Genomic DNA, 53,473 nt, shown 5'->3' with positions numbered 1-53,473 from the left:
GCCGGTATGGAACGGGCAGACGCTGACGTTCGTGCAGGACCGACCGTCGGATAAGGTGTGGACCTATAACCGCAGTAATGTGGTGATGCCGGATGATGGCGCGCCGTTCCGTTACAGCTTCAGCGCCCTGAAGGACCGCCATAATGCCGTTGAGGTGAACTGGATTGATCCGAATAACGGCTGGGAGACGGCGACAGAGCTTGTTGAAGATACGCAGGCCATTCTCCGTTACGGTCGTAACGTCACGAAGATGGATGCCTTTGGCTGTACCAGCCGGGGGCAGGCACACCGCGCCGGGCTGTGGCTGATTAAAACGGAACTGCTGGAAACGCAGACCGTGGATTTCAGCGTGGGTGCCGAAGGGCTTCGCCATGTGCCGGGTGATGTTATTGAAATCTGCGATGATGACTATGCGGGGATCAGCATCGGCGGGCGCGTGCTGGCTGTGAACAGCCAGACCCGGACGCTGACGCTCGACCGTGAAATCACGCTGCCATCCTCCGGTACCACGCTGATAAGCCTGGTTGACGGAAGTGGCAATCCGGTCAGCGTGGAGGTCCAGTCCGTCACCGACGGCGTGAAGGTAAAAGTGAGCCGTGTTCCTGACGGCGTTGCCGGATACAGCGTATGGGGGCTGAAGCTGCCGACGCTGCGCCAGCGCCTGTTCCGCTGCGTGAGTATCCGTGAGAACGATGACGGCACGTATGCCATCACCGCCGTGCAGCATGTACCGGAAAAAGAGGCCATCGTGGATAACGGGGCGCACTTTGACGGCGACCAGAGCGGCACGGTGAATGGTGTCACGCCGCCAGCGGTGCAGCACCTGACTGCCGAAGTCACCGCAGACAGCGGGGAATATCAGGTGCTGGCGCGCTGGGACACGCCGAAGGTGGTGAAGGGGGTGAGCTTTATGCTTCGCCTGACCGTGGCAGCGGATGACGGCAGTGAGCGGCTGGTCAGCACGGCCCGGACGACGGAAACCACATACCGCTTCACGCAACTGGCGCTGGGGAACTACAGGCTGACAGTCCGGGCGGTAAATGCGTGGGGACAGCAGGGCGATCCGGCATCGGTATCGTTCCGGATTGCCGCACCGGCAGCGCCGTCTCGGATTGAGCTGACACCGGGCTATTTTCAGATAACCGCCACGCCGCATCTTGCGGTTTATGACCCGACGGTACAGTTTGAGTTCTGGTTCTCGGAAAAACGGATTGCGGATATCAGGCAGGTTGAAACCACAGCCCGCTATCTTGGCACGGCGCTGTACTGGATAGCTGCCAGTATCAATATCAGGCCGGGCCATGATTATTGTTTTTACGTTCGCAGTGTGAACACCGTTGGCAAATCGGCATTCGTGGAAGCCGTCGGTCGGGCGAGCGATGATGCGGAAGGTTACCTGGATTTTTTCAAAGGCCAGATAACCGAATCCCATCTCGGTAAAGAGCTGCTGGAAAAAGTCGACCTGACGGAGGATAACGCCAGCAGACTGGATGAGTTTTCGAAAGAGTGGAAAGACGCCAACGATAAATGGAATGCCATGTGGGGCGTCAAAATTGAGCAGACCGAAGACGGTAAGCATTATGTCGCGGGGCTTGGCCTCAGCATGGAGGATACAGAGGAAGGCAAACTGAGCCAGTTTCTGGTTGCCGCCAATCGTATCGCGTTTATTGACCCGGCAAACGGGAATGAAACGCCGATGTTTGTGGCGCAGGGCAACCAGATATTCATGAACGATGTGTTCCTGAAACGCCTGACGGCCCCCACCATTACCAGCGGCGGCAATCCTCCGGCATTTTCCCTGACACCGGACGGGCGGCTGACGGCGAAAAATGCGGATATCAGTGGCAGTGTGAATGCGAACTCCGGGACGCTCAACAACGTCACGATAAATGAGAACTGTCAGATTAAGGGGAAACTGTCAGCCAACCAGATTGAAGGCGATATTGTCAAAACGGTCAGCAAGTCTTTCCCCCGCACGAACAGTTATGCCAGCGGCACCATCACGGTAAGAATCAGTGATGATCAGAAATTTGACCGGCAGGTCATGATACCGCCAGTGTTATTCCGCGGTGGTAAGCATGAGAATTTCAACAGTAATAACCAACAGTCATACTGGTATTCAACCTGCCGGTTAAGAGTGACCCGCAATGGTCAGGAGATTTTTAATCAGTCCACGACGGATGCTCAGGGCGTATTTTCTTCAGTTATAGATATGCCTGCCGGACAGGGGACACTGACACTGACATTCACCGTATCTTCATCAGGAGCGAATAACTGGACACCAACAACCAGTATCAGCGATCTGCTGGTTGTGGTGATGAAGAAATCCACAGCAGGTATCAGTATCAGCTGAATTTTATAACCCATAACGGGCGTCAGAAATGACGCCTTTTTTATTGCAGAAAAGCGAGAGGTAATTATGCGTAAACTTTATGCCGCCATTTTGTCCGCAGCCATTTGTCTGGCCGTATCCTGTGCGCCTGCATGGGCGTCTGAACATCAGTCCACGCTGAGCGCGGGGTATCTTCATGCCCGGACCAACGTTCCCGGCAGTGATGATCTTAACGGGATTAACGTGAAATACCGTTATGAGTTTACGGACACGCTGGGGATGGTGACGTCATTCAGCTATGCAGAAGACAAGAATCGCCAGCTGACTCATTACAGCGATACCCGCTGGCATGAAGATTCCGTGCGTAACCGCTGGTTCAGCGTGATGGCGGGGCCGTCTGTGCGCGTGAATGAATGGTTCAGCGCGTATGCGATGGCGGGTGTGGCTTACAGCCGTGTTTCGACTTTCTCCGGAGATTATATCCGCGTAACTGACAACAAGGGGAAAAAGCACGATGTGCTGACCGGAAGTGATGACGGTCGCCACAGCAACACGTCTCTGGCGTGGGGGGCTGGCGTGCAGTTTAACCCGACCGAATCCGTGGCCATTGATATTGCTTATGAAGGCTCAGGCAGTGGTGACTGGCGCACTGACGGTTTCATCGTGGGTGTCGGTTATAAATTCTGATTAGCCAGGTAACACAGTGTTATGACAGCCCGCCGGTTCAGGCGGGCTTTTTTGTGGGGTGAATATGGCAGTAAAGATTTCAGGTGTACTGAAAGACGGCACAGGAAAACCGGTACAGAACTGCACAATCCAGCTGAAAGCAAAACGTAACAGCAACACGGTGGTGGTGAACACGCTGGCCTCAGAAAATCCGGATGAAGCCGGGCGTTACAGTATGGACGTTGAGTACGGTCAGTACAGCGTTATTCTGTTGGTGGAGGGATTCCCGCCGTCACATGCCGGGACCATCACCGTGTATGAAGATTCTCAACCCGGTACGCTGAATGATTTTCTCGGTGCCATGACGGAGGATGATGCCCGTCCGGAGGCACTGAGACGTTTTGAACTGATGGTGGAAGAGGTGGCGCGTAACGCGTCCGCGGTGGCACAGAACACAGCAGCCGCGAAGAAGTCAGCCAGCGATGCCAGCACATCAGCCCGTGAGGCGGCAACCCATGCGACTGATGCTGCAGGCTCAGCACGCGCAGCCAGCACGTCAGCCGGACAGGCCGCTTCGTCGGCTCAGTCAGCGTCTTCCAGCGCAGGAACGGCATCAGCAAAGGCCACTGAAGCATCAAAAAGTGCTGCCGCTGCAGAGTCCTCAAAAAGCGCGGCGGCCACCAGTGCCGCTACGGCAAAAACGTCAGAAACGAATGCGGCAGCGTCACAACAATCAGCAGCCACTTCTGCATCCACCGCGACCACGAAAGCGTCAGAAGCAGCCACTTCAGCACGGGATGCGTCGGCTTCAAAAGAGGCGGCAAAATCATCAGAAACGAACGCAGCCTCGAGCGCCAGCAGCGCAGCTTCCTCGGCTACGGCGGCAGGAAATTCCGCGAAGGCGGCAAAAACGTCCGAGACGAACGCCAAGGCTTCTGAAACGGCAGCGGAACAGAGTGCCTCCGCAGCAGCAGGCTCAAAAACAGCGGCTGCGTCGTCTGCCAGTGCAGCGTCAACAAGTGCCGGGCAGGCCTCAGCCAGTGCCACTGCCGCCGGAAAATCGGCAGAAAGCGCTGCATCGTCCGCTTCAACAGCTACAACGAAGGCTGGCGAAGCCGCTGAACAGGCCAGCGCAGCAGCGAGGTCTGCATCCGCAGCGAAGACATCCGAAACGAATGCGAAAGCGTCGGAAACCAGTGCAGAATCCTCAAAAACGGCAGCCGCATCGTCAGCCAGTTCGGCGGCGTCATCGGCATCATCTGCGTCTGCTTCAAAAGATGAGGCGACCAGACAGGCGTCAGCAGCGAAGGGCAGCGCCACGACGGCATCCACGAAGGCGACAGAGGCAGCTGGCAGTGCGACGGCGGCAGCACAGAGCAAAAGTACAGCAGAATCCGCGGCAACGCGCGCTGAGACAGCAGCAAAACGGGCAGAGGATATTGCATCCGCCGTGGCGCTTGAGGATGCGAGCACGACGAAAAAGGGGATAGTACAGCTCAGCAGTGCGATCGACAGCACTTCCGAGTCACTGGCGGCAACGCCAAAAGCAGTTAAGGCCGCGTATGACCTGGCTAACGGGAAATACACCGCACAGGATGCAACGACAGCACAGAAAGGGATAGTTCAGCTCAGCAGCGCGACCAACAGCACGTCTGAAACGCTGGCGGCAACGCCAAAGGCAGTAAAAGCAGCCAATGACAATGCTGAGAAACGTCTGCAGAAAGATCAGAACGGTGCGGATATCCCTGGCAAAGACACCTTTACGAAAAATATTGGTGCCTGCCGCGCCTTCGGTGGGTCAGTAAGCACAACAACAGGAGACTGGACGACTGCACAGTTTATCGAGTGGCTGGATTCTCAGGGAGCATTTAACCATCCATACTGGATGTGCAAGGGTTCCTGGTCTTATGGCAATAATAAAATCATTACTGATACTGGCTGCGGTAATATTCATCTCGCCGGAGCTGTCATTGAAGTAATGGGGATAAAGTCAGCGATGACGATCCGCATTACCACACCGACCACCTCCACTGGTGGTGGAACAACTAACGCCCAGTTTACCTATATTAATCACGGAACAGATTATTCACCTGGCTGGCGAAGGGACTATAACTCCAGAAATAAGCCAACGGCATCAGAGATCGGGGCGTTACCGTCAGGTGGAACAGCAGTATCATCAGTTAATCTGGCTTCAAAAGGTCGGGTAATCGCGCTGACAGACAATACGCAGGGGGCAACAGGTCTTGAGTTATACGAGGTGTATAACAACGGATATCCAACAGCGTATGGAAATATCATTCACCTGAAAGGGATGACAGCCGTTGGCGAAGGTGAGTTACTCATCGGCTGGAGTGGTACAAGCGGTGCTCATGCTCCGGCATTTATTCGTTCACGACGGGATACGACCGACGCAAACTGGTCGCCGTGGGCGCAGCTTTACACCTCAGCTCATCCTCCTGCAGAGTTTTATCCAGTCGGTGCACCAATCCCGTGGCCATCAGATACCGTTCCGTCTGGTTATGCCCTGATGCAGGGGCAGACTTTTGACAAATCTGCATACCCGAAACTTGCAGCCGCTTATCCGTCAGGCGTGATCCCTGATATGCGTGGCTGGACGATTAAGGGCAAACCTGCCAGTGGTCGGGCTGTATTGTCTCAGGAACAGGACGGCATTAAATCGCACACCCACAGCGCCAGCGCATCCAGTACGGATTTGGGGACGAAAACCACATCGTCGTTTGATTACGGCACTAAATCCACGAATAACATCGGGGCGCATACGCACAGTGTGAGCGGTACAGCCGCAAGTGCCGGAAACCATACTCATAGTGTCACAGGCGCATCAGCAGTCAGCCAGTGGTCACAAAATGGGTCAGTACATAAGGTAGTGTCTGCGGCCAGTGTGAATACAAGTGCTGCAGGAGCGCACACTCATAGTGTCAGCGGCACAGCTGCATCTGCAGGTGCTCACGCACATACTGTCGGTATTGGTGCTCATACGCACTCGGTTGCGATTGGCTCACATGGACACACCATCACCGTTAACGCTGCTGGTAACGCGGAAAACACCGTCAAAAACATCGCATTTAACTATATTGTGAGGCTTGCATAATGGCATTCAGAATGAGTGAACAACCACGGACCATAAAAATTTATAATCTGCTGTCCGGAACTAATGAATTTATTGGTGAAGGTGATGCATATATTCCGCCTCATACAGGTCTGCCAGCAAACAGTACCGATATTGCACCGCCAGATATTCCGGCTGGTTTCGTGGCTGTTTTCAACAGTGATGAGTCATCGTGGCATCTCGTTGAAGATCATCGGGGTAAAACGGTTTATGACGTGGCTTCCGGCGACGCGTTATTTATTTCTGAACTCGGCTCATTACCGGAAAATGTCACCTGGTTATCCCCGGAAGGGGAGTTTCAGAAGTGGAACGGCACAGCCTGGGTGAAGGATACGGAAGCAGAAAAACTGTTCCGGATCCGGGAGGCGGAAGAAACAAAAAACAGCCTGATGCAGGTAGCCAGTGAGCATATAGCGCCGCTTCAGGATGCTGTGGATCTGGAGATCGCAACGGAGAAAGAAACCTTGTTGCTGGAAGCCTGGAAAAAGTATCGGGTGTTGCTGAATCGTGTTGATACATCAACTGCACCGGATATTGAATGGCCAGCCCTACCGTAGGGTAAGATATATAAATTCTATAATTAGAAGTATCTTTCCATTTAAGGCTAGGAAGGGGGGCTTGGAAAACGTAAGGAATCTCACACCGAGATTATTTTTATATATCAGGTGTCTGATTTTTTGCTTTAGCTCTTAAAATGGTTTGCCGCGAGGTTTTGAATTCTTGGGCAATGTCACTTATATTTATACCTGACTTAATTTGCTCTAGTACCCTCTGTATTTGTTCATCATTTAACACAGGTGGGCGACCAAATCGCTTTCCTGCGCCCCGTGCTCTTAATATCCCTGAATGAGTACGCTCAAGTAAAAGGTCTCGCTCAAATTCAGCGACTGCTGAAATTACTTGCATCATCATTTTTCCAGGTGGACTGGTCAGGTCAACGCCCCCCAATGCTAAGCAATGCACTTTGATACCTGCTTTGGTCAGTTGTTCCACCGTTTTACTGATATCCATTGGATTACAACCGAGGCGATCCAGTTTTGTGACAATCAATGCATCACCTCTTTTCAGTCGATCAAGCAACTGGTTAAAACCAGGACGCTCACTGGTTGCTGCTGAGCCGCTAATTTGTTCTTCAATTATTTGCTGAGATTTGATGTTAAAACCTGCACTTTCGATTTCCCGACGTTGATTTTTGGTTGTTTGTTCCAGAGTTGATACCCGACAGTAAGCATAAATTCGAGACATAGTGAGATCTTCTATACGAAATTGGTGTACATATCATAATGCATCTCAGAAAATAATTTTGATTATTTTTGTACATATTTGTATGTACACGTTCGAAAATAAACGAATGCGTATGCAACCCCGTAATTTTGGTGAGATCCAAAATCGATTTTGTGAAAAATGGCCTTAACTCGGTTTGTTTTTCGAGTTCCGGGCGGACTCAAGGAAGAAGAATAGTGTTGCGTGTTATTTTAACCAGATTTCAAGTTGTTTGGTCGTGGAAAAGTGGAGCAAAATGTTGTTAAAGTGGAAAAATGATAAAAAAGTAAGTTTATTATATTACATTTTACCATTTAAATTTTTGTTGTCTTTAAGAACTGATATCGCTGTTTGTAATAATTCTTTGTTATCCAGCCATGACTTTTTCTTTATGTTTCCTTCAATGTGATCAAGCAATGTTCTGGTATTGATAGGTCTTCCCTGTTTTGCTACTTCCATTACAGCATCCCCTAGGATAATTCTTACTTCAGGAAGCTGCGCAGGGAACCACTTTAGGGTGTCTTTTGATTTCATGAAGATATTCCTTAAAATATTATTGATTTTCATTGCGATATTGTATGTCTGATTCAGTATATGTTGACTTATACATCGGTTTTGTCTGGGTTATTGGATATGCCAATCCCTAATTTTATTAGAGCATGACTAAAAATGCTGAATATGATAAGGAGCGAAGTGATTATCAGTATGCTGTTCATATAGCCTCGAATTAGTAATGTGTTATATATGATATAGTTGACAATTTTTATCCTGGGGGTTCTTAAAGTTCGTAGATAAACATTGTCGTTTCAGGTATACAGGAATGCTAACAGGTGGCAGCAAAAATCAGGCGGTTTATGGCGCAAGCTGAAGTGGCAATTGCAAACTATCTTATGCAGAGACTCTACACGGATTGGGTTTAAAAGTATACATAGATAACAGTTTTTATCTGAAGAAGAAAAATATCAAGGTGATATAGCCTATATGCCTATGATGCGGAGGAATGAATGTGATGGGAGTGATGTATCTGAATAGTTGAAAAACCGCAGACACGCCTTATGCAAGAACGTGCTGCGGTTGGATGCTATTTTTTCCCTGAAGCGGAAAACATTACTACAGTACCTTGAACCTTGGTTTTAACATTCTCGAAATGCTCTGAGAGTATATGTGTTAAGCCTTCTTCGGAATCTTTTGTGTTTGAAAAGATGCCTTTCTGATTGTAAATGCGCATCAGTTTTTGACCGAAGCTATTGTGCACAACTCCATCGCCAAGAATTGTGGCTCCGTATAGAGTTCCATCGTCAGTTAAGGCCTGCGCCGCATTGCGTATTACACAGCTTTTTGTAGATATATTTCCAGGCAGGCAGTGAAGAAGGTAAAACATGGAAATGGAATCAAATTGACCATGTAACGCCGCGGGATAAGGTTCAAAAACATCATGGTTAATTTTATGTTTAATTTTTGATTCCCCAGCCCTTGTAGATGCCGCGTTCAGGCTAGCTTCGTTCAAATCCATTAAAGATATCAGACTACTCTCAGGTACGTGAGTAAGGTAAAACCCAGTTCCAACACCAATATCCAGATGGTTGTTACCTAAATGTTCCAGAAAGTGTGGAAGAAGGTGTTCCTTTGTAGGACATCCCCATGCAAGCCGATTTGATACTCCCAAAACCCACCAGTCATAAAGCTTTAGGGTAAGTGGTGTGTAAATTTTAGCCCCATCATCTGTGTTTTTTTTCATTAATTTCACCATGTTATAGTTTTATTTGTGAATTAAATCAATTATGGCGATGAATTACAAGGGGTTAAATGCTGCCGCAGCATAGCGATATTGAAATAGCCTGGTATGCTTCGATACAGCAGGAGCCGAATGGCTGGAAGACCGTCACTACACAGTTCTACATCCAGGAATTCAGTGAGTATATTGCGCCACTGCAGGATGCTGTAGATCTGGAAATCGCAATGGAGGAAGAAAGATCGTTGCTGGAGGCATGGAATAAATATCGGGTATTGTTGAATCGAGTTGATACATCAGTAGCTCTGGGTATGAAGCTGTTTGTAACTCATGTTACAGTAACAGTCATTACTATCTCGAAGGTGCAAAATGTATATTGATTTGATATTTTATAAATTTACTTCGAATCTGGCACGTCAACTTTTGATTAAAGTAATATCAGTTTTCGGCGAAAAAAGGACCGTGTACATGAGACGATTTCATACAATAATAACAAAAATATGAATATGCTCCCAATGCAATATATGTTTTGCATTGGGAGCAAATAGCGGAATATTTTGAAATTATTGTATTTCTGCTTCAGAATTTCCTGGGCAGTATATATTTTCTATTTTTTGTGGAGTGATCAGGTGATGTACAACTGCTTTATCTACACATAAATTAACTCCGGTGAGAGCTAATGTATGCCCATCACCATTTATTGTTAGTAACGGGCTGGAAAATTTCTCTGCCATCTTACGGGCATTAATCCAGGGCGTTGTTGGGTCGTATTTGTGTGCTACAAACAGTAAACCAGAGGGCAGAACAGTATTTTTCAGGCGAGTTTTGTTCAGGTCGCTATGTATTGGCCATAATTCACAAAAATCAGGTGAATCGGAACGTCCATTGTCAAAGTTAATAGCCGGGAAGGCATTCGCAAGAGCGTCTTTTCGGGATTTTCGCTCTTCTGGTGTTAATTGCTCATCCCCCTGATCTACACAGAGGATTACCCCCGAAGCATCGCTTGACTCTTCTGAGGCTATCGGAGCACTGAGCGCAGTTTCAATTTCATTACTGACAATCCCCTGAGAGAACTGGCGTATGGCAGTTGCAAGGGTTGGCCATGATGAACGCCATAGCAGAAGGTCTGTTGTTAATGATATGAGTTCATCTGAAGATATATTTTCTCCCTTACTGTCTAATAAAGGTTTGTGATGTAATTTTGATAATAGCTCATGGAACTGAGTTATTGCCTTATCTCTGTCTGAAGAAAGCGGGCAACTTTTTGTACGCGCACACCAGGATGCAAAGCGATCAAACGTTTCCTGATAACTCTGTGCCTGTTTGAGTTGCCATGTGAAGTTGTCCTCCAGGTCATCGATATCGACGACTCCATCAAGAACGATAGATCTTACGTTGTAGGGAAAACGTTCTGCATATAAGGCTGCAATTTGAGTTCCATACGAATACGCCACGGCTGTCAGTTGTTTATCCCCCAAGGCTTGCCTAATACGATCAATATCGTATACAGCCTCGTTAGAGCCGATATGGCGAATGACTTCGGCTCCGGTATTATGGATACAGGCATTAATTTTATTTAATACTTGTTGCTTTTCGGTTATGTTTTCCTGAGTCTCTGTATCTGATTGCCGGCAGTTTATTGTCGGAGTGGACTGTCCGACGCCTCGAGGATCAAATCCAATAATATCCCATGACTCACGAAGATTTGTGACTGGCCAGTCAAAGTTAATATAAGGATTTATGCCTGGTAACCCGGGACCACCACTTATTATCAGGATACTTCCTTTATGCTTGCTTTTTGCCGGCAATTTTGTCAACGCTAGTTTGACTTGTGATTTTTTTTCATAAGAAGCATCTCCGCCTGTGTCTGTATATTTTAATGGAACAGACAAATAACCACATAGTAAGTCAGGAGACGGTTTTTCCTCACCAAACCAGTGGTTGAATTGACTGGCCATACAGGATTGCCACTGTATCTGCTGGGCAGATACGGTTACTGGTAGAAGTAACGTTAAAACAACTTTGAAATGAGTAATTATTTTTCGCATTGTGTCTCTGAATATCGGAATAAAGATAAGATTTGAATATATTGAGGTCTTGTGTTGCGGTAAGAGATTACACGTTATGACATAGGTTAAATGCTTACAAAATTAGTGGATATTGCCTACTTGTAACTGTAAACAAATTCCCCGGGGTTATACAATACCACCGGGGAGAAAATCTGGTTAACTTCGTTAAAAGGTGTACTTAAGACCAGCAGTAGTGATGAAGTTATAGTTTTCTATGCCTGCACCATTTTTGCTGTAGTCTGAAGTGTTATCATTGTGATCATAAAGTGAAGTATTACCTTTTTTATTCGTAACCCGATTCCATGCGCCTTCAACATAAACCTTTGCGTTAGGTGTTACGTAATAACCTGCATTGACTGCAACAGAATAGTAATTTTGGTCTTTGACTTTACTGCGATAAGTGATTCTTTTTCCTGGGTCATAGTGCTCATCGTTATCAGATGCTTCCACCCAGCCGCTGTATTTAAATGTGCCACCTAGCTCAAAATCTTCATAACGATAACTTCCAGTCAAGCCAATGTAGGGCATTTTAAAACGTTGTTTGTAGCCGATTGCTCTTTCTCCATTCGGGAAGGAGCCGATATCATCTCTGAATCCCTCCTCAGAACTGTAGATATAGGAACCACCTCTGGCTGTAAAGCTATAACGGCTTTCCTGATATCCGGCCATGAGTCCCAGGCGGTAATTGGGTTCGTTGAGGAGCCAGCCTTTGATATTCAGATCAAATTCGTTGGCATAATTGAGTTGTGTATCAGGGTGCCTACTTTCATCTGTCCAGGTTCCGGGGTTACTGGAATCCATCCAGTCCTGATCGACCATATTGCCACCTCGGCTGCCGAGAGTAGTCCAGCCCGCAGCCCCAATAGATATCTGGGGCATCAAATCCCAATTAATTGCACCTTTAATAATTGCAGCGTTATTGAATTTCCAGTCGAGTTGACTGACTTTTCGGCCTCCTTCTTCAGCTAGATAAACGCGCTCTTTTGTTTTTCCGCTCAGAGTTCCAAGACTAATGTCCGCATTGATGTTGTCAGGAGTAAACGATATAGTCTCGGTAGAAGCAAAAGAGCTGATCGCAATAGGGGTTGTCAGAACTATTCCCAGAAGTTTCGCCCGCATAAAAGTTCTCCATTCAATCGTTTTAATGATTGAATATGTATTTTTTATATCTAACTTAATGAGTCAATCACATATTGCTCCACTATTTATATTTTGTTTAGTATTGAATGATTATCACAATGCGCTATCTGTTTTTGGTTTAATTATCTGTTATTGTTTTATGTTGCGGTTTTACTGTGTGGTTTTTTATGCTTTTGTGGTGTTTTTATCTATTTAAGCGCCATGCCTTTAAAGGCATATAAGCGAAAATAGCATGAGGTTTATCCTCAATTGCTATGTTTTTTAGTACAAAAAAGAGGGACAAAACTGAGACACATAAGGCCTCACAATGGCTTGCAAGGCTTTACATGTTTTGAGGTAGTGGGACGTGTGAGCGCAGAGATGGCGCGGTAAGTTGTTGACTTAAAATGTCGTTCTAGGAACTTCTAAGTCGTGGGCCGCAGGTTCGAATCCTGCAGGGCGCGCCATTTCTTCTTCATTTATCCCCGTCTTATCCGTTTCCGCTTTGCCCTTCACCACATCACTTTTTGTCGCTGTTTGGCGAGATAATTCAACGGTGTCAGGCCGTAAAACGCCTTAAAAACAGAGATAAAGTACGACGTGCTGCTATAGCCACATAATTGCGCTACCTGAGTGATATTTTTGTTATCCATCAATAACATCTGTACGGCGTAACGCATACGACACTCTGTGACAATCTGGCTATAGCTGGTATTTTCGTTTTTTAATTTCTTTTTGAGCAGGCTGGGGCTTAAACATAGCGAACTGGCGACAATTCGCAGATTCCAGTAATGCTGAATATCGCTTTGAATAATGCGGCAGACGCTGTCGCGGACGCTGCTGCGTAAGATATACATCAGTAGGGCAATAAACCGCGATTGCTCAAGAAAGTTAGACAATACGGTAAAAAGCAATGCGCGCGTCAACTCCGCTTCGCAGGGTTTGCTGGGTTGCTGCTTGCTGTGGTTGGCGGCTAGCCGGAACACTTCCGGTGTACGGCTATGACAAGCGATAACCGGGGTTGCCAGCCGCGACCAGGGCTTTACACAGGTTAAGTTCTTATTTAAAAACAACAGATAATCGTTGATGATGTTGCGGTTGATGTGGGTGATTAATACGTGATTTAACGTTGAGAGTTCAATGACGTTATTGTTGCACGCGAAGGCGGCCAGGTAATTTTTCGGAAGGGTAAACGTGGCATGGTTATTGACGCTTACCTCTACCTCTTTTTCGGTCAGGATCACCACGCAAGGTTCACTGCTGCTCAATTGCATTTCGCACTCCTCAGATATCAGAAACTCCGCTCAAAGGATCTATGCTTCCTGCATGAGTGATCGGCCCGTTCGCCGATAACGATCTTCTTTCTTTAGCACGCTTTTTAGCAATTAATCTTGATGGAATTCTGACGAGAGCGAAAGAGGTAAGCCAGGTCGTACCCGACTTACCTGAAGGAGATTTAATACTCGAGAATGCCGTGCGCGACGGGCAAATAGCGCAGAGAGAAATAGAGCGTGTCTTTACCGCAAGAGGAACGTTTCGCTAACAGCGAGGCGATCTCTGCATCCGGTTTCGGTTTCGCTGTAAAGGTTTTGCCTTTGCCGGCGACAAACAGTTCATAAACAATGCCGCTGGCAGGGGCGGAACTTTGGCAATCGGCGCTGGCCTGTAGATAACGTTCACGCTGTTCAGCGGTAAGTTTATCCACGCCGCTGCCATCCTGTACCCAGACATTAACGCCGGTTGCTTTAACGTGTTCCAGCAGTTGGCGATAGCCATCGGGCGACATGTTTCCGGCGAAAAAACTACTGATATAAACCGGTTTTGCTGAAACATCGCTAATCAACCGCTGCGCGTTGTTTAACCATGTCAGCAAAGGCTGACGGGCGGCTTCGCTGCGCCAGTTCAGGTCGTCAATTTCCGCGCTGATGTACCAGCCATCCGGCGTTACGCCAGGTACGGCGCTCCATAATCTGGCTTGCTGGAGATCGGCAGCCAGCAGGCGATTAAGATAGCTTTCCAGCGCCGCGGATGACTGTTTCTGGTGCATAAAAAATTCCGGATCGGCGTTCAGCCCGACAATCAGCTTCAGGCCAGCCTGTTGCGCAGCTGCGGCACGCTTAAACAATAACGCGCGCTGTTCTGGCTGGGTGAATGCATCGCCGTAACGGGTCCATTGCAAAACCAGGGTATCGAAGCCTTGCAAACGTAACTGACTCATCAGCCCCTGCCACTGGGTATCGGTAACCTGACTATCACGGTTTTGTGGCTGCCAGATAATACCTTTCATCGCAAAGGAAAAAGGGCTGACCAAAAGCAGTGTCAGCAATACGAAAATGAACTTACGCATTTACCAGTGCACTCCAATGGTGAGAAACGCGTTGTTGCGCTCTCCGTTACGTTGATTAATCGCCTTAAAGGTATGTTGATACTCGACGCCGAGACTGACTTTGTGCGGCCAGGCGTCGTAGTGCGTCTCGCCGGTCCAGATATTCCAGCGGACCCCGACACCGCCAAGCTGTGCGCCCTGAGTGCCTTTATCACGATAGCCGTTGTCCTGAACGTGAGCGTAAGGCTCAATAGTCTGCCCGTTCGCCACCTTCTGATGCCAGCTGACGCGATAATCTGCCGTCCACGCCTGAATATCCTGACGGACATATTGCGCCGCATCGAGGTACAGGTTTTGGGCAAACCAGCCTGAACCGTTCGGGTGCCATTCGTCGCTGTATTTGCCGCCATTAAAGAATGAGGCGCTGGCGCGCAGCATGGTATCGGATGCGCCATTTTGCCCGTTCAGCGGCAACTGCTGTTCGACGGCGAGGAAAAAGATCTGATCGCGCAGCGGCTTCCAGCGCAGACCGGTGCCGGACATCGGATTTTTCACCGGCATCATCACCCCGTTTTCTCCGGTATCGGCAAAGACGCGGCTATAAACTGAGAGCAGGTCGCCTTCCAGCAGCATATTGCGTCCGATGCGGTACTCGGCTTCCAGTTGCCCATAGCTACGATAGCTTTTCCCTGGCGCTGCGCCGCCGACATTATTGTTAGCGGTACTCATTGCGCCGGAACGCAAGCCGATAGAAGAATCGAAACTGAACGTCCAGCGGCGACCGACCTCCTCATGCAGACGGCGGAAATTGAAGCGTTGCTGATTTTGCTCTGGGGTCAGTGGGGTTATCAGCGCCTGATTATCAATGTCATCAATCACCAGCCGGGCGTAGTGCTGCGTCGCAGGCATGTCATCCAGACGCTGGTTCACGTAGGCCAGTTGTCGGATAAGTGCCGGATCGTCCGGTAGCCCTTTATGCGCCTGTTCGAGCATTTCCCGCGACTGTGCGATATCACCGCTATCCCACAAGGCGTAACCGAGCGCTGCCTGGGTGTTGCTATTATTCGGCTCCAGTTCCAGCGCGGCGCGCAAATCACTCACTGCCGCCGGGACATTATGACGTTGGCGATAAATTGTCGCCCGCGCAACGTAAGCGTTGGCAGAAGGCGCAATATTGATTGAGCGCGTGAGATCGTTCAGTGCGAGTTCCGGCTGACCAGGAATGTAACGTTGCGCATGCAGCCACCAGTAGAGGGCATTGTTTCCCAGCCCACGTTGTTCTGCCTGCTGAAGCCAGCGATCGCGAGCCGCACCATTTCCTGCCGCCTGGGCGGTATTGGCAGCAGCAAGCAGATCCTCATTGTTCATGTCGTGAAGACTGATTTTCTGCCAGGCCGCCAGTGCGGTGGCGTAGTCCTCAACCTGATACGCCTGATAGGCTACCGCACGATGTTGCCAGGCGTTCGGTTGTCGTTGTTCGGCCTGAAGCCATGCATACAACGCCACACCGGGTAGCGTGTCCCGATAACACTTTGCCAGACGGTTCCAGGCGGCGGCATCGTAGGAAGGCGACATATCGCCCAGCAAGCGAACTATTGCCGGGCAATTATCTGCAATACCCGGCAACTGACTTTGCCACTGACGTTGCTCCGCCAGCGGTAAGGGTTTCGATAAAATCGCCACCTTCGCCGGCGTTGCCAGGTAAGGATGACTTTCCAGCAGAGACGCCAGTCGCGCCATTAAAGTCTGGCTGACACGCGCATCGCCCTGGAAAGGATAGCGTTGCAGCAATAAATCGGCAGCTTCGCGTGACTGCTCGTTCTGCATCAGTTGCCAGGTCAGTTGATCCAGGCGGGTAAGATTTGCCGGTTCTTGCTGATACAGCAATCGTGCCAGACGCAGAGCTTCAGCCTTGTTATGGGTCGCTACGCTAACGGTATAACGCTCCTCAAGCATTTCATTGGCGGGGAGGGTGGCGAGCAGTTTTTGCGCTGCGTCGTACTGACCTTCTTTTAACAGCACCGGTAGCGTCGCGCCAACAACATACTGGCGGTTGTCGGCAAACTGTACCGTATAATTCGCCAACGCCTGAACGGGGTTGCCGCTGTATTTAGATAACAGATAGAGCCAACTTTTCTCTTGTGCGTCCGTGGTAAATAGCGGCGTATTTTCAATGAGATAACGCTGGAGGCGTGCTTTTTCGTCACGATAAGCCAGCGCGGTCGCGTAAGTAATATATGACTGCGGATCGGTGAAGATCCCCTGTGATTGCAGCGCCAGGATCCGATCGTCCAGCTGCCCGGCAAGAAGCACATCAAACCACTGGCGGCGTTCTGCCGCGCTTAATGTGTTCTGCTGGCGTGCTTCATTGTATAGCGTATCTGCCTGGGACCATTGCTTCAGGTAGATTGCCCGTTGCAGCAGATCGGTTCGCAGCGTTTTTCCTTCCGGCGATGCAGCAAACGTCGCATCGTTCAGTTGCGCTCTGGCGACAGGTAATTGTGCCAGCCGCAGGGCATTCTGCCCAACTTCACTGCGACAACGCAGGGTCGGCGCAGCATCGCACGCTTTTTGCTGGGCAAGCAGTTCTTCAACAGTCGTAACGCTTTTCACTTCAACTGGAATAGCCGCCAGACTGCGCTCAAGTCGGGCATCTCCTGGGTGACGTTTCAGTTGATCCTCAAGCAACAGCCGCGCCCGGTCATCATGACCAAAATGGCGATAGGCTTCCGCAAGGTATAAAGTTAGCGGAATATTATCCGGCACCTGCTGGTGTATATATTCAAATTCGCGGATGGCGGTTGCTTCGTCGTTATTTTTCTGTGCCTTCAGCGCCTTGTCGAGACGGGGATAAATAACAAAATGGCGATAATCGCTCAGCCCCAGCTCTTCTGCGCTGGTGCCGATATTGTCTGCGAGTGCGCTGGTACTCAATAAAGACGTCAGCAGTAAACCAGACCATCCGATGACGCGATTAAGGTTATTCTCCTTCATTTTCGGACTCCAGTTGCGCAACCTGTTCTGTGTTTAAACCTGCTTTGAGTAATAGTGATTGCATCGAAACTTGTAATTCGCGTTGAATTGTCAGGACGCGATCCAACGTTTCCTGGCTGATAACGCCTTCGGTGACCAAAAACTTGCCGAGCGGCAGAGAACTGCGTTCATGGCGCAATAACAACACGTTAATTGCTGAACGATTAATATGACCGAGCGTGGTCAGTATTTCGGCGAACAGGAACTGATGCGGTACATATTGCCGCCAGATTTCACCGGCCTGCTGTTCCGTGAGCCACTGATGCTGAACCGCATTGTACAACATTGCCCGCGGATCGTGACCGCGTCGGCGCGCATACCAGTGGCGTAACCCCGTGACAATTTGTCCCCGCAGAACAATGACGTAACGCACTTTGCGTCCGACTTTACGCGTCAGGGCCGCCAGCGAAACCGGGTCAATACCATCTTCACTGCCGACAATTAACTCATCATTTTCCAGACGCAGCGGCAGTACTGCATAATGCAGCGCCACGGAAGCCGGCATTTCGGCAATCAGTGATGAAGGGATCTGCCAGGCGTCGATCGACTCCCACGCCACGCCGTTTTGCTCTGCCAGCGCCTGTGCCAGCTGTTCGGCGCTAATCAGCCCCTGCATCAGCATTGAACCGCCCAGGCGTAGACCTTCGACGCGATTACGCAGTGCTGTATCGAGTTGTTCTTCAGTGATGACCTGATTTTCCAGCAGAATTTGGCCTAACGGGCGCAACGAGCGGGTATCGCCAGTCACGCTGGGGAAGTCATGCGTTGTTTTATCCCACGCGACGCGACGTGGATCGCCGTGTTGAAGTACCTGTTTTAACGCGCGCCAGTTGGCCATGAAGTTAATCAGGTTGCCCCAGAAAAGACGCAGGACAGATAGCAGCCCCTGCGTCAGGCCGTAGTAGCCAGTAACGAAAATCACCCGCTGCACGATGCGGTTAATCATCAAGCCAAAGTTTAGCCACAGCAGAGTCATTAACCATGCGCTGCCGCTGAAAATAGAAAGGAAATGCCAGGCATCGGGCCACAAACTTTCATACGCCAGCAACAGCAAAAGCTGGATCATCACCAGCATCGCGAGGAAGCTGACAAAGTTACTGATTGCCCCTTTGCGGTCGCGCCAGAGAAAGTAGTTCAGCGTCAGACTGGAGGTCCATTTGTGGGTTTTAAAGCCCTGGAAAACAATGCCGATGATCCAGCGAGATTTTTGTCGAACCGCAGTCGAAAAGGTATCGGGGAAATATTCGCGCACGCAGATCATGTTTGACGTCCGCGCGTGCTGTAAAAATTTACGCTGCTCGCGTTCTTTGGCTTCGTCCACCACCGGAAAACGGACAAAAATTTCCGTCATACCTTTTTCTTTCAGGCGGAAACCAATGTCGTAATCTTCAGTAAGACTCTGCACGTCGAAAGCAATACCGTCACCGTCAGCTAACAGTGCGGTCACGGCGCGGCGGCTGAAACAGGTACCGACGCCTGCGCTGGGCACTTGTCCGGCGAGGGCTTCACGCACCGGAACATCTTTGCCATGCAGTTCTGAAAACTCATCAATGTAAGTCATGCTGGTGAAGTGCGTCCATTCGCGTTCGAACGGATACACCGGGATCTGAATCAGATCTTTACGCTCGACCAGATAGTTGAACAGACGCAATTCCATCGGTGAAATCACATCTTCGGCGTCATGCAGAATAAAACCAGCAAAAGCGAAATTGGCGCTACGCTCAAACTGGGTGATGGCGTCCAGCACGTTGTTCAGGCAGTCGGCTTTGCTGGTGGGGCCAGGACGCGCGCAGACTACCTTATGCACGTTTGGGAAGCGAGCGCACACTTCGTCAACATCACGCTGAGTATCGGGGTCGTTGGGGTAGGTGCCAACAAAGATATGATAGTTTTCATAGTCGAGCGTAGTCGCCGCCAGCTCGGCCATATTGCCGATGACGCCCGTTTCATTCCACGCCGGAACCATAATCGCTAACGGTTTTTCATCTGGTTTATACAGTTCGCGGTAACTCATTCGCGGGTAGCGGCGATAAACACTCAACTTGCGTTTAATGCGGCGTACCCAGTAGACGACATCAATAAAAAAATCGTCCAGCCCGCTGATGAACATGATGACCGCTAACGTTATCGCGATTACTTTTAAGCCGTAGAGCCAGGTAGCAAAAACATCAAGAAGCCAGTCCACACAAAAACCTTACATTAACGCTGGTTATGTTTAGGGTGGCGTATATTAAGGTTTTTTATGAATTGTGACAGCTTTTTACCATTAATAGGTATGACTATTGCGGCACGTTATTTTTACACTGGTTATAAAAGTTGCCGTTTGCTGAATAATTAAGCGGGTAATGTGATAACAAACCTTGTCCCCCGCGCATCTGACGTTACCGCAACCGTGCCTTTATGCGCGACAACAATCGATTTCACTATCGCCAGACCAATGCCGCTACCTTCGCCTTTTCGCTGGCGGGAGGGGTCAACGCGGTAGAAACGGTCAAACAATCGCGGTAAGTGCTCGGGCGCAATGGGCGTACCGGGGTTTTCGACGGAAACTTGCACCTGGTGATCGACCGTCTGGCAGCGCACTACAATCGCCTCTCCGGGCGGCGTATAACGCAGGGCGTTCGAAAGCAGGTTGCTTAACGCCCGACGCAGCATCAGCGGATCGCCCGCAACCTGACACTCGTCACCAACAAACCGCAACTCCACGCCGCGATCTTCCGCTAATGCCTCGAAAAAATCGAACACTTTGCCGACTTCATCCGCCAGGTTGAGCATTTTCTTTTCGGGGATTAACTGGTTGTTATCGGCCTGGGCGAGAAACAGCATATCGCTGACCATTTTCGCCATTCGCGTCAGCTCTTCGAGATTAGAGTAGAGCACATCTTCCAGCTCCTTCTGGCTGCGCGACTGGCTGAGGGCGATTTCCGTTTGCGTTATGAGATTCGTAATTGGTGTACGAATTTCGTGGGCGATATCCGCTGAGAAATTGGACTGGCGGGTAAAGACATCCTCAATACGCTCGATCATATGGTTGAACGACAGTACCAGCTGTTCCAGCTCAATCGGCACGGTCTGCGGGTCAAGGCGAACGTCGAGATCTTTCGAGGTAATGTTCTGGATTTGACGGCTGACGCTGCGGATCGGTGCGTGACCTTTATGTACCGCCAACAGCACGATAAAGACGATCAGGATGCTGATGATCGATGCGGTCATTACAAGTTTATTCATCAAATCATTTATGTAATGAAGATGAAAATCGATCGAAAGCGCAATGTAGAGCGTATAAATCGGTTTGCCGTCCACCAGTGGGCCAACCGGCAAGCTAATCATCCGCCAGTTGCTGTGTTCCATATGCCCGTGACCGTGGCCTGGCATCATCATCGTCGGGCCGGAAAGGAGATACACCTCGCCGCCCCGCGTGTCTTTATCGGGTATGGCGTCACGCGTAAACTCGCGGATATCCGGCGCACCGGGGGAGTGATACACCGTTTTACCCTGGCTATCTGCCAGGGAAATCAACACATTGGAATAACCACTGACGATATCTTCCAGCGTCATTAAGCGTCGGGCTTGTGTCTCTTCGGGATGATTAAGAACGCGCTTGAGTGTGGCGCTAATCTCTTTTAAATCATTAATATCCTGCTCAGCAAAATGCACTTTTACCGAGTGAATCATGATCCAGGCAAAGGCGAAAAACGCCGCGATGGTGGCCAGGCTGATAAAAAAGGTCAGGCGGGTTGCCAGCGAAAACGGGCGCTGAAATGGCTTACTGACCATCCGGCACCTCAAGCATGTAACCCACGCCGCGCACGGTTTGAATCAGCTTCGGCTCAAAGTCGTTGTCGATTTTGCCGCGCAGCCGCTTCACTGCCACATCAATGGCGTTGGTATCGCTGTCGAAATTCATGTCCCACACCTGCGAGGCGATAAGCGAGCGGGGCAGCACTTCGCCTTGATGGCGGAGGAAAAACTCCAGCAGAGTAAATTCTTTACTGGTCAGAGTGATGCGCGTGCCGCTGCGGGTGACTTTGCGGCTGACGAGATCGACCATCAGATCGGCAACCTGAAACTGACTTTCGATAATTACCGCCGCCCCGCGCCGCAGTAGAGTGCGCACCCGCGCCAGCAGTTCAGCAAAAGCGAACGGCTTCACCAGATAGTCATCCGCCCCCAACTCCAGCCCCTTGACGCGATGTTCAATGGTACCAAGCGCGGTAAGCAACAGAATCGGCATCCCTTTATTGGCGGAACGCAACATGCGCACGATATCCCAGCCGTTCACGTCTGGCAGCATAATATCGAGAATTATCAGGTCATAATCACCGGTCATCGCCAGATGGTAGCCATTCAGCCCGTTGTCGGCCAAATCGACCACAAAACCGGCTTCGGTTAACCCTTTGGTCAAGTATTCTCCGGTTTTCTTTTCATCTTCGACAATCAACAGTTTCATATTTCCTCCGCATGTTGCCCGGGCAATTCTAGAGTAGCGGGATCAGATGGCAATCGCTTATTGGCAAAATGACAATTTTGTCATTTTCCTGTCACCGGAAAATCAGAGCCTGGCGAGTAAAGTTGGCGGCATAAAATCACCAGAAATTATGAGCCTATGTCTCCTTGTAAACTTCTGCCATTTTGTGTGGCCCTTGCGCTAACCGGTTGTTCACTGGCACCGGATTATCAGCGCCCGGCAATGCCCGTGCCGCAGCAGTTCTCACTCAGCCAGAACGGCCTGGTTAACGCAGCAGATAACTACCAGAACGCGGGCTGGCGCACCTTTTTTGTTGATAATCAGGTGAAGACGCTGATTAGCGAGGCGTTGGTGAATAACCGGGATTTGCGCATGGCGGCGCTGAAAGTGCAGGAAGCGCGGGCGCAATATCGTCTGACCGATGCCGACCGCTACCCACAGCTCAATGGCGAGGGCAGCGGCAGCTGGAGCGGCAATCTTAAAGGCGATTCAGCCTCGACGCGGGAGTTCTCGACTGGCCTTAACGCCAGCTTTGATCTCGATTTTTTCGGTCGTTTAAAGAACATGAGCGAAGCCGAGCGCCAAAATTATTTAGCCACTGAGGAAGCCCAGCGTGCGGTGCATATTCTGCTGGTTTCTAATGTCGCGCAAAGCTATTTCAATCAGCAGCTGGCGTATGCGCAATTGCAAATAGCCGAAGAAACGCTGCGTAATTATCAGCAGTCATATGCGTTTGTCGAAAAACAACTGTTGACAGGTAGCAGTAATGTTCTGGCGCTGGAACAGGCTCGCGGGGTGATTGAAAGTACCCGCAGCGACATCGCTAAACGCCAGGGGGAACTGGCGCAGGCGAATAATGCATTGCAACTGTTATTGGGAAGCTACGGCAAGCTGCCGCAAGCGCAGACAGTAAACAGCGACAGCCTGCAAAGCGTTAAATTACCGGCGGGCTTGTCGTCGCAAATCTTATTGCAGCGCCCGGATATTATGGAAGCTGAACACGCGTTAATGGCGGCTAATGCCAATATTGGGGCCGCACGCGCGGCATTTTTCCCATCTATAAGCCTGACCAGCGGAATATCAACCGCCAGCAGCGGGATGTGGAATTTTATACCCAAAATTGAGCTCCCCATTTTTAATGCCGGACGTAACCAGGCCAATCTGGATATCGCCGAAATTCGCCAGCAGCAGTCGGTGGTGAATTATGAACAGAAAATCCAGAACGCCTTTAAAGAAGTGGCAGATGCGCTGGCATTACGTCAAAGCCTGAACGATCAAATTAGCGCCCAGCAGCGTTATCTGGCGTCGCTGCAAATTACTTTGCAACGGGCGCGGGCATTATATCAGCACGGCGCGGTAAGTTATCTGGAAGTGCTGGATGCTGAGCGTTCTTTATTTGCAACCCGACAAACTTTACTTGACCTGAATTATGCCCGTCAGGTTAATGAAATTTCTTTATATACCGCCTTAGGCGGCGGTTGGCAGCAATAATTTTTAACTCCAGGAGAGAATAAATGAAAAAAGCACTGCAAGTCGCAATGTTTAGTCTGTTTACCGTTATTGGCTTTAATGCCCAGGCTAACGAACATCATCATGAAACCATGAGCGAAGTACAACCGCAGGTTATTAGCGCCACTGGCGTGGTAAAAGGTATTGATCTGGAAAGCAAAAAAATCACCATCCATCACGATCCGATTGCAGCCGTGAACTGGCCGGAGATGACCATGCGCTTTACCATCACCCCGCAGACGAAAATGAGTGAAATTAAAACCGGCGACAAAGTGGCGTTTAATTTTGTCCAGCAGGGCAACCTTTCTTTATTACAGGATATTAAAGTCAGCCAGTAACCCAGGTTTAATGAGATGAAAAAAATCGCGCTTATTATCGGCAGCATGATCGCGGGCGGTATTATTTCTGCGGCAGGTATTACCTGGTTTGCAAAGGCTGAACCGCCCGCAGAAAAAACGCCGACCGCAGAACGTAAAATCTTATTCTGGTACGACCCGATGTATCCCAATACGCGGTTCGATAAACCAGGTAAATCGCCGTTTATGGATATGGATCTGGTGCCGAAATATGCCGATGAAGAGAGTTCTGCGTCTGGTGTACGCATTGACCCGACCCAGACGCAGAATCTGGGGGTGAAAACGGCTACCGTTACGCGCGGGCCGCTGACTTTTGCCCAGAGTTTCCCGGCGAATGTCAGTTACAACGAGTATCAGTATGCCATTGTGCAGGCTCGCGCTGCCGGGTTTATCGATAAGGTGTATCCGCTTACCGTGGGCGATAAAGTACAAAAGGGCACACCGCTTCTCGACCTGACCATTCCCGACTGGGTGGAAGCGCAGAGTGAGTATTTACTGCTGCGCGAAACCGGCGGTACGGCGACCCAGACTGAAGGCATTCTTGAGCGACTGCGACTGGCGGGAATGCCGGAGGCTGATATTCGCCGCCTGATCGCCACGCAAAAAATCCAGACTCGCTTTACGCTCAAATCGCCCATTGATGGCGTTATCACCGCGTTTGATCTGCGCGCGGGAATGAATATCGCCAAAGATAACGTGGTCGCGAAAATTCAGGGTATGGATCCGGTGTGGATCACTGCCGCGATCCCGGAGTCCATCGCCTGGCTGGTGAAAGATGCCTCGCAGTTTACGCTCACCGTTCCGGCGCGACCGGATAAAACACTCACCATCCGCAAATGGACGCTGCTACCCGGCGTGGATGCCGCGACCCGCACCTTGCAACTGCGTCTGGAAGTCGACAACGCCGACGAGGCGCTAAAACCGGGAATGAACGCCTGGTTGCAACTCAACACCGCCAGCGAACCGATGCTGCTCATTCCGTCACAGGCGCTGATTGATACCGGCAACGAACAGCGGGTGATTACCGTTGATGCCGACGGGCGCTTTGTACCGAAACGCGTTGCCGTTTTCCAGGCATCGCAAGGCGTCACCGCGTTACGCTCTGGTCTGGCGGAAGGTGAAAAGGTGGTTTCCAGCGGCCTGTTCCTGATTGATTCCGAAGCCAATATTTCTGGCGCACTGGAGCGGATGCGCTCTGAAAGTGCTACCCATGCGCATTGAGGGAATAACCAATGATTGAATGGATTATTCGTCGCTCGGTGGCGAACCGTTTTCTGGTGCTGATGGGCGCGTTGTTTCTGAGTATCTGGGGCACCTGGACCATCATTAACACGCCAGTGGATGCGCTGCCGGATCTCTCCGATGTGCAGGTGATTATTAAAACCAGCTATCCCGGTCAGGCACCGCAAATCGTTGAAAATCAGGTGACTTATCCGCTAACTACCACCATGTTGTCGGTGCCTGGCGCGAAGACTGTGCGCGGTTTCTCGCAGTTTGGCGACTCTTATGTGTATGTCATTTTCGAAGATGGCACCGATCCATACTGGGCGCGCTCGCGGGTGCTGGAGTACCTCAACCAGGTACAGGGTAAGCTGCCTGCGGGAGTCAGCGCCGAGCTGGGGCCAGATGCCACGGGTGTTGGCTGGATCTATGAATATGCACTGGTGGATCGCAGCGGTAAGCACGATCTTGCCGATTTACGCTCATTGCAGGACTGGTTTCTCAAATATGAGCTGAAAACCATTCCTGACGTTGCGGAAGTGGCGTCGGTAGGCGGTGTGGTGAAAGAGTATCAGGTGGTTATCGATCCTCAGCGCCTGGCGCAATATGGCATCAGTCTCGCCGAAGTAAAAAGCGCGCTGGATGCTTCAAACCAGGAAGCGGGCGGTTCGTCGATCGAACTGGCGGAAGCGGAATATATGGTGCGCGCCAGCGGCTATCTGCAAACGCTCGACGACTTTAATCACATCGTTTTAAAAGCCAGTGAAAATGGCGTGCCCGTTTATCTGCGTGATGTTGCGAAGGTCCAGATTGGCCCGGAGATGCGCCGGGGCATTGCCGAACTGAACGGCGAAGGCGAAGTGGCGGGCGGAGTGGTGATCCTGCGCTCCGGCAAAAACGCCCGTGAAGTGATCGCCGCCGTGAAGGACAAACTGGAAACGCTGAAAAGCAGTCTGCCGGAAGGCGTGGAGATAGTTACAACATACGATCGCAGCCAGCTCATTGACCGCGCCATCGACAACCTCAGCGGCAAGTTGCTGGAAGAGTTTATTGTGGTGGCGGTAGTCTGTGCGCTGTTTCTCTGGCATGTGCGCTCGGCGCTGGTGGCGATTATTTCGTTGCCGCTGGGGTTGTGTATTGCTTTTATTGTCATGCACTTTCAGGGACTGAACGCCAATATTATGTCGCTGGGCGGCATTGCGATTGCCGTCGGGGCGATGGTCGATGCCGCTATCGTCATGATCGAGAATGCGCATAAACGGCTGGAAGAGTGGCAGCACCAGCATCCTGACGCCACGCTGGATAATAAAACGCGCTGGCAGGTGATTACCGATGCGTCTGTTGAAGTGGGGCCGGCGCTGTTTATCAGTCTGCTGATTATCACGTTGTCGTTTATCCCGATCTTCACCCTGGAAGGGCAGGAAGGGCGTCTGTTTGGCCCGCTGGCGTTCACCAAAACGTATGCGATGGCGGGTGCGGCGCTGCTGGCGATCGTAGTGATCCCTATCCTGATGGGCTACTGGATCCGTGGCAAAATTCCGCCGGAAAGCAGTAACCCGCTCAATCGCTTTTTGATTCGTGTTTATCATCCGCTGTTGCTGAAAGTACTGCACTGGCCGAAAACCACGCTGCTGGTGGCGGCGCTTTCGGTGCTGACGGTTCTCTGGCTGCTCAATAAAGTTGGCGGGGAATTTTTACCGCAGATCAATGAAGGCGACTTGTTGTATATGCCATCGACGCTGCCGGGGATTTCCGCAGCAGAGGCGGCGAGTATGCTGCAAAAAACCGACAAGCTGATTATGAGCGTACCTGAAGTGGCGCGGGTATTTGGCAAAACCGGGAAAGCGGAAACCGCCACCGATTCTGCTCCGCTGGAGATGGTAGAAACGACCATCCAGCTTAAGCCGCAGGATCAGTGGCGGCCAGGCATGACGATGGACAAAATCATTGAGGAACTGGATAACACCGTGCGTCTGCCGGGGCTGGCGAATCTGTGGGTGCCGCCAATTCGTAACCGTATCGATATGCTCTCAACCGGCATTAAAAGCCCCATCGGCATTAAAGTTTCCGGCACTGTGCTGGCGGATATCGACGCGATGGCGGAGCAAATTGAAGAAGTGGCGCGAACGGTGCCAGGCGTAGCTTCTGCGCTTGCCGAGCGTCTGGAAGGTGGGCGCTATATCAACGTTGAGATTAACCGTGAAAAAGCCGCGCGTTACGGTATGACGGTGGCGGATGTGCAATTGTTTGTGACATCTGCGGTGGGCGGGGCGATGGTTGGCGAAACGGTGGAAGGGATTGCCCGTTATCCAATTAATCTGCGTTATCCGCAAAGCTGGCGCGATAGTCCGCAGGCGCTGCGCCAGTTGCCGATTCTGACGCCGATGAAGCAGCAAATCACCCTGGCAGACGTGGCTGACGTTAAAGTCTCTACCGGACCGTCGATGCTGAAAACCGAGAATGCGCGCCCGACGAGCTGGATTTATATCGATGCCCGCGATCGTGACATGGTGTCGGTGGTTCACGATCTGCAAAAAGCGATAGCTGAAAAAGTACAGTTAAAACCGGGCACCAGCGTGGCATTCTCCGGGCAGTTCGAGCTACTGGAACGCGCCAACCATAAGCTGAAACTCATGGTGCCGATGACGCTGATGATCATCTTCGTGCTGTTATATCTGGCGTTCCGTCGGGTGGGCGAAGCGTTGCTGATTATCAGCAGCGTACCGTTTGCGCTGGTGGGCGGCATCTGGTTGCTGTGGTGGATGGGCTTTCATCTTTCCGTGGCGACGGGCACCGGTTTTATTGCCCTCGCCGGGGTTGCCGCCGAATTTGGCGTGGTGATGCTGATGTATTTACGTCACGCCATAGAGGCCGAGCCGTCGTTGAATAATCCGCAAACATTCAGCGAGCAGAAGCTGGATGAGGCGTTGTATCACGGCGCGGTCCTGCGCGTGCGCCCGAAAGCGATGACGGTGGCGGTGATTATCGCTGGTCTGCTGCCGATTCTGTGGGGAACGGGAGCAGGTTCAGAGGTGATGAGCCGGATTGCCGCGCCGATGATTGGCGGCATGATCACCGCGCCTTTGCTATCGCTGTTTATTATCCCGGCGGCATATAAGCTGATGTGGCTGCACCGACATCGGGTACGGAAATAAAAGCAGGATACCCGGTTTAACCGTGTGGATTGTGTCTTGCGACGATGGGCACTAAATGTTAAAAGGTGCCCCTCAACAAAAAAGACACACAGGGGAAAGGCGTGAAAAACGCGTCAACCGTATCGGAAGATACTGCGTCGAATCAAGAGCCGACGCTTCATCGCGGATTACATAACCGTCATATTCAACTGATTGCGCTGGGTGGCGCAATTGGTACTGGTCTGTTTCTTGGCATTGGCCCGGCGATTCAGATGGCGGGTCCGGCTGTATTGCTGGGCTACGGCGTCGCCGGGATCATCGCTTTCCTGATTATGCGCCAGCTCGGCGAGATGGTGGTCGAAGAGCCGGTATCTGGTTCATTTGCCCACTTTGCCTATAAATACTGGGGACCGTTTGTGGGCTTCCTCTCTGGCTGGAACTACTGGGTGATGTTCGTGCTGGTGGGAATGGCAGAGCTGACCGCTGCGGGCATCTATATGCAGTACTGGTTCCCGGATGTTCCAACGTGGATTTGGGCTGCCGCCTTCTTTATTATCATCAACGCCGTTAACCTGGTGAACGTGCGCTTATATGGCGAAACCGAGTTCTGGTTTGCGCTGATTAAAGTGCTGGCAATCATCGGTATGATCGGCTTTGGCCTGTGGCTGCTGTTTTCTGGTCACGGCGGCGAGAAAGCCAGTATCGACAACCTCTGGCGCTACGGTGGTTTCTTCGCCACCGGCTGGAATGGGCTGATTTTGTCGCTGGCGGTGATTATGTTCTCCTTCGGCGGTCTGGAGCTGATTGGGATTACTGCGGCTGAAGCGCGCGATCCGGAAAAAAGCATCCCGAAAGCAGTGAATCAGGTGGTGTATCGAATCCTGCTGTTTTATATCGGTTCACTGGTGGTTTTACTGGCACTCTATCCGTGGGTGGAAGTGAAATCCAACAGTAGCCCGTTTGTGATGATTTTCCATAATCTCGACAGCAACGTGGTAGCTTCTGCGCTGAACTTCGTCATTCTGGTAGCATCATTATCGGTGTATAACAGCGGGGTTTACTCTAACAGTCGGATGCTGTTTGGCCTTTCTGTGCAGGGTAATGCACCGAAGTTTTTGACTCGCGTCAGCCGTCGCGGCGTGCCGATTAACTCGCTGATGCTTTCCGGAGCCATCACTTCGCTGGTGGTGTTAATCAACTATCTGCTGCCGCAAAAAGCGTTTGGTCTGCTGATGGCGCTGGTGGTAGCAACGCTGCTGTTGAACTGGATTATGATCTGCCTGGCGCATCTGCGTTTTCGCGCGGCGATGCGACGTCAGGGACGTGAAACACAGTTTAAGGCGCTGCTCTATCCGTTCGGCAACTATCTCTGCATCGCCTTCCTCGGCATGATTTTGCTGCTGATGTGCACGATGGATGATATGCGCTTGTCAGCGATTCTGCTGCCAGTGTGGATTGTATTCCTGTTTGTAGCGTTTAAAACGCTGCGTCGGAAATAAGGCATTCACGCCGTATCCGACAAAATGATGTCAACCATCCGAAACCGCTCTCATCCATTCGATAAGAGCGGTTTTTTTAATTACTGCTTAAATGCACCCGCCAGAGAGCGAATATCATTGCCGGTTGGCGACTGATGAAGTCGCAGACCAAACTCTTCGACAATCGCAAATATGTGATCGAATATATCAGCCTGAATGCTTTCATATTCCAGCCACACCACGGTATTAGTAAACGCGTAGATCTCAAGCGGTAAACCGTTATCGCCCGGAGCCAGTTGGCGCACCATTAAGGTCATATCTTTGCGAATCCGCGGATGATTCCGCAGATATTCGTTCAGATAGGCACGAAAGGTTCCAATATTGGTCATTCGGCGCAGGTTTAATACCGACTCCGTAGAACCTTGCTGGCGATTCCACTCATTAATTTCCTGATGGCGGCTGGTTAAATAAGGCTTTAACAAATGCGCTTTATTCAGACGTTGCATTTCGTCTTCATCAAGAAAGCGAATACTGGTGACATCAATGCTGATACTGCGTTTAATACGTCGCCCGCCAGATGCTGACATCCCGCTCCAGTTTTTAAAGGAGTCAGAAACCAGAGACCAGGTGGGAATAGTGGTTATGGTATTGTCCCAGTTACGCACTTTGACGGTGGTTAACCCAATATCGATCACTGCGCCATCCGCGCCGTATTTCGGCATCTCCAGCCAGTCGCCCAGTTTCAGCATATCGTTCGCGGAAAGCTGAATACCTGCCACCAGACCAAGAATCGGATCTTTAAATACCAACATCAGCACGGCAGCCATTGCACCAAGACCGCTGATCAGAATCGCTGGCGACTGACCAATCAGCAGCGAGATCATCAAAATGCCGACCAGAATCGCGCCGATCAGTTTAATCCCCTGAAATATCCCTTTCAGCGGTAACTGAGATGCCGCCGGGAATTTCTGCGCCAGATTCAAAATCACATCCAGCAACGAGAAGACTGAAAGCAGCGCATACATCATGATCCACAACTGCGCGCAGGTAGTCAGAATATCTGCCGCTTCGGTGCCTTTTTGTAGCCAGAATACCGCCTGAATATTGACGATAATCCCCTGCAGGGTAAAAGCTAAACGGTGGAAGAGTTTATTCTGGGTAATGATTTGCAACCAAAGCCGTGAACTGGCGATGGCGCGTTTTTCGAAGGTCCGCAGTACCACCCAGTGCAAAAAAATATGCACCACGACGGCGGTCAGAAAAATAATACCGAAAATCATCACCATTGAGGTGGTGTGATCGATCTCAATACCCGCTAAATCTTCAACCTGGGATATTAAATCCTGCATAACGTCTCCTTTATACAACAGCAGCCTATGATGACGGCTGAAACAGGGTTATGCAAATCAGGAGAATCTGAGGGGAAATAGCCGGGCAGATGCCCGGCAAGAGAGAATTACACTTCGGTTAAGGTGATGTTTTGCGGCAGACGAGATTTCGGCAGCGTAGCGTTAAAATCTTCAACGCTGTGATGACCCACCGGAACAACTACCAGACTGGTGTAGCCTTTCTCTTTCAGACCAAATTCTGCATCGAGGATTGCGGCGTCAAAACCTTCGATGGGCACCGCGTCCAGACCCAGCGCCGCCACGCCGAGCAGGAAGTTGCCGACGTTGAGATAAACCTGTTTTGCCATCCACTCTGCATCATCATGCAGATCTTTACGGTGCATATCGGCGAAGAACTTGCGACCTTTATCGTTCGCGGCTTTCGCTTCCGGCGTGGCAAAGCGGCCATCGGCATCTTCCTGGTCAACAACCAGCTTCAGCCAGGCATCGTCCATCGCGGTTTTTGCACAGAACACCACAACGTGCGAGGCATCAAGCATTTTACGCTCGTTGAACACGTAATTACCGGCAGCGGATTTGGCAACACGCGCTTTACCTTCTTCCGTGCTGGCAACAATAAAATGCCACGGCTGGGAGTTAGTGCTGGATGGGCTGTATTGCAGTAGCGTTTTGATCTGCTCGGCCTGTTCCGGGGTAAGTTTTTTGCTGGCATCAAATGCCTTAGTGGAATGACGCTTTAAGGCGACAGAAATGATATCCATAAAGACTCCATGTGAAAGTAATTTTGCGTGCCAGCAGATTACAAGGTTCAACGAGAAATGGTAAGCGAGAAAAATGCGCTATAGATTTCCGCTTTAGCCTGGACGCACTCTTTTTTGATCGCGTTTAGCCAGACCATCAACCACCAGATTCCACGAATCGTTGATCAGATCGCTAAGTAACGCTTCGGAGATTTCCTCGCCGGGATAAACCGAAATCCAGTGCTTTTTATTCATGTGATATCCTGGTTTAATGCTCGGGTATATCTGCTGATTTAACAGGGATTTTTGTGGATCGGACTTCAGATTGATAAAGGGGACGCCGCGCAGCTCCGACGACAGCATAAAAATCTTGCCGCCAATTTTAAAAACATCGAACTCCGGGCCAAAAGGCCAGCAAAGCTCGACAAAGGGTAACTCAAGGGCCAGGCGTTTCGCCGTTTCGTGCAGTGATTGCTTATCCATAAACGTTCCTTTAGGCGAAGGAGAATAAGCAAAGTATGCCGCGAAGTTCGGCGATAATCGACGTTTAATCCGCCAGCGAGAACCAGCGTCGCCAGATAAAGCGCAGAACAAAATACTCAATAGCGCCCAGCACTAAAAACCACAGACAAAACAATAAAGTGTAAAGCTGGCTAAGATCCATCAGATGGAACATGGTCACCAGTTTTTGTGCCAGCGTCAGCCCCAGTGCGGGGGCGGGCAGCAGCAGGCAAGAAAGGAAAGCCATCAGCAAAATGCCTGCTGCGGTGGTCAAGGTTTCTAAAGGGTGTTTCATAACATTGTTAAATGTAAGTTAAAACACCATTGTCAGGGATATTCTTCTGTAAGGCAATTCCCGGCTTAGTCACCAGCCCAGATCTCACAATGCTTTTTCACCAGCCCAATCAGCGAGCCGCCATCGGCGACGAAATCGCGCATCAGCTGCGCTTCATTCAGACCGCTGACGACCTGGCGATGCAGGGCCTCAATCGCACTCGATGCGCCAATTTTATGTGCAGAAGGGGCGATTTTTTCCAGTAAACGCAAGGTGTCTTCCGTTAGTGACCGACGATCGCCAGTATGCGGATCGGTAATGACGCCTTCCAGCCCATAGCGGCAGGCCTGGAAACGGTTGAATTTATACAGCAGGTAATCTTTCTCCTGATGTTTAAACGGGCGTTCCGTCAGTAACCAGTGGGCGGTAGCCTGAATCAATCCTGCCATATTTACCGCATGGCTAAGGGTTAACGGGGTATCCATTACCCGAACCTCCACCGTGCCAAAATGAGGACTGGGGCGAATATCCCAGTGCAGATCTTTAATGCTGTCGATCATCGTGGTGTAACTCAGGCAGCGAAACAGGGCTTCAAATTGTTGCCAGTTACTGACCCACGGCATCGGGCCATTATCGGGAAAGGCGGAAAAAATATTCGGTCGTGAGGAGGCAAAACGCGTATCCGTTCCTTGCATATATGGCGACGCGGCGGAAAGGGCGATAAAGTGCGGCACAAACCGTGACAGGCCGTGCAGCAAATAAATGGCATCATCGCCACTGGCGCAACCAACATGGACATGCTGACCAAAAACGGTCGCCTGTTGAATGAGATAACCAAAGTTTTCCAGCGTTCGTTGATAGCGTTCGTTATCGCACACCTCCTGACGCTGCCATTTCTGAAACGGGTGCGTGCCACCGCCGCAAATTTCCAGATGATGATCTGCGGCTGCCTGCAATACGACTTTCTGCATCGCTGAAAATTGCCCGGCAGCCTGGTTGATATCACGGCAAACATCCGTCGCCAGCTCCAGCATACTTTCGGTGATATCGTGCTTTACCTCTCCGGCCGTGATCTTATTTTTAACCGCGTCAATCAGCATTGAAGAGTCCTGGCTTAAGTCATAGCCCGGCGGATTAACCACCTGCATTTCCAGTTCAATACCGAGGGTAAAAGGTTCAGAAACATGAAAATCGGGTAATGGCATAGGTTTCTCTTATGTTGGCGTTTTCTATTCAGTATAGAAGTGGGAGCGACTGGGCGAGATGCGGAAGTTCTGGAATGTTTTTTTTTGATGATGGTGACTGAAGCAAATTGGCTACATTTTGCAATATGACAAGTTATGGCAGTGCGGACTGGTGGCGAAGAATTTTGACGATTGAGGCATGCAGAAAAAAACGGGTTCAGCTTCAGTTGATCAAATGAGGATTGAGAAGTCCGAAACAGGACTTACTGTATAAATAAACAGCTATTTTGCTAAGGAAGGGTAAGATAACGGCGGGTGCCTGAAGCTTTCCGGTTTCAGGTTAACTCTGAGGTCTGGAAAGATGAAGCCCCAGGACGATATTTCTATCAACCCTGGGGCTACCTACCCAAACCTGAACAATTTGGATGGTAGTCCCTTCTTCGCATGGAGGCAATATAAACATGCTGACGAAATATGCCCTTGCGGCAGTCATAGTGCTGTGTTTGACGGTGCTGGGATTTACGCTTCTGGTCGGAGACTCGCTGTGTGAGTTTACGGTGAAGGAACGTAATATTGAGTTTAAGGCTGTTCTCGCTTACGAACCGAAGAAGTAGCCGTTGTGCGGGGAGCAATCCCCGCATATCCGGTTGTCAGGTCAGGGTGGTAAGGCACCTGCTTTACACTTTCGCCCGCGGTCAGTGATGGCTGCGGGCGAATCGTACCAGAAGTTGTCAATTAATCGTGTTGGCACAGCGTTATGACTATCTTTTCTTTTATCTGCCAGTGCACAGCAAACTGCTCATCCTCTAGTCGAATGATGATCCGCTGTTTATTCCAGCTAATTATCTGATAATCCAGAAAACCTTGAGCGGCCTGTATCTTGCTTGCCTTAAATGCGCTCTCTTTGGCGGAAAATGCCAGTGTCAGCGCCAGAGAAAAGGTTAAACCGCATTCTGCGAGTCGCTCGTGTTCTGCTGGTGTAATAATGTTGTCTGTCAATTCTCTTGCGGTTTGTACAGAGAAAATCTCTTCGATATCAATGCCAATCGGTTGACGAGATACCACGGCTAATGCCGTAGTCCCGCAGTGGCTAATACTGCCGTATACCTCCGCAGGCCACACAGGTTGGCGTAGCTCGCCGATAGCGGGCACATATTTATAGCCATATTCCCGCAAGGCATAAACAGCAGCGATTCGTCCAGCTAAATGCTCTGTTTTACGTTTACGTCCAGCGTGTTGCAGTTGTGCGTAGTGTGGCAGCCAGAGTAAATCCTGCTCGCGAAAACTCGCCGGATCGAACTCAACAAAATGCAGCGTATGTCCGGCAAAGGGGAGGGCGGTATGCGTAGTTTTCATATCGACTATATTCGAGACTGATGACAAACGCAAAACTGCCTGATGCGCTACGCTTATCAGGCCTACATGGTCCTGCAATATATTGAATTGGCAAGATTTTTGTAGGCCGGATAAGGCGTTCACGCCGCATCCGGCATGAACGACGCGCACTTTGTCAACAATCTGACGTTAGCATCAGAAGTGAGTATTAATGCTCATATACCACGTACGTCCCGGCTCGTTATAGGTATACGCCCCGGCACCGGCGATATAGTTGGCTCCTGCCAGATCGCCCGTGGTCTGGGCATTACCCGCACGCCACAAACGTTTGTCGAACAGGTTGTCCACGCCGCCGGTCAGACTGACATTCTTCGTTACATCCCAGGTCGCGCTCAGGCCAACAATGCTGTACGGGCTGATTTCTTTGGTTTCCGGTCCAACCGCTGGCTGACCTTTATAGTTGTACTTCTTCGGCTGCTGCTTGCCGTACCAGGTGAAGGTTGTTTGCATCGACAAATCTTCCCGTGCCTGCCAGCTCAGCGTTGAGTTCAACGTATACTCCGGGATGATCGACAAACGGTCGCCCGTGGTTTTGTTTTCACTCTTCAGCATATAAGTGATGTTATTGGTCCACATCACCGTTTCGCTAACCGGTACGTTTAACGATCCTTCCAGACCTTCAACCACCGCTTTCGGTACGTTATCCCACTGATAGAGATCGGTGCCGACTGCGTTTTGCCCTACAGCCACATAGCCCGCTTCAATCTTATTGCGATAATCGTTACGGAACCAGGTGACGCCCGCCAGCCAGCCGTCGCGTTTGAACTCCAGACCAATCTCCTTGTTGATACTGGTTTCCGCTTTCAGGTCATCATTACCTTGCAGATAGCAGCCGCCCGCGCTGGCATAGCAGCCCTGACCTTTACTGTAGAGAATGTAGTTTGGGTTAGTCTGGTACAGACTCGGCGCTTTATAAGCACGGGCAATGCCCATTTTCAGCGTGAAGTCATCGCCTAAACCTTGCGAGATATTCAGCGCCGGACTCCAGTTATTGCCAACAATGCTGTGATGATCGAAACGCAGCCCCGGCGTTACGATGGTGCTGTCAGTCAGCTCCATATTGTTTTCGGCAAACAGCGAGAAAATTTCTGCTTTTGAATATGGGCTACGGTCGGTGGCACTCACGCCATCAATAGCGCCACCGGTATTCGTCCCGGTGAGCGCCTGGGTGTTGGAACTTAAGTCCTTCATCCGTTGCTGATTCCACTCCGTACCCAGCGTCAGCGTCTGGTTAACGAGGAAATCAATCGGCAGGTTAACTTCGCTATGCAGCATCACGTCATCGAGATCGATATCGACGAAATCCTGTGTCGCTTTTTCGTTAAATTTCCCTTCTGTGCCGCCCGCCAGACCTTCCGGGATGCGCGAGTTACGGGTGTGTTCGTACTGCACCCAGTTGCTGGTGGTCACGCCGTTATCCCAGCCGCCGTTCCAGGTCAGCGAGTAGTTCTGGCGATACAGACGGTTGGTTTCATCGCCATATTTCGAGCGGGTATAGGAGTCAGAGTTGGTGTTCTGGGTATCGCCCGCATACAGGTTACCCTGGCGGCTGTAACCCGCTTCCAGTTCCAGCGATTGCAATGGTGCGAAGTCCCAGCGCACCACGCCATTAATATCTTTGTTGATCACCCCTTCGCGCCCGGCTGGTAACGTCGTGGCATAGGTTCCGGCACGCGCGGACTGATGGCCCTGGTTGATATCCCACGCGTCAGCCTGGGTTTTGTCGAGGTTGCCATACAAGCGGAAGCTGAATTCGTCGCCCAGCGGACCGGTGAGGCTAAAGTTAGTGCGTTTGGTGGCACCTTCCTCTTTATGTTCTGGCGCATTGAAATATGCGTCCCAGGAGCCGTGCCACTCACCACTGCCTTTTTTGGTAATGATGTTAACCACGCCGCCCGCCGCGCCGTTGCCATAACGCGCAGCTGCCGGACCACGCAGAACTTCAATACGTTCAATCATTTCAGGTGGTACCCAGGAGGTATCACCACGGGTATCGCGCTCGCCACGCCAGCCCTGACGCACCGAGTTACGGCTGCTTACCGGCTTGCCGTCAATCAAAATCAGCGTGTTTTCCGGACCCATGCCGCGAATATCAATTTGTCGGTTATTCCCACGCTGACCACTGGTGGAGTTACCGGTCAGGTTAACGCCTGGCATGGTACGGATGATCTCCGACACATCGCGGGCAACGGGGTTTTTGCGGATTTCATCTGCGGTGATGGTCGAAACGCCAGGCGCTTGCAAGTTCTGCTCGGCGGCGGTAACGACAATGGTATCGTCGTGTGAAACAGGAGTATCGGTTGGCTCTTGTGCCTGTGCTACCCCATAAATCCCCAGATTGACCAACAAGGCCAGGGAATGAATCTTCTTGTTCATTGTTTTATTCCTGCATTTTTGCCACGAATTGCAACTGTCGGGCATGGTCGTCATCAATACGACGCACCCCGCTACCGCGAAAACCTTTGATCCTGAAAGACACGCAGTGCAGTTGGTTAATTAATGTCCGCGCTTCCCACGGCGCGCCATTACGCTATTGCAAATGCAAATAGTTATCAATAATATTATCAATATATTTCTGCAATCAATGAAAAATTGCACAGTAAACATGGGGTTATGGTGTGACGGCGTTAAAAGTAGGAAGTGAGAGCTGGTGGCAGTCGAAACATGGCCCGGAATGGCAGCGTCTGAATGACGAAATGTTTGAGGTCACTTTCTGGTGGCGTGATCCCCAAGGTTCTGAAGAATACTCGACGATAAAGCGGGTATGGGTCTACGTCACTGGTGTGACCGATCACCATCAGAACAGCCAGCCCCAGTCGATGCAGCGAATTGCAGGCACCAACGTCTGGCAGTGGACGACACAACTCAATGCCAACTGGCGCGGCAGCTACTGTTTTATTCCCACCGAACGCGATGACATTTTTTCTGCACCATCCCCCGATCGCCTCGAATTACGTGAAGGCTGGCGAAAACTATTACCCCAGGCGATAGCCGATCCGCTGAATCCACAAAGCTGGAAAGGCGGGCGAGGGCACGCTGTTTCTGCACTCGAAATGCCGCAAGCGCCTCTGCAACCGGGATGGGATTGTCCGCAAGCGCCAGAAATACCTGTCAAAGAAATTATCTGGAAAAGTGAACAGTTGAAAAATTCACGCCGTGTATGGATTTTTACCACCGGCGATGCAACAGCAGAAGAACGCCCGCTGGCAGTTTTGCTTGATGGCGAATTTTGGGCGCAGAGTATGCCCGTCTGGCCTGCGCTGACTTCGCTGACCCATCGTCGGCAACTTCCTCCCGCCGTGTATGTGTTGATCGACGCTATCGACACCACGCACCGCGCTCACGAACTGCCGTGTAATGCGGATTTCTGGCTGGCAGTACAGCAAGAGTTATTACCCCTGGTGAAAGCTATTGCCCCTTTTAGCGATCGCGCCGATCGCACCGTGGTCGCCGGGCAGAGTTTTGGTGGGCTTTCCGCGCTGTATGCCGGACTGCACTGGCCTGAACGTTTTGGCTGTGTATTAAGCCAGTCAGGATCGTACTGGTGGCCGCATCGGGGCGGGCAGCAAGAAGGTGTTTTACTTGAGCAACTTAAAGCTGGTCAAGTTAGCGCCGAAGGTCTGCGCATTGTGCTGGAAGCGGGTATTCGCGAGCCGATGATCATGCGGGCCAATCAGGCGCTGTATGCGCAATTACACCCCATAAAAGAATCCATTTTCTGGCGTCAGGTTGACGGCGGACATGATGCGCTTTGTTGGCGCGGTGGCTTGATGCAGGGGCTAATCGACCTCTGGCAACCACTTTTCCATGACAGGAGTTGAATATGGCATTCAGTAATCCCTTCGATGATCCGCAGGGAGCGTTTTACATTTTGCGCAATGCGCAGGGGCAATTCAGTCTGTGGCCGCAACAATGCGCCTTACCGGCAGGCTGGGTCGTTGTGTGTCAGCCGCAGTCACAGGCGTCCTGCCAGCAGTGGCTTGAAGCCCACTGGCGTACTCTGACACCGGCGAATTTCACCCAGTTGCAGGAGGCACAATGAGCCAGCATTTACCTTTGGTCGCCGCACAGCCCGGCATCTGGATGGCAGAAAAACTGTCGGATTTACCCTCCGCCTGGAGCGTGGCGCATTACGTTGAGTTAACCGGAGAGGTTGATGCGCCACTACTGGCCCGCGCGGTGGTTGCCGGAATAGCGCAAGCAGATACGCTGCGGATGCGTTTTACGGAAGATAACGGCGAAGTCTGGCAGTGGGTCGATGATGCGCTGACGTTCGAACTGCCAGAAATTATCGACCTGCGAACCAACATTGATCCGCACGGTACTGCGCGGGCATTAATGCAGGCGGATTTACAGCAAAATCTACGTGCCGACAGCGGCAAACCGCTGGTCTTTCATCAGCTCATTCAGGTGGCAGATAACCGCTGGTACTGGTATCAGCGTTATCACCATTTGCTGGTCGATGGCTTCAGTTTCCCGGCCATTACCCGCCAGATCGCCAATATTTACTGCGCATGGCTGCGTGGCGAACCAACGCCTGCTTCGCCGTTTACGCCTTTCGCTGATGTCGTGGAAGAGTACCAGCAATACCGCGAAAGCGAAGCCTGGCAGCGTGATGCGGCATTCTGGACGGAACAGCGTCGTCAACTGCCGCCGCCCGCGTCACTTTCTCCGGCACCTTTACCGGGGCGCAGCGTCTCGGCAGATATTCTGCGCCTGAAACTGGAGTTTACCGACGGGGAATTCCGCCAGCTGGCTACGCAACTTTCAGGTGTGCAGCGTACCGATTTAGCACTTGCGTTGGCAGCCTTGTGGCTGGGGCGATTGTGCAATCGCATGGACTACGCCGCCGGATTTATCTTTATGCGTCGACTGGGCTCGGCGGCGCTGACGGCTACCGGACCCGTGCTCAACGTTTTGCCGTTGGGGATTCACATTGCGGCACAAGAAACGCTGCCGGAACTGGCAACCCGACTGGCAGCACAACTGAAAAAAATGCGTCGTCATCAACGTTACGATGCCGAACAAATTGTCCGTGACAGCGGGCGAGCGGCAGGAGAGGAACCGCTGTTCGGTCCGGTACTCAATATCAAGGTATTTGATTACCAACTGGATATTCCTGGTGTTCAGACGCAAACCCATACCCTGGCAACCGGTCCGGTTAATGACCTTGAACTGGCCCTGTTCCCGGATGAACACGGTGATTTGAGTATTGAGATCCTCGCCAATAAACAGCGTTACGATGAGCCAACGTTAATCCAGCATGCTGAACGCCTGAAAATGCTGATTGCCCAGTTCGCCGCGGATCCGGCGCTGTTGTGCGGCGATGTCGATATTATGCTGCCAGGTGAATATGCGCAGCTGGCGCAGATCAACGCCACTCAGGTTGAGATTCCAGAAACCACGCTGAGCGCGCTGGTGGCAGAACAAGCGGCAAAAACACCGGATGCTCCGGCGCTGGTTGATGCGCGTTACCAGTTTAGCTATCGGGAAATGCGCGAACAGGTGGTGGCGCTGGCGAATCTGCTGCGTGAGCGCGGCGTTAAACCAGGCGACAGCGTGGCGGTGGCGCTACCGCGCTCGGTCTTTTTGACTCTGGCGCTACATGCAATTGTTGAGGCTGGTGCGGCCTGGTTACCGCTGGATACCGGCTATCCGGACGATCGCCTGAAAATGATGCTGGAAGATGCGCGTCCGTCGCTGTTAATTACCACCGACGATCAACTGCCGCGCTTTAGCGATGTTCCCAATTTAACAAACCTTTGCTATAACGCCCCGCTTACCCCCCAGGGCAGTGCGCCGCTGCAACTTTCACAACCGCATAACACGGCTTATATCATCTTTACCTCTGGCTCCACCGGCAGGCCGAAAGGGGTAATGGTCGGGCAGACGGCTATCGTTAACCGCCTGTTGTGGATGCAAAATCATTATCCACTTACAGGTGAAGATGTCGTTGCCCAAAAAACGCCGTGCAGTTTTGATGTCTCGGTGTGGGAGTTTTTCTGGCCGTTTATTGCCGGGGCTAAACTGGTGATGGCTGAACCGGAAGCGCACCGCGACCCGCTCGCTATGCAGCAATTCTTTGCCGAATATGGTGTAACGACCACGCACTTTGTGCCGTCGATGCTGGCGGCATTTGTTGCATCGCTGACTCCGCAAACCGCTCGTCAGAATTGCGCGACGTTGAAACAGGTTTTCTGTAGTGGTGAGGCCTTACCCGCTGATTTATGCCGCGAATGGCAACAGTTAACCAGCGCGCCGTTGCATAATTTATATGGCCCGACGGAAGCGGCGGTAGATGTCAGCTGGTATCCGGCTTTTGGCGAGGAACTGGCACAGGTGCGCGGCAGCAGTGTGCCGATTGGTTATCCGGTGTGGAATACGGGCCTGCGTATTCTTGATGCGATGATGCATCCGGTGCCGCCGGGTGTGGCGGGAGATCTCTATCTCACCGGTATTCAACTGGCGCAGGGGTATCTTGGACGACCCGATCTGACCGCCAGCCGCTTTATTGCCGATCCTTTTGCCCCTGGCGAACGGATGTACCGTACCGGAGACGTTGCCCGCTGGCTGGATAACGGCGCGGTGGAGTACCTCGGGCGCAGTGACGATCAGCTAAAAATTCGCGGGCAGCGTATTGAACTGGGCGAAATCGATCGCGTGATGCAGGCACTGCCGGATGTCGAACAGGCCGTTACCCACGCCTGCGTCATTAACCAGGCTGCCGCAACGGGAGGCGATGCGCGTCAGTTGGTTGGGTATCTGGTGTCGCAATCAGGCCTGCCGCTGGATACCACTGCATTGCAGGCGCAGTTGCGCGAAACATTGCCACCGCATATGGTGCCCGTGGTTCTGCTGCAACTTCCGCAGTTGCCGCTTAGCGCCAACGGCAAGCTGGATCGCAAAGCCTTATCGTTGCCTGAACTGAAGGCACAAGCGCCGGGGCGTGCGCCGAAAGCGGGCAGTGAAACGATTATCGCCGCGGCATTCTCGTCGTTGCTGGGTTGTGACGTGCAGGATGCCGATGCTGATTTCTTTGCGCTTGGCGGTCATTCGCTACTGGCAATGAAACTGGCTGCGCAGTTAAGTCGGCAGTTTACCCGCCAGGTGACGCCGGGGCAGGTGATGGTCGCGTCAACTGTCGCCAAACTGGCAACGATTATTGATGGTGAAGAAGACAGCTCCCGGCGCATGGGATTCGAAACCATTCTGCCGTTGCGTGAAGGTAATGGCCCGACGCTGTTTTGTTTCCATCCGGCCTCCGGTTTTGCCTGGCAGTTTAGCGTGCTTTCGCGTTATCTCGATCCACAATGGTCGATTATTGGCATTCAGTCGCCGCGCCCTCATGGCCCCATGCAGACCGCGGCAAACCTGGATGAAGTCTGCGAAGCGCATCTGGCAACGTTACTTGAACAACAACCGCACGGCCCTTATTACCTGCTGGGGTATTCGCTGGGCGGTACGCTGGCGCAGGGCATTGCGGCGCGACTGCGTGCCCGTGGCGAACAGGTGGCATTTCTTGGCTTGCTGGATACCTGGCCGCCAGAAACGCAAAACTGGCAGGAAAAAGAGGCTAATGGCCTGGACCCGGAAGTGCTGGCGGAGATTAACCGCGAGCGCGAGGCCTTCCTGGCGGCACAGCAGGGAAGTACTTCAACGGAGTTGTTTACCACCATTGAAGGCAACTACGCTGATGCTGTGCGCCTGCTGACGACTGCTCATAGCGTACCGTTTGACGGTAAAGCGACGCTGTTTGTTGCTGAACGCACGCTTCAGGAAGGTATGAATCCCGAACGCGTCTGGTCGCCGTGGATAGCCGAGCTGGATATCTATCGTCAGGATTGTGCGCATGTGGATATTATCTCTCCAGGGGCATTTGAAAAAATTGGGCCGATTATTCGCGCAACGCTAAACAGATAAATTAACATTATCTATAAACCCATAATTACAGAAAATAATTATGGGTTTTTTATTTGTTTGATTTATAGGTTTGATGAATATTTCTCTTAAATAGAGTGAATGTTGCATTCAGTGGAAGGAATTTACAAACTTCAGCTTCGGATAATTATCACCAACTGGTAAAGTGAGCGCCGTAGAGATTTCCCCTATTGGACTCATTTTCAGGTTATACCCCATGTCATCACTGAATATTAAACAGGGAAGTGACGCTCATTTTCCCGAGTATCCTCTGGCGTCGCCCAGTAATAATGAAATTGATTTACTTAATCTAATCGCAGTTTTATGGCGGGCCAAAAAAACGGTCATGGCGGTCATTTTTGCATTTGCCTGCGCAGGTTTACTGATCTCTTTCATCCTGCCGCAAAAATGGACCAGCGCGGCGGTTGTCACGCCTCCAGAACCTGTTCAGTGGCAGGCGCTTGAGAAAACATTCACTAAGCTTCGTGTGCTGGATCTGGATATCAAAATTGATCGTACAGAAGCATTTAACCTGTTTATCAAGAAGTTTCAGTCGGTTAGCTTGCTGGAAGAGTACCTGCGCTCAACACCTTATGTGATGGACCAATTAAAAGAGGCGAAAATCGACGAACTGGATTTGCATCGCGCAATTGTCGCATTGAGCGAAAAAATGAAAGCGGTTGATGACAATGCCAGTAAGAAAAAAGATGAACCGTCACTGTATACCTCCTGGACGCTAAGTTTTACCGCGCCAACCAGCGAAGAGGCGCAGACCGTTTTGAGCGGGTATATCGATTATATCTCTGCGTTGGTGGTGAAAGAGTCGATAGAAAACGTCCGTAATAAACTGGAGATCAAAACCCAGTTTGAAAAAGAAAAACTGGCTCAGGATCGCATTAAAACGAAAAATCAACTTGATGCAAACATTCAGCGCCTCAATTATTCACTCGACATTGCCAACGCGGCAGGAATTAAAAAGCCCGTTTACAGTAATGGTCAGGCCGTTAAAGATGACCCCGATTTCTCTATTTCTCTCGGCGCAGACGGTATTGAACGCAAACTGGAAATTGAAAAAGCGGTTACTGACGTTGCGGAACTGAACGGTGAATTACGTAATCGTCAGTATCTTGTCGAGCAATTAACAAAAGCAAATATCAACGATGTGAATTTTACGCCGTTTAAATATCAGTTAAGCCCGTCATTGCCAGTGAAAAAAGACGGTCCGGGTAAGGCGATTATTGTGATCCTTTCTGCGATGGTCGGCGGGATGGTGGCTTGTGGTGGCGTGCTGTTGCGCCATGCGATGGCATCCAGAAAACAGGATGCCGTGATGGAAGAGCACTTAGTTTAACTATTTGCGGTTGAAGGTGCCGTTCGTCCGAGCGGCACCACGAGCGGCGTTCCGGCTACCGGATCGTCAATAATCATGCAGCGCAGACCATAAATGCGCTCGATCAATTCAGCAGTGACAATCTCCTTCGGCGCTCCCTGAGCAACAATTTTCCCTTCCCGCAATGCAATCAAATGGCTGGCGTAACGACAGGCCTGATTAAGATCGTGCAGCACCGCCGCCAGGGTATAGCCTTTCTCGCGGTTCAGTTCGCTTAACAGTTCCAGTAGATCAATCTGATGACTGATATCCAGCCAGGTCGTGGGTTCGTCGAGCAGCATAATTGCCGTTTCCTGGGCCAGCACCATTGCTATCCACGCTCGCTGGCGTTGTCCGCCAGAAAGGGTATCCACGCTTTGATCTGCCAGATGAGTTATTCCCGTGGCCTGCATCGCTTTCGTTACCGCTTCTTCATCCTCTTTGCGCCAGCGGGTAAACAGCGGTTGATGCGGGTAACGTCCACGCGCCACCAGCTCCTGCACGGTGATATCGCCCGGCGTGGTAGCATTTTGCGCCAACAGGCCAATCCGGCGTGCAACCTCTTTACTGGCGTAATGTTGAATGTGCTCACCATCCAGCCAGACATGCCCGTGAGCAGGCGTCATCAGGCGGCTTAAAGTACGCAGTAACGTGGATTTACCGCAGCCATTTGGCCCGATAATTGCCGTGAAGTGACCATCAGGAATTTCTACAGTCAGATTTTCCGCAACGGTATATTTGCCATATCCGAGGGTTAACTGTTCGCCACGCAAACGGGCTACTGATTCGGTCATTTTTTGCGAGACTCCTGAATTAACAAGACGATAAGGTAAATACCACCGAGGCTGACGGTAACGACGCCAACCGGAAGTTGATACGGCATAAACAGTTGTTGGGCGCAGAGATCGGCCGCCAGCAGTAACAACGCCCCGCACAGCGCCGCCTGGGTCAGCCCCCAGCGAGCGGTGCTGCTAATGCGGCGGGCAATGTGTGGCGCGACTAAAGCAATAAAGGAAATCGGCCCCGCCAGGGCAGTGGCAGCTGCGGTAAGTACTACGGCGACCAGCATCATTAACAGCCGCGAACGTTCGACGCTGACGCCCAGCGCACATGCGGTATCATCACCCATCTCCAGCAAGCGCATCCGCCGCACCAGCAAGGCGGCGGCAATGAGCATCAATATAATGATGGGTGCGGAGGGCGAGGTTTTTGCCCACGTCAGGCCGTTGAGCGATCCGGCATTCCACAAACCTGCTGTTAGCGCCGTTTCTAAAGACGCTTTCAGCAAAAGCCAGGTATTAAAGGCCACCAGCATGGCGCGAACGCCGATGCCGATAATAATCAACCGAAAGGTGTCGATGCCGTTACGCCAGGCGAGCAGCCAGACCAGCAGCGAGGTGACAATGCCGCCCACCATTGCTGCCAGGGCGATAGCCGTCAGGTCCTGACCAAACAGCACCATCGCCACCAGCACGCCGCTCCACGCCCCGGTGTTAAAGCCCATTACGTCAGGGCTGCCGAGCGGGTTACGCATCAGCGACTGAAAAATCGCGCCGCTGACGCCCAGAGCCGCGCCAATTAACAGCGCCATCAGCACGCGTGGTAAACGCCATTCGGTGACCACCATCGTCATACTGCGCGGCGCATCGCCCATCAGCGCGGCGAATATCTGCGAGGTTTCCAGCGTGACGGTACCGCTGCGTAATCCCCAGATACCTGCAACCACACAGGCGGAAACCAGCAGCAAACAGGTGATGATTAATCGGCGAGAGACGTAAATCATGCGCCACCTCGCGTTTTACGTCGCACGAGGAAGATCAGCACCGGTGCGCCAATAAAGGCACTGACTACAGAAACGCGCAGTTCGCCGGGCACAATCACACGCCCGATGATATCGGCAAACAGCAGCAGGGCAGGGGTAGCAAGTAGCGTGACGGGCAGCGACCAGCGATGATCGGCACCTACCAGCCAACGCGCCATATGCGGCATCATCAGGCCAATAAAGGCAATCGGGCCAACTACCGCCGTTGCACTACCGCAAAGCACGGTAATCGCCAGCAGACCAATCAACTGTGTGCGCGCCACGCGACTGCCTAGCGCCGTCGCGGTGTCACTGCCGAGGCTTAAACTGTTCAGCGCGCGGCTCAGTAATAGCGCGGTTGCTCCGGCGATCAGCACCGGGATCAGCACAACTTTTAAGGTATATAGATTACGAATATCCAGCGAACCGGCTTGCCAGAAACGCAACTGATCGTAGACGTCAGGATTAAGCAGGGCGATGCCGCTGGTCAGCCCTTCCAGCACCGCCGCCAGCGCCACGCCCGCCAGGGTTAAACGCACCGGACTTAACTGCCCGCCGCCCTGGCTGCCGGTAAAGGCAACAATCAATGAGGCCACCAGCGCCCCGGCGAAGGCCATCGCCAGTTGTTCCTGCGCGGATGAGTAACCAAACAGCGCCGCACCCAGCACAATGGCAAAGCTGGCTCCGGCGTTCACGCCAAGCAAGCCGGGGTCGGCAAGTGGGTTTCGGGTGAGGGTTTGCATCAACGCCCCGGCAAGGCCAAGCGCACCGCCTGCCAGTAAACCGGCAAGGGTGCGCGGCAGTCGCGCGTCGAGCACGATGGTGCAGTCGGCGCTCTGGCAGGTGCCGGAGAGGGCCTCCAGCACTACGGAAGCGGGGAGTGATTTTGCCCCAATGAGCAGGCTTAATGCCGTCGCGATAATCAGTAATAACAGCAATCCGGGCACGGCAATGGCGCGTGTCACGGCAATAGAACCAGACATACGAACTTCCATGATAATGAAATTAATTATCGTTATCGATCTTATTTGGATATGTTAGCATGTGCAGCCTAAGAATAGGTATTTAAAATATTTGATGGCAAGGCATTGTAATGAATAAACAATCCTGGCTGCTTAACCTCAGCCTGTTGAAAACGCACCCGGCGTTTCGTGCAGTATTCCTCGCTCGTTTTATCTCAATTGTGTCTCTGGGTTTGCTCGGCGTCGCGGTGCCCGTGCAGATCCAGATGATGACGCATTCTACCTGGCAGGTGGGGCTTTCGGTGACGCTGACCGGCGGCGCGATGTTTGTTGGCCTGATGGTCGGCGGTGTGCTGGCGGATCGCTATGAGCGCAAAAAAGTGATTTTGCTGGCGCGCGGCACCTGTGGCATTGGCTTCATTGGACTGTGCCTTAATGCACTGCTGCCGGAGCCGTCATTGCTGGCAATCTATTTACTTGGTTTATGGGATGGTTTTTTCGCATCACTTGGCGTTACGGCGCTACTGGCGGCGACACCTGCACTGGTAGGGCGTGAAAACTTAATGCAGGCCGGGGCGATCACCATGTTGACCGTGCGCCTGGGGGCGGTGATTTCGCCTATGATTGGCGGTTTATTGCTGGCGACCGGCGGCGTAGCCTGGAACTACGGGCTGGCGGCGGCGGGCACGTTTATTACCTTGCTACCGTTGTTAAGCCTTCCGGCGTTGCCACCGCCACCGCAGCCGCGTGAGCATCCGTTGAAATCATTACTGGCAGGATTTCGTTTTCTGCTCGCCAGCCCGCTGGTGGGAGGGATTGCGCTGCTGGGTGGTTTATTGACGATGGCGAGCGCGGTGCGGGTACTGTATCCGGCGCTGGCTGACAACTGGCAGATGTCGGCGGCACAGATTGGTTTTCTCTATGCGGCGATCCCGCTCGGCGCGGCTATTGGCGCGTTAACCAGCGGGAAGCTGGCACATAGTGCGCGACCAGGGTTGTTGATGCTGCTCTCCACGCTGGGATCGTTCCTCGCCATTGGTCTGTTTGGCCTGATGCCGATGTGGATTTTAGGCGTGGTTTGTCTGGCGCTGTTCGGCTGGCTGAGCGCGGTTAGTTCGTTGCTGCAATACACAATGCTGCAAACACAAACCCCGGAAGCGATGTTAGGGCGGATTAACGGTTTGTGGACGGCGCAAAACGTGACGGGCGATGCCATAGGCGCGGCGCTGCTGGGCGGTTTGGGAGCGATGATGACACCGGTTGCTTCCGCAAGCGCGAGCGGTTTTGGTTTGTTGATTATCGGCGTGTTGTTATTGCTGGTGCTGGTGGAGTTGCGACGTTTTCGCCAGACGCCGCCGCAGATGACAGCGTCCGACAGTTAATGCTTAAAACAGCGCCTTAAGTCGTTCCAGCACTTGCATGGCGCTGTAGTAATCCAGTCGGAACGTCTCGGTTCCCAGCGCATAAACCTGCTTGTTTTGTACTGCAGGCAGGTGCGCGAGCAGCGGATTAGCATAAATAGCATCGGCGTCTTTCTGATCACCGGCGAACAGGAATAGTGACTCACCATTTAACCCTGCAGCCAGATTTTCCCCACCAAGCTGAATGATGTCATGGCGTTTGCCCTGGCTTTGGCTGGCGTTTAACCCTGCGGGCAACTTCGCCAGCGTAAAGCCGAGTTGTTCCAGCATCTGCCCTTGTGCTGATTCAGGCGTCCAGAGATTGGCACTGTGTGCAGCGGCGGTATAGACAATGGCAGTGACCGGCTGCGGCGGTAATTTGATTTGCTCTTTCGCCGCCGCCAGTTGCTTATCAAACTGCGCAATCCGCTCTGCCGCTTGTTTCTCATGCCCGGTAATTTCGCCAAGTTGCGTTAACAGCGACTGCCAGCTTTTGTCGTCGTAATTGATGATTAATGTCGGGGCGATGGTGGAAAGCTGATCGTACAGCGCCAGCGCCGAATCACCGCCGGTTGCGCTAATTAAAATCAGATCCGGCATTTGCGCGGCAACGGCTTCGGCACTTGGTTCACCGATATAGAGTCGTTGCAATTTGCGTTCTTTCGCTACCTTGCTCCACTGGCGTAAAAAGCCCTGGTCATCCGCGACGCGGTTATTTGGCGTGGTCGCGCCGCTGGCAATCACCGGAGCATCAATCGCCAGCAGTGAGCCGGTCAGGGTGACGCTGGTGGAAACAATACGCTGCGGCTGGCTTTCCAGGGTATGAGTGCCACGGCTGTCAGTAATCTGACGCGGCCAGTCGGCGGCCTGAACTGCGGCTATTCCTGAAAGCAAAAGTCCTGTTAATAGAAGGGCGTTGCGGTAGAGCGGGGCGAGTCTCACAAATCAGCTTCCTGTTATTAATGAAGTTAATGCTTCTCATTTTCATTGTAACCACAAGCAGATGCAACCCCGAGTTGCAGATTGCGTTACCTCAAGAGTTGACATAGTGCGCGTTTGCTTTTAGGTTAGCGACCGAAAATATAAATGATAATCATTATTAAAGCCTTTATCATTTTGTGGAGGATGATATGGATACGTCACTGGCTGAGGAAGTACAGCAGACCATGGCAACACTTGCGCCCAATCGCTTTTTCTTTATGTCGCCGTACCGCAGTTTTACGACGTCAGGATGTTTCGCCCGCTTCGATGAGCCGGCTGTGAACGGGGATTCGCCCGACAGTCCCTTCCAGCAAAAACTCGCCGCGCTGTTTGCCGATGCCAAAGCGCAGGGCATCAAAAATCCGGTGATGGTCGGGGCGATTCCCTTCGATCCACGTCAGCCTTCATCGCTGTATATTCCTGAATCCTGGCAGTCGTTCTCCCGCCAGGAAAAACAATCTTCAGCCCGCCGTTTTACCCGCAGCCAGTCGCTGAACGTGGTGGAACGCCAGGCAATTCCGGAACAAGCCACGTTTGAACAGATGGTTGCTCGCGCTGCCGCACTTACCGCCACGCCGCAGGTCGACAAAGTGGTGTTGTCACGGTTGATTGATATCACCACTGACGCCGCCATTGATAGTGGCGTATTGCTGGAACGGTTGATTGCGCAAAACCCGGTTAGTTACAACTTCCATGTGCCGTTGGCAGATGGTGGCGTTCTGCTGGGGGCCAGCCCGGAACTGCTGCTACGTAAAGACGGCGAGCGTTTTAGCTCCATTCCGTTAGCCGGTTCTGCGCGTCGTCAGCCGGATGAAGTGCTCGATCGCGAAGCGGGTAATCGTCTGCTGGCGTCAGAAAAAGATCGCCATGAACATGAACTGGTGACTCAGGCGATGAAAGAGGTACTGCGCGAATGCAGTAGTGAGTTACACGTTCCTTCCTCTCCACAATTGATTACCACGCCGACGCTGTGGCATCTCGCAACTCCCTTTGAAGGTAAAGCGAATTCGCAAGAAAACGCACTGACTCTGGCCTGTCTGCTGCATCCGACCCCCGCGCTGAGCGGTTTCCCGCATCAGGCCGCGACCCAGGTTATTGCTGAACTGGAGCCGTTCGACCGCGAACTGTTTGGCGGCATTGTGGGTTGGTGTGACAGCGAAGGTAACGGCGAGTGGGTGGTGACCATCCGCTGCGCGAAGCTGCGGGAAAATCAGGTGCGCCTGTTTGCCGGAGCGGGGATTGTGCCTGCGTCGTCACCGTTGGGTGAGTGGCGCGAAACGGGCGTCAAACTTTCTACCATGTTGAACGTTTTTGGATTGCATTAAGGAGTGAGGATGAGCATTCCATTCACCCGCTGGCCGGAAGAGTTTGCCCGTCGCTATCGGGAAAAAGGCTACTGGCAGGATTTGCCGCTGACCGACATTCTGACCCGTCATGCCGCAAGCGACAGCATCGCGGTCATCGACGGCGAGCGGCAGTTGAGTTACCGGGAGCTGAATCAGGCGGCGGATAACCTCGCGTGTAGTTTGCGCCGTCAGGGCATTAAACCTGGTGAAACCGCGCTGGTACAACTGGGTAACGTCGCTGAACTTTACATTACCTTTTTCGCGTTGCTGAAACTGGGCGTTGCGCCGGTGCTGGCGCTGTTCAGCCATCAGCGTAGTGAACTGAACGCCTATGCCAGCCAGATTGAACCGGCGTTACTGATTGCCGATCGCCAGCATGCGCTGTTTAGCGGAGATGATTTCCTCAATACATTTGTTGCAGAGCATTCCTCCATTCGCGTGGTGCAACTGCACAACGACAGCGGTGAGCATAATTTGCAGGATGCGATTAACCATCCGGCTGAGGATTTTACTGCCACGCCGTCACCTGCTGATGAAGTGGCCTATTTCCAGCTTTCCGGCGGCACCACCGGCACACCGAAACTGATCCCACGTACTCATAATGACTATTACTACAGCGTGCGTCGTAGCGTCGAGATTTGTCAGTTCACACAACAGACACGCTACCTGTGCGCGATCCCGGCGGCTCATAACTACGCCATGAGTTCACCGGGATCGTTGGGGGTATTTCTCGCTGGCGGCACTGTGGTTCTGGCGGCCGACCCCAGCGCCACGCTTTGCTTCCCATTGATTGAAAAACATCAGGTGAACGTCACCGCGCTGGTGCCGCCCGCAGTCAGCCTGTGGTTACAGGCGCTGGCTGAAGGCGAAAGCCGGGCGCAGCTTGCCTCGCTGAAACTGTTACAGGTCGGTGGTGCACGTCTTTCTGCCACGCTTGCTGCGCGTATTCCCGCTGAGATTGGCTGCCAGTTGCAGCAGGTGTTTGGCATGGCGGAAGGGCTGGTGAACTACACCCGTCTTGATGATAGCGCGGAGAAAATTATCCATACCCAGGGTTACCCAATGTGCCCGGACGATGAAGTGTGGGTTGCCGATGCCGAAGGAAATCCACTGCCGCAAGGGGAAGTCGGACGCCTGATGACGCGCGGTCCGTACACCTTCCGCGGCTATTACAAAAGCCCGCAGCACAATGCCAGCGCCTTTGATGCCAACGGTTTTTACTGTTCCGGCGATCTGATCTCTATTGATCCAGAGGGTTACATCACCGTGCAGGGGCGCGAGAAAGATCAGATTAACCGTGGCGGCGAGAAGATCGCTGCCGAAGAGATCGAAAACCTGCTGCTGCGCCACCCGGCGGTGATCTACGCCGCACTGGTGAGCATGGAAGATGAGCTGATGGGCGAAAAAAGCTGTGCTTATCTGGTGGTAAAAGAGCCGCTGCGCGCGGTGCAGGTGCGTCGTTTCCTGCGTGAACAGGGTATTGCCGAGTTTAAATTACCGGATCGCGTGGAGTGTGTAGATTCACTTCCGCTGACGGCGGTCGGGAAAGTCGATAAAAAACAATTACGTCAGTGGCTGGCGTCACGCGCATCAGCCTGAAGGAGAGAACACGATGGCTATTCCAAAATTAGAGGCTTACGCACTGCCGGAGTCTCACGATATTCCGCAGAATAAAGTAGACTGGGCCTTTGAACCGCAACGTGCCGCGTTGTTAATCCATGATATGCAGGACTATTTTGTCAGCTTCTGGGGCGAGAACTGCCCGATGATGGAGCAGGTGATCGCGAATATTGCGGCACTACGCGACTACTGCAAACAGCACAATATCCCGGTTTATTACACCGCCCAGCCGAAAGAGCAGAGCGATGAAGATCGGGCGCTGTTGAATGATATGTGGGGGCCAGGCCTGACCCGTTCGCCGGAACAGCAAAAGGTGGTGGATCGCCTGACGCCAGATGCCGACGACACGGTGCTGGTGAAGTGGCGCTACAGCGCGTTTCATCGTTCTCCGCTGGAGCAAATGCTCAAAGAGAGTGGACGTAACCAGCTGATTATTACCGGGGTATATGCCCACATTGGCTGTATGACCACCGCAACGGACGCATTTATGCGCGATATTAAACCGTTTATGGTGGCAGATGCGCTGGCCGATTTCAGCCGTGACGAGCATTTGATGTCGCTGAAATATGTGGCCGGACGTTCTGGCCGGGTGGTGATGACCGAAGAATTGCTGCCAGCACCTATCCCCGCCAGCAAAGCGGCGCTGCGTGAGGTGATCCTGCCGTTGCTGGACGAGTCCGATGAACCGTTCGATGACGACAACCTGATCGACTACGGTCTGGATTCGGTGCGGATGATGGCGCTGGCGGCGCGCTGGCGCAAAGTGCATGGCGATATCGACTTTGTCATGCTGGCGAA

The 53,473-nt window shown here is 51.9% G+C and carries 41 protein-coding genes and 2 pseudogenes (1 of these 43 running past the window's edge); 19 read left to right on the top strand and 24 right to left on the bottom strand.

The window, feature by feature from the left end; all coding sequences use genetic code 11:
* The 4 genes from ACJHYR_RS12595 to ACJHYR_RS12580 form a co-directional block, all read left to right on the top strand.
* The coding region (locus ACJHYR_RS12595) for a phage tail tip protein (RefSeq protein ID WP_410233113.1) at positions 1-2,353 on the top strand (2,353 nt) is incomplete at its 5' end.
* A 66-nt stretch (positions 2,354-2,419) separates the two neighbouring features.
* On the top strand, positions 2,420-3,019 hold the full coding sequence (locus ACJHYR_RS12590; RefSeq protein ID WP_001230297.1) for an Ail/Lom family outer membrane beta-barrel protein: 600 nt from the start codon (positions 2,420-2,422) through the stop codon (positions 3,017-3,019).
* A gap of 64 nt (positions 3,020-3,083) precedes the next feature.
* Positions 3,084-6,110 carry a phage tail protein gene (locus tag ACJHYR_RS12585; RefSeq protein ID WP_000279073.1) on the top strand — a complete coding sequence of 1,009 codons (3,027 nt, stop codon included), beginning with the start codon at positions 3,084-3,086 and terminating at the stop codon, positions 6,108-6,110.
* Entirely contained in the window at positions 6,110-6,685 is a 576-nt protein-coding gene (locus ACJHYR_RS12580; RefSeq protein ID WP_000885627.1) for a tail fiber assembly protein, read from the top strand. Before ACJHYR_RS12585 ends, ACJHYR_RS12580 begins: the two co-directional genes overlap by 1 nt.
* Before the next feature lie 97 nt (positions 6,686-6,782).
* On the opposite strand, the gene ACJHYR_RS12575 is transcribed toward ACJHYR_RS12580, so the two are convergent.
* From ACJHYR_RS12575 to ACJHYR_RS12560, 4 genes are all read right to left on the bottom strand, one after another.
* Entirely contained in the window at positions 6,783-7,373 is a 591-nt protein-coding gene (locus tag ACJHYR_RS12575) for a recombinase family protein (RefSeq protein ID WP_000087133.1), read from the bottom strand.
* Between the two features lie 318 nt (positions 7,374-7,691).
* On the bottom strand, positions 7,692-7,925 hold the full coding sequence (gene ydfK, locus ACJHYR_RS12570; protein WP_000836762.1) for a cold shock protein YdfK: 234 nt from the start codon (positions 7,923-7,925) through the stop codon (positions 7,692-7,694).
* Positions 7,926-7,993: 68 nt separating this feature from the next.
* On the bottom strand, positions 7,994-8,107 hold the full coding sequence (locus tag ACJHYR_RS12565) for a YnaM/YnfT family protein (RefSeq protein WP_120795384.1): 114 nt from the start codon (positions 8,105-8,107) through the stop codon (positions 7,994-7,996).
* Between the two features lie 365 nt (positions 8,108-8,472).
* Positions 8,473-9,141: a class I SAM-dependent methyltransferase gene (locus ACJHYR_RS12560; protein WP_000239874.1), complete on the bottom strand. Its 669-nt coding sequence runs from the start codon at positions 9,139-9,141 to the stop codon at positions 8,473-8,475.
* Between the two features lie 149 nt (positions 9,142-9,290).
* On the opposite strand from ACJHYR_RS12560, the pseudogene ACJHYR_RS12555 reads away from it, so the two are divergent.
* Positions 9,291-9,503, top strand: a pseudogene (locus tag ACJHYR_RS12555) (tail fiber assembly protein); the annotation flags it as partial.
* A 183-nt stretch (positions 9,504-9,686) separates the two neighbouring features.
* Here the strand turns inward: ACJHYR_RS12555 and ACJHYR_RS12550 are convergent.
* The 8 genes from ACJHYR_RS12550 to cusR form a co-directional block, all read right to left on the bottom strand.
* Positions 9,687-11,171, bottom strand: coding sequence for an alpha/beta hydrolase (locus ACJHYR_RS12550; RefSeq protein ID WP_001226375.1), 1,485 nt, complete (start codon positions 11,169-11,171; stop codon positions 9,687-9,689).
* A gap of 186 nt (positions 11,172-11,357) precedes the next feature.
* Positions 11,358-12,311 carry an omptin family outer membrane protease OmpT gene (gene ompT / locus ACJHYR_RS12545; protein ID WP_001201825.1) on the bottom strand — a complete coding sequence of 318 codons (954 nt, stop codon included), beginning with the start codon at positions 12,309-12,311 and terminating at the stop codon, positions 11,358-11,360.
* Positions 12,312-12,823: 512 nt separating this feature from the next.
* Positions 12,824-13,585, bottom strand: a complete 762-nt coding sequence (gene envY / locus ACJHYR_RS12540; RefSeq protein WP_001177464.1) for a DNA-binding transcriptional regulator EnvY — start codon at positions 13,583-13,585, stop codon at positions 12,824-12,826.
* 182 nt (positions 13,586-13,767) lie between these two features.
* The gene (locus ACJHYR_RS12535; protein WP_001224581.1) at positions 13,768-14,658 is read right to left on the bottom strand and encodes a DUF4434 family protein; all 891 of its coding nucleotides are present in this window, start codon (positions 14,656-14,658) and stop codon (positions 13,768-13,770) included.
* A complete protein-coding gene (nfrA, locus tag ACJHYR_RS12530) occupies positions 14,659-17,631 on the bottom strand; it encodes a bacteriophage adsorption protein NfrA (protein ID WP_072837447.1) in 2,973 nt (990 codons plus the stop codon).
* Positions 17,618-19,855: a cyclic di-3',5'-guanylate-activated glycosyltransferase NrfB gene (gene nrfB, locus ACJHYR_RS12525; RefSeq protein WP_000383920.1), complete on the bottom strand. Its 2,238-nt coding sequence runs from the start codon at positions 19,853-19,855 to the stop codon at positions 17,618-17,620. Before nrfB ends, nfrA begins: the two co-directional genes overlap by 14 nt.
* Positions 19,856-20,004: 149 nt before the next feature.
* Complete coding sequence (gene cusS / locus ACJHYR_RS12520; RefSeq protein ID WP_059328103.1) at positions 20,005-21,447, bottom strand: Cu(+)/Ag(+) sensor histidine kinase CusS; 1,443 nt, start codon at positions 21,445-21,447, stop codon at positions 20,005-20,007.
* The gene (gene cusR / locus ACJHYR_RS12515; protein WP_000770953.1) at positions 21,437-22,120 is read right to left on the bottom strand and encodes a copper response regulator transcription factor CusR; all 684 of its coding nucleotides are present in this window, start codon (positions 22,118-22,120) and stop codon (positions 21,437-21,439) included. Before cusR ends, cusS begins: the two co-directional genes overlap by 11 nt.
* Positions 22,121-22,276: 156 nt before the next feature.
* Between cusR and cusC the strand changes: the two genes are divergently transcribed.
* The 5 genes from cusC to pheP all read left to right on the top strand — a co-directional run bounded on the left by cusC (position 22,277) and on the right by pheP (position 29,857).
* Entirely contained in the window at positions 22,277-23,629 is a 1,353-nt protein-coding gene (cusC, locus tag ACJHYR_RS12510) for a Cu(+)/Ag(+) efflux RND transporter outer membrane channel CusC (protein WP_072837448.1), read from the top strand.
* A 23-nt stretch (positions 23,630-23,652) separates the two neighbouring features.
* Positions 23,653-23,985, top strand: coding sequence for a Cu(+)/Ag(+) efflux RND transporter periplasmic metallochaperone CusF (gene cusF / locus ACJHYR_RS12505; RefSeq protein ID WP_000709879.1), 333 nt, complete (start codon positions 23,653-23,655; stop codon positions 23,983-23,985).
* A gap of 15 nt (positions 23,986-24,000) precedes the next feature.
* Positions 24,001-25,224, top strand: coding sequence for a Cu(+)/Ag(+) efflux RND transporter periplasmic adaptor subunit CusB (gene cusB, locus ACJHYR_RS12500; RefSeq protein ID WP_059328105.1), 1,224 nt, complete (start codon positions 24,001-24,003; stop codon positions 25,222-25,224).
* Between the two features lie 11 nt (positions 25,225-25,235).
* Positions 25,236-28,379, top strand: a complete 3,144-nt coding sequence (cusA, locus tag ACJHYR_RS12495; RefSeq protein WP_072837449.1) for a Cu(+)/Ag(+) efflux RND transporter permease subunit CusA — start codon at positions 25,236-25,238, stop codon at positions 28,377-28,379.
* Positions 28,380-28,480: 101 nt separating this feature from the next.
* Entirely contained in the window at positions 28,481-29,857 is a 1,377-nt protein-coding gene (gene pheP / locus ACJHYR_RS12490; RefSeq protein WP_072837450.1) for a phenylalanine transporter, read from the top strand.
* An 80-nt stretch (positions 29,858-29,937) separates the two neighbouring features.
* Here the strand turns inward: pheP and ybdG are convergent, their stop codons facing one another.
* The 6 genes and pseudogenes from ybdG to ACJHYR_RS12460 all read right to left on the bottom strand — a co-directional run bounded on the left by ybdG (position 29,938) and on the right by ACJHYR_RS12460 (position 34,377).
* Positions 29,938-31,185: a mechanosensitive ion channel YbdG gene (gene ybdG / locus ACJHYR_RS12485; protein WP_001153132.1), complete on the bottom strand. Its 1,248-nt coding sequence runs from the start codon at positions 31,183-31,185 to the stop codon at positions 29,938-29,940.
* Positions 31,186-31,292: 107 nt separating this feature from the next.
* Positions 31,293-31,946 (bottom strand): oxygen-insensitive NAD(P)H nitroreductase, encoded by a 654-nt coding sequence (nfsB, locus tag ACJHYR_RS12480; protein WP_000351480.1) that lies wholly within the window; start codon positions 31,944-31,946, stop codon positions 31,293-31,295.
* Between the two features lie 93 nt (positions 31,947-32,039).
* Entirely contained in the window at positions 32,040-32,408 is a 369-nt protein-coding gene (locus ACJHYR_RS12475; protein ID WP_000360954.1) for an MmcQ/YjbR family DNA-binding protein, read from the bottom strand.
* A gap of 64 nt (positions 32,409-32,472) precedes the next feature.
* The gene (locus ACJHYR_RS12470) at positions 32,473-32,721 is read right to left on the bottom strand and encodes a DUF1158 domain-containing protein (RefSeq protein WP_000682518.1); all 249 of its coding nucleotides are present in this window, start codon (positions 32,719-32,721) and stop codon (positions 32,473-32,475) included.
* Positions 32,722-32,786: 65 nt separating this feature from the next.
* Positions 32,787-33,905 (bottom strand): YbdK family carboxylate-amine ligase, encoded by a 1,119-nt coding sequence (locus tag ACJHYR_RS12465; protein ID WP_001130640.1) that lies wholly within the window; start codon positions 33,903-33,905, stop codon positions 32,787-32,789.
* 202 nt (positions 33,906-34,107) lie between these two features.
* A pseudogene (locus tag ACJHYR_RS12460) lies at positions 34,108-34,377 on the bottom strand (hypothetical protein).
* Here ACJHYR_RS12460 and hokE point away from each other — a divergent pair.
* Complete coding sequence (hokE, locus tag ACJHYR_RS12455; RefSeq protein ID WP_000956455.1) at positions 34,346-34,498, top strand: type I toxin-antitoxin system toxin HokE; 153 nt, start codon at positions 34,346-34,348, stop codon at positions 34,496-34,498. The pseudogene ACJHYR_RS12460 and the gene hokE sit on opposite strands and share 32 nt — an antisense overlap.
* A 121-nt stretch (positions 34,499-34,619) precedes the next feature.
* On the opposite strand, the gene entD is transcribed toward hokE, so the two are convergent.
* Positions 34,620-35,240 (bottom strand): enterobactin synthase subunit EntD, encoded by a 621-nt coding sequence (gene entD / locus ACJHYR_RS12450; RefSeq protein ID WP_019842002.1) that lies wholly within the window; start codon positions 35,238-35,240, stop codon positions 34,620-34,622.
* Between the two features lie 174 nt (positions 35,241-35,414).
* Positions 35,415-37,655, bottom strand: a complete 2,241-nt coding sequence (gene fepA, locus ACJHYR_RS12445; protein ID WP_001034923.1) for a siderophore enterobactin receptor FepA — start codon at positions 37,653-37,655, stop codon at positions 35,415-35,417.
* Positions 37,656-37,897: 242 nt separating this feature from the next.
* On the opposite strand from fepA, the gene fes reads away from it, so the two are divergent.
* From fes to wzz(fepE), 4 genes are all read left to right on the top strand, one after another.
* Complete coding sequence (fes, locus tag ACJHYR_RS12440) at positions 37,898-39,100, top strand: enterochelin esterase (protein WP_000125857.1); 1,203 nt, start codon at positions 37,898-37,900, stop codon at positions 39,098-39,100.
* Between the two features lie 2 nt (positions 39,101-39,102).
* Complete coding sequence (ybdZ, locus tag ACJHYR_RS12435; RefSeq protein ID WP_000885792.1) at positions 39,103-39,321, top strand: enterobactin biosynthesis protein YbdZ; 219 nt, start codon at positions 39,103-39,105, stop codon at positions 39,319-39,321.
* The gene (gene entF / locus ACJHYR_RS12430; RefSeq protein WP_086669515.1) at positions 39,318-43,199 is read left to right on the top strand and encodes an enterobactin non-ribosomal peptide synthetase EntF; all 3,882 of its coding nucleotides are present in this window, start codon (positions 39,318-39,320) and stop codon (positions 43,197-43,199) included. The genes ybdZ and entF overlap by 4 nt, the downstream gene beginning before the upstream one ends.
* A gap of 214 nt (positions 43,200-43,413) precedes the next feature.
* Positions 43,414-44,547 (top strand): LPS O-antigen length regulator Wzz(fepE), encoded by a 1,134-nt coding sequence (gene wzz(fepE), locus ACJHYR_RS12425; protein WP_000096710.1) that lies wholly within the window; start codon positions 43,414-43,416, stop codon positions 44,545-44,547.
* Here the strand turns inward: wzz(fepE) and fepC are convergent.
* Genes fepC through fepD form a run of 3 tightly spaced genes read right to left on the bottom strand, consistent with a single transcriptional unit; the run spans position 44,544 to position 47,349 of the window.
* Positions 44,544-45,359 (bottom strand): iron-enterobactin ABC transporter ATP-binding protein, encoded by an 816-nt coding sequence (gene fepC, locus ACJHYR_RS12420; protein ID WP_000140647.1) that lies wholly within the window; start codon positions 45,357-45,359, stop codon positions 44,544-44,546. The genes wzz(fepE) and fepC overlap by 4 nt on opposite strands.
* Positions 45,356-46,348, bottom strand: coding sequence for an iron-enterobactin ABC transporter permease (gene fepG, locus ACJHYR_RS12415; protein WP_000640953.1), 993 nt, complete (start codon positions 46,346-46,348; stop codon positions 45,356-45,358). Before fepG ends, fepC begins: the two co-directional genes overlap by 4 nt.
* Positions 46,345-47,349, bottom strand: coding sequence for a Fe(3+)-siderophore ABC transporter permease (fepD, locus tag ACJHYR_RS12410; RefSeq protein WP_001305550.1), 1,005 nt, complete (start codon positions 47,347-47,349; stop codon positions 46,345-46,347). The genes fepG and fepD overlap by 4 nt, the downstream gene beginning before the upstream one ends.
* Before the next feature lie 110 nt (positions 47,350-47,459).
* On the opposite strand from fepD, the gene entS reads away from it, so the two are divergent.
* Positions 47,460-48,710, top strand: a complete 1,251-nt coding sequence (gene entS / locus ACJHYR_RS12405) for an enterobactin transporter EntS (protein WP_001586793.1) — start codon at positions 47,460-47,462, stop codon at positions 48,708-48,710.
* A 3-nt stretch (positions 48,711-48,713) separates the two neighbouring features.
* On the opposite strand, the gene fepB is transcribed toward entS, so the two are convergent.
* Positions 48,714-49,670 carry a Fe2+-enterobactin ABC transporter substrate-binding protein gene (gene fepB, locus ACJHYR_RS12400; protein WP_001234312.1) on the bottom strand — a complete coding sequence of 319 codons (957 nt, stop codon included), beginning with the start codon at positions 49,668-49,670 and terminating at the stop codon, positions 48,714-48,716.
* 188 nt (positions 49,671-49,858) lie between these two features.
* On the opposite strand from fepB, the gene entC reads away from it, so the two are divergent.
* The 3 genes in view from entC to entB are tightly spaced (at most 13 nt apart) and all read left to right on the top strand, a layout consistent with a single transcriptional unit that may run on beyond the window.
* Positions 49,859-51,034: an isochorismate synthase EntC gene (gene entC / locus ACJHYR_RS12395; protein ID WP_059327733.1), complete on the top strand. Its 1,176-nt coding sequence runs from the start codon at positions 49,859-49,861 to the stop codon at positions 51,032-51,034.
* Between the two features lie 9 nt (positions 51,035-51,043).
* Entirely contained in the window at positions 51,044-52,654 is a 1,611-nt protein-coding gene (gene entE, locus ACJHYR_RS12390; protein ID WP_000026770.1) for a (2,3-dihydroxybenzoyl)adenylate synthase EntE, read from the top strand.
* Between the two features lie 13 nt (positions 52,655-52,667).
* Positions 52,668-53,473: the 5' portion of an enterobactin biosynthesis bifunctional isochorismatase/aryl carrier protein EntB gene (entB, locus tag ACJHYR_RS12385; protein WP_000997097.1), read on the top strand. 52 nt of this gene lie beyond the right edge of the window; the window shows 806 of its 858 coding nt (coding positions 1-806); the start codon lies at positions 52,668-52,670; its stop codon lies beyond the right edge, outside the window.

This window comes from Escherichia sp. WS1450 (assembly GCF_046487395.1).
Classification (GTDB): Bacteria; Pseudomonadota; Gammaproteobacteria; order Enterobacterales; family Enterobacteriaceae; genus Escherichia; species Escherichia coli.
Note: the sequence above shows the minus strand (reverse complement) of the source record. Positions and strands in the feature narration are given on the sequence as shown.

Bases quoted from the DNA above. Each gene is read 5' to 3' on its own strand.
- ACJHYR_RS12580 (WP_000885627.1), top strand. From the start codon at position 6,110: ATGGCATTCAGAATGAGTGAACAACCACGGACCATAAAAATTTATAAT.
- ACJHYR_RS12475 (WP_000360954.1), bottom strand. From the start codon at position 32,408: ATGGATAAGCAATCACTGCACGAAACGGCGAAACGCCTGGCCCTTGAG.
- cusC (WP_072837448.1), top strand. From the start codon at position 22,277: ATGTCTCCTTGTAAACTTCTGCCATTTTGTGTGGCCCTTGCGCTAACC.
- entE (WP_000026770.1), top strand. From the start codon at position 51,044: ATGAGCATTCCATTCACCCGCTGGCCGGAAGAGTTTGCCCGTCGCTAT.
- hokE (WP_000956455.1), top strand. From the start codon at position 34,346: ATGCTGACGAAATATGCCCTTGCGGCAGTCATAGTGCTGTGTTTGACG.
- entF (WP_086669515.1), top strand. From the start codon at position 39,318: ATGAGCCAGCATTTACCTTTGGTCGCCGCACAGCCCGGCATCTGGATG.
- cusA (WP_072837449.1), top strand. From the start codon at position 25,236: ATGATTGAATGGATTATTCGTCGCTCGGTGGCGAACCGTTTTCTGGTG.
- ACJHYR_RS12550 (WP_001226375.1), bottom strand. From the start codon at position 11,171: ATGCGAAAAATAATTACTCATTTCAAAGTTGTTTTAACGTTACTTCTA.
- cusS (WP_059328103.1), bottom strand. From the start codon at position 21,447: ATGGTCAGTAAGCCATTTCAGCGCCCGTTTTCGCTGGCAACCCGCCTG.
- ACJHYR_RS12535 (WP_001224581.1), bottom strand. From the start codon at position 14,658: ATGCGTAAGTTCATTTTCGTATTGCTGACACTGCTTTTGGTCAGCCCT.
- fepA (WP_001034923.1), bottom strand. From the start codon at position 37,655: ATGAACAAGAAGATTCATTCCCTGGCCTTGTTGGTCAATCTGGGGATT.
- ACJHYR_RS12465 (WP_001130640.1), bottom strand. From the start codon at position 33,905: ATGCCATTACCCGATTTTCATGTTTCTGAACCTTTTACCCTCGGTATT.
- ACJHYR_RS12590 (WP_001230297.1), top strand. From the start codon at position 2,420: ATGCGTAAACTTTATGCCGCCATTTTGTCCGCAGCCATTTGTCTGGCC.
- ompT (WP_001201825.1), bottom strand. From the start codon at position 12,311: ATGCGGGCGAAACTTCTGGGAATAGTTCTGACAACCCCTATTGCGATC.
- ACJHYR_RS12575 (WP_000087133.1), bottom strand. From the start codon at position 7,373: ATGTCTCGAATTTATGCTTACTGTCGGGTATCAACTCTGGAACAAACA.
- ACJHYR_RS12565 (WP_120795384.1), bottom strand. From the start codon at position 8,107: ATGAACAGCATACTGATAATCACTTCGCTCCTTATCATATTCAGCATT.
- nfsB (WP_000351480.1), bottom strand. From the start codon at position 31,946: ATGGATATCATTTCTGTCGCCTTAAAGCGTCATTCCACTAAGGCATTT.
- fepG (WP_000640953.1), bottom strand. From the start codon at position 46,348: ATGATTTACGTCTCTCGCCGATTAATCATCACCTGTTTGCTGCTGGTT.
- ACJHYR_RS12585 (WP_000279073.1), top strand. From the start codon at position 3,084: ATGGCAGTAAAGATTTCAGGTGTACTGAAAGACGGCACAGGAAAACCG.
- cusF (WP_000709879.1), top strand. From the start codon at position 23,653: ATGAAAAAAGCACTGCAAGTCGCAATGTTTAGTCTGTTTACCGTTATT.
- ybdZ (WP_000885792.1), top strand. From the start codon at position 39,103: ATGGCATTCAGTAATCCCTTCGATGATCCGCAGGGAGCGTTTTACATT.
- envY (WP_001177464.1), bottom strand. From the start codon at position 13,585: ATGCAATTGAGCAGCAGTGAACCTTGCGTGGTGATCCTGACCGAAAAA.
- fepD (WP_001305550.1), bottom strand. From the start codon at position 47,349: ATGTCTGGTTCTATTGCCGTGACACGCGCCATTGCCGTGCCCGGATTG.
- entC (WP_059327733.1), top strand. From the start codon at position 49,859: ATGGATACGTCACTGGCTGAGGAAGTACAGCAGACCATGGCAACACTT.
- ACJHYR_RS12560 (WP_000239874.1), bottom strand. From the start codon at position 9,141: ATGGTGAAATTAATGAAAAAAAACACAGATGATGGGGCTAAAATTTAC.
- nfrA (WP_072837447.1), bottom strand. From the start codon at position 17,631: ATGAAGGAGAATAACCTTAATCGCGTCATCGGATGGTCTGGTTTACTG.
- cusB (WP_059328105.1), top strand. From the start codon at position 24,001: ATGAAAAAAATCGCGCTTATTATCGGCAGCATGATCGCGGGCGGTATT.
- entS (WP_001586793.1), top strand. From the start codon at position 47,460: ATGAATAAACAATCCTGGCTGCTTAACCTCAGCCTGTTGAAAACGCAC.
- ydfK (WP_000836762.1), bottom strand. From the start codon at position 7,925: ATGAAATCAAAAGACACCCTAAAGTGGTTCCCTGCGCAGCTTCCTGAA.
- ACJHYR_RS12470 (WP_000682518.1), bottom strand. From the start codon at position 32,721: ATGAAACACCCTTTAGAAACCTTGACCACCGCAGCAGGCATTTTGCTG.
- entD (WP_019842002.1), bottom strand. From the start codon at position 35,240: ATGAAAACTACGCATACCGCCCTCCCCTTTGCCGGACATACGCTGCAT.
- fepC (WP_000140647.1), bottom strand. From the start codon at position 45,359: ATGACCGAATCAGTAGCCCGTTTGCGTGGCGAACAGTTAACCCTCGGA.
- cusR (WP_000770953.1), bottom strand. From the start codon at position 22,120: ATGAAACTGTTGATTGTCGAAGATGAAAAGAAAACCGGAGAATACTTG.
- ybdG (WP_001153132.1), bottom strand. From the start codon at position 31,185: ATGCAGGATTTAATATCCCAGGTTGAAGATTTAGCGGGTATTGAGATC.